This is a genomic window from Kitasatospora sp. NPDC051853, from assembly GCF_044452665.1.
In the GTDB taxonomy this organism is placed as follows: domain Bacteria; phylum Actinomycetota; class Actinomycetes; order Streptomycetales; family Streptomycetaceae; genus Kitasatospora.
The window spans coordinates 115,967-173,637 of sequence record NZ_JBITBY010000009.1 but is presented as its reverse complement, the minus strand read 5'-3'; the positions used below and the strand labels follow the sequence as shown (position 1 = coordinate 173,637).

44 protein-coding genes (1 of these 44 cut by a window edge) are annotated in these 57,671 nt (G+C 73.3%); 31 read left to right on the top strand and 13 right to left on the bottom strand.

The features are described 5' to 3' along the window. The 5 genes from ACIA8O_RS25555 to ACIA8O_RS25535 all read left to right on the top strand — a co-directional run. Window positions 1-133, top strand: the 3' end of a protein-coding gene (locus ACIA8O_RS25555) for an MFS transporter (RefSeq protein WP_396296293.1). The gene continues 1,100 nt to the left of window position 1, outside the view; only the last 133 of its 1,233 coding nucleotides appear in the window; its start codon lies beyond the left edge, outside the window; its stop codon occupies window positions 131-133. 159 nt (window positions 134-292) lie between these two features. Continuing rightward, on the top strand, window positions 293-667 hold the full coding sequence (locus ACIA8O_RS25550; RefSeq protein WP_396296292.1) for a YciI family protein: 375 nt from the start codon (window positions 293-295) through the stop codon (window positions 665-667). Between the two features lie 193 nt (window positions 668-860). Further along, on the top strand, window positions 861-2,066 hold the full coding sequence (locus ACIA8O_RS25545; protein ID WP_396296580.1) for an RNA polymerase sigma factor: 1,206 nt from the start codon (window positions 861-863) through the stop codon (window positions 2,064-2,066). Between the two features lie 157 nt (window positions 2,067-2,223). Then, a complete protein-coding gene (locus tag ACIA8O_RS25540) occupies window positions 2,224-2,571 on the top strand; it encodes a CU044_2847 family protein (protein ID WP_396296291.1) in 348 nt (115 codons plus the stop codon). 4 nt (window positions 2,572-2,575) lie between these two features. Further along, window positions 2,576-6,895: a trypsin-like peptidase domain-containing protein gene (locus ACIA8O_RS25535; protein ID WP_396296290.1), complete on the top strand. Its 4,320-nt coding sequence runs from the start codon at window positions 2,576-2,578 to the stop codon at window positions 6,893-6,895. Between the two features lie 137 nt (window positions 6,896-7,032). Here ACIA8O_RS25535 and ACIA8O_RS25530 read toward each other — a convergent pair whose 3' ends face one another. Both ACIA8O_RS25530 and ACIA8O_RS25525 read right to left on the bottom strand, forming a co-directional pair. Beyond that, a complete protein-coding gene (locus tag ACIA8O_RS25530; RefSeq protein WP_396296289.1) occupies window positions 7,033-7,290 on the bottom strand; it encodes a DUF4190 domain-containing protein in 258 nt (85 codons plus the stop codon). A gap of 13 nt (window positions 7,291-7,303) precedes the next feature. Next, the gene (locus ACIA8O_RS25525) at window positions 7,304-7,459 is read right to left on the bottom strand and encodes a hypothetical protein (protein WP_396296288.1); all 156 of its coding nucleotides are present in this window, start codon (window positions 7,457-7,459) and stop codon (window positions 7,304-7,306) included. 139 nt (window positions 7,460-7,598) lie between these two features. Between ACIA8O_RS25525 and ACIA8O_RS25520 the strand changes: the two genes are divergently transcribed. Then, window positions 7,599-8,237, top strand: coding sequence for a TetR family transcriptional regulator (locus ACIA8O_RS25520; RefSeq protein ID WP_396296287.1), 639 nt, complete (start codon window positions 7,599-7,601; stop codon window positions 8,235-8,237). Window positions 8,238-8,287: 50 nt separating this feature from the next. On the opposite strand, the gene ACIA8O_RS25515 is transcribed toward ACIA8O_RS25520, so the two are convergent. Then, the gene (locus ACIA8O_RS25515) at window positions 8,288-8,659 is read right to left on the bottom strand and encodes a MerR family transcriptional regulator (RefSeq protein ID WP_345287926.1); all 372 of its coding nucleotides are present in this window, start codon (window positions 8,657-8,659) and stop codon (window positions 8,288-8,290) included. 65 nt (window positions 8,660-8,724) lie between these two features. On the opposite strand from ACIA8O_RS25515, the gene ACIA8O_RS25510 reads away from it, so the two are divergent. From ACIA8O_RS25510 to ACIA8O_RS25500, 3 genes are all read left to right on the top strand, one after another. Next, window positions 8,725-9,951, top strand: coding sequence for an MFS transporter (locus ACIA8O_RS25510; protein ID WP_396296286.1), 1,227 nt, complete (start codon window positions 8,725-8,727; stop codon window positions 9,949-9,951). A 44-nt stretch (window positions 9,952-9,995) separates the two neighbouring features. Then, a complete protein-coding gene (locus ACIA8O_RS25505; RefSeq protein WP_396296285.1) occupies window positions 9,996-10,442 on the top strand; it encodes a GNAT family N-acetyltransferase in 447 nt (148 codons plus the stop codon). Between the two features lie 225 nt (window positions 10,443-10,667). Further along, window positions 10,668-11,180, top strand: a complete 513-nt coding sequence (locus tag ACIA8O_RS25500; RefSeq protein ID WP_396296284.1) for a hypothetical protein — start codon at window positions 10,668-10,670, stop codon at window positions 11,178-11,180. 59 nt (window positions 11,181-11,239) lie between these two features. Here ACIA8O_RS25500 and ACIA8O_RS25495 read toward each other — a convergent pair whose 3' ends face one another. Both ACIA8O_RS25495 and ACIA8O_RS25490 read right to left on the bottom strand, forming a co-directional pair. After that, window positions 11,240-11,920: a hypothetical protein gene (locus tag ACIA8O_RS25495; RefSeq protein ID WP_396296283.1), complete on the bottom strand. Its 681-nt coding sequence runs from the start codon at window positions 11,918-11,920 to the stop codon at window positions 11,240-11,242. A 77-nt stretch (window positions 11,921-11,997) separates the two neighbouring features. Beyond that, complete coding sequence (locus ACIA8O_RS25490; RefSeq protein WP_396296282.1) at window positions 11,998-22,899, bottom strand: isopeptide-forming domain-containing fimbrial protein; 10,902 nt, start codon at window positions 22,897-22,899, stop codon at window positions 11,998-12,000. A 292-nt stretch (window positions 22,900-23,191) separates the two neighbouring features. On the opposite strand from ACIA8O_RS25490, the gene ACIA8O_RS25485 reads away from it, so the two are divergent. Together ACIA8O_RS25485 and ACIA8O_RS25480 are read left to right on the top strand one after the other, a co-directional pair. Next, window positions 23,192-24,091 carry an alkaline phosphatase family protein gene (locus tag ACIA8O_RS25485; protein ID WP_396296281.1) on the top strand — a complete coding sequence of 300 codons (900 nt, stop codon included), beginning with the start codon at window positions 23,192-23,194 and terminating at the stop codon, window positions 24,089-24,091. 82 nt (window positions 24,092-24,173) lie between these two features. After that, complete coding sequence (locus ACIA8O_RS25480) at window positions 24,174-25,193, top strand: TolB family protein (RefSeq protein ID WP_396296280.1); 1,020 nt, start codon at window positions 24,174-24,176, stop codon at window positions 25,191-25,193. A 25-nt stretch (window positions 25,194-25,218) separates the two neighbouring features. On the opposite strand, the gene ACIA8O_RS25475 is transcribed toward ACIA8O_RS25480, so the two are convergent. Further along, window positions 25,219-26,169 (bottom strand): helix-turn-helix transcriptional regulator, encoded by a 951-nt coding sequence (locus ACIA8O_RS25475; protein ID WP_396296279.1) that lies wholly within the window; start codon window positions 26,167-26,169, stop codon window positions 25,219-25,221. 157 nt (window positions 26,170-26,326) lie between these two features. On the opposite strand from ACIA8O_RS25475, the gene ACIA8O_RS25470 reads away from it, so the two are divergent. Next, window positions 26,327-26,737, top strand: coding sequence for an STAS domain-containing protein (locus tag ACIA8O_RS25470; RefSeq protein ID WP_396296278.1), 411 nt, complete (start codon window positions 26,327-26,329; stop codon window positions 26,735-26,737). A 32-nt stretch (window positions 26,738-26,769) separates the two neighbouring features. Beyond that, on the top strand, window positions 26,770-27,231 hold the full coding sequence (locus ACIA8O_RS25465; RefSeq protein WP_396296277.1) for a hypothetical protein: 462 nt from the start codon (window positions 26,770-26,772) through the stop codon (window positions 27,229-27,231). A gap of 7 nt (window positions 27,232-27,238) precedes the next feature. Here ACIA8O_RS25465 and ACIA8O_RS25460 read toward each other — a convergent pair whose 3' ends face one another. Then, window positions 27,239-27,916, bottom strand: coding sequence for an NAD(P)H-binding protein (locus ACIA8O_RS25460; RefSeq protein WP_396296276.1), 678 nt, complete (start codon window positions 27,914-27,916; stop codon window positions 27,239-27,241). Window positions 27,917-28,070: 154 nt separating this feature from the next. Here ACIA8O_RS25460 and ACIA8O_RS25455 point away from each other — a divergent pair, with 154 nt between their 5' ends. The 4 genes from ACIA8O_RS25455 (at window position 28,071) to ACIA8O_RS25440 (ending at window position 32,931) form a co-directional block, all read left to right on the top strand. Continuing rightward, complete coding sequence (locus ACIA8O_RS25455; protein WP_396296275.1) at window positions 28,071-28,673, top strand: helix-turn-helix domain-containing protein; 603 nt, start codon at window positions 28,071-28,073, stop codon at window positions 28,671-28,673. Beyond that, entirely contained in the window at window positions 28,670-29,980 is a 1,311-nt protein-coding gene (locus ACIA8O_RS25450) for an MFS transporter (protein ID WP_396296274.1), read from the top strand. The genes ACIA8O_RS25455 and ACIA8O_RS25450 overlap by 4 nt, the downstream gene beginning before the upstream one ends. A 72-nt stretch (window positions 29,981-30,052) precedes the next feature. Then, window positions 30,053-30,439 carry a hypothetical protein gene (locus ACIA8O_RS25445; protein ID WP_396296273.1) on the top strand — a complete coding sequence of 129 codons (387 nt, stop codon included), beginning with the start codon at window positions 30,053-30,055 and terminating at the stop codon, window positions 30,437-30,439. Next, entirely contained in the window at window positions 30,436-32,931 is a 2,496-nt protein-coding gene (locus ACIA8O_RS25440) for a tetratricopeptide repeat protein (protein ID WP_396296272.1), read from the top strand. Before ACIA8O_RS25445 ends, ACIA8O_RS25440 begins: the two co-directional genes overlap by 4 nt. Here ACIA8O_RS25440 and ACIA8O_RS25435 read toward each other — a convergent pair. Further along, entirely contained in the window at window positions 32,898-34,442 is a 1,545-nt protein-coding gene (locus ACIA8O_RS25435) for an alpha/beta fold hydrolase (protein ID WP_396296271.1), read from the bottom strand. The genes ACIA8O_RS25440 and ACIA8O_RS25435 overlap by 34 nt on opposite strands. 69 nt (window positions 34,443-34,511) lie before the next feature. On the opposite strand from ACIA8O_RS25435, the gene ACIA8O_RS25430 reads away from it, so the two are divergent. Next, window positions 34,512-35,447, top strand: coding sequence for a MerR family transcriptional regulator (locus ACIA8O_RS25430; protein WP_396296270.1), 936 nt, complete (start codon window positions 34,512-34,514; stop codon window positions 35,445-35,447). Between the two features lie 556 nt (window positions 35,448-36,003). Here the strand turns inward: ACIA8O_RS25430 and ACIA8O_RS25425 are convergent. Both ACIA8O_RS25425 and ACIA8O_RS25420 read right to left on the bottom strand, forming a co-directional pair. Beyond that, window positions 36,004-36,228, bottom strand: coding sequence for a hypothetical protein (locus ACIA8O_RS25425; RefSeq protein WP_396296269.1), 225 nt, complete (start codon window positions 36,226-36,228; stop codon window positions 36,004-36,006). Between the two features lie 62 nt (window positions 36,229-36,290). After that, on the bottom strand, window positions 36,291-36,521 hold the full coding sequence (locus ACIA8O_RS25420; protein ID WP_396296268.1) for a hypothetical protein: 231 nt from the start codon (window positions 36,519-36,521) through the stop codon (window positions 36,291-36,293). A 277-nt stretch (window positions 36,522-36,798) separates the two neighbouring features. Between ACIA8O_RS25420 and ACIA8O_RS25415 the strand changes: the two genes are divergently transcribed. The 5 genes from ACIA8O_RS25415 (at window position 36,799) to ACIA8O_RS25395 (ending at window position 41,510) form a co-directional block, all read left to right on the top strand. Beyond that, window positions 36,799-37,293 carry a hypothetical protein gene (locus ACIA8O_RS25415; protein ID WP_396296267.1) on the top strand — a complete coding sequence of 165 codons (495 nt, stop codon included), beginning with the start codon at window positions 36,799-36,801 and terminating at the stop codon, window positions 37,291-37,293. Window positions 37,294-37,440: 147 nt separating this feature from the next. Continuing rightward, the gene (locus tag ACIA8O_RS25410; RefSeq protein ID WP_396296266.1) at window positions 37,441-37,617 is read left to right on the top strand and encodes a hypothetical protein; all 177 of its coding nucleotides are present in this window, start codon (window positions 37,441-37,443) and stop codon (window positions 37,615-37,617) included. Beyond that, window positions 37,614-40,220, top strand: a complete 2,607-nt coding sequence (locus ACIA8O_RS25405; RefSeq protein ID WP_396296265.1) for a tetratricopeptide repeat protein — start codon at window positions 37,614-37,616, stop codon at window positions 40,218-40,220. The genes ACIA8O_RS25410 and ACIA8O_RS25405 overlap by 4 nt, the downstream gene beginning before the upstream one ends. A 131-nt stretch (window positions 40,221-40,351) precedes the next feature. Further along, on the top strand, window positions 40,352-41,125 hold the full coding sequence (locus ACIA8O_RS25400; protein ID WP_396296264.1) for an SDR family NAD(P)-dependent oxidoreductase: 774 nt from the start codon (window positions 40,352-40,354) through the stop codon (window positions 41,123-41,125). A gap of 40 nt (window positions 41,126-41,165) precedes the next feature. Beyond that, a complete protein-coding gene (locus ACIA8O_RS25395; RefSeq protein WP_396296263.1) occupies window positions 41,166-41,510 on the top strand; it encodes a hypothetical protein in 345 nt (114 codons plus the stop codon). Between the two features lie 23 nt (window positions 41,511-41,533). Here the strand turns inward: ACIA8O_RS25395 and ACIA8O_RS25390 are convergent, their stop codons facing one another. After that, on the bottom strand, window positions 41,534-42,103 hold the full coding sequence (locus tag ACIA8O_RS25390) for a helix-turn-helix domain-containing protein (protein WP_396296262.1): 570 nt from the start codon (window positions 42,101-42,103) through the stop codon (window positions 41,534-41,536). A 153-nt stretch (window positions 42,104-42,256) separates the two neighbouring features. Between ACIA8O_RS25390 and ACIA8O_RS25385 the strand changes: the two genes are divergently transcribed. From ACIA8O_RS25385 to ACIA8O_RS25365, 5 genes are all read left to right on the top strand, one after another. Beyond that, window positions 42,257-43,027 (top strand): ABC transporter permease, encoded by a 771-nt coding sequence (locus ACIA8O_RS25385; RefSeq protein ID WP_396296261.1) that lies wholly within the window; start codon window positions 42,257-42,259, stop codon window positions 43,025-43,027. Next, a complete protein-coding gene (locus ACIA8O_RS25380) occupies window positions 43,024-43,746 on the top strand; it encodes an ABC transporter ATP-binding protein (RefSeq protein ID WP_396296260.1) in 723 nt (240 codons plus the stop codon). The genes ACIA8O_RS25385 and ACIA8O_RS25380 overlap by 4 nt, the downstream gene beginning before the upstream one ends. A 28-nt stretch (window positions 43,747-43,774) precedes the next feature. After that, window positions 43,775-44,761: an ABC transporter substrate-binding protein gene (locus tag ACIA8O_RS25375; RefSeq protein WP_396296259.1), complete on the top strand. Its 987-nt coding sequence runs from the start codon at window positions 43,775-43,777 to the stop codon at window positions 44,759-44,761. Between the two features lie 49 nt (window positions 44,762-44,810). Continuing rightward, complete coding sequence (locus ACIA8O_RS25370) at window positions 44,811-45,920, top strand: aryl-sulfate sulfotransferase (protein ID WP_396296258.1); 1,110 nt, start codon at window positions 44,811-44,813, stop codon at window positions 45,918-45,920. A gap of 93 nt (window positions 45,921-46,013) precedes the next feature. Continuing rightward, complete coding sequence (locus tag ACIA8O_RS25365) at window positions 46,014-46,676, top strand: deoxynucleoside kinase (protein WP_396296257.1); 663 nt, start codon at window positions 46,014-46,016, stop codon at window positions 46,674-46,676. A gap of 22 nt (window positions 46,677-46,698) precedes the next feature. Here ACIA8O_RS25365 and ACIA8O_RS25360 read toward each other — a convergent pair whose 3' ends face one another. After that, window positions 46,699-47,760, bottom strand: a complete 1,062-nt coding sequence (locus ACIA8O_RS25360) for an ROK family protein (RefSeq protein WP_396296256.1) — start codon at window positions 47,758-47,760, stop codon at window positions 46,699-46,701. Next, entirely contained in the window at window positions 47,757-49,013 is a 1,257-nt protein-coding gene (locus tag ACIA8O_RS25355) for an extracellular solute-binding protein (protein ID WP_396296255.1), read from the bottom strand. Before ACIA8O_RS25355 ends, ACIA8O_RS25360 begins: the two co-directional genes overlap by 4 nt. Before the next feature lie 219 nt (window positions 49,014-49,232). On the opposite strand from ACIA8O_RS25355, the gene ACIA8O_RS25350 reads away from it, so the two are divergent. From ACIA8O_RS25350 to ACIA8O_RS25340, 3 genes are all read left to right on the top strand, one after another. After that, complete coding sequence (locus ACIA8O_RS25350) at window positions 49,233-51,782, top strand: phosphocholine-specific phospholipase C (RefSeq protein ID WP_396296254.1); 2,550 nt, start codon at window positions 49,233-49,235, stop codon at window positions 51,780-51,782. Between the two features lie 139 nt (window positions 51,783-51,921). Further along, a complete protein-coding gene (locus ACIA8O_RS25345; protein ID WP_396296253.1) occupies window positions 51,922-55,095 on the top strand; it encodes a TIM-barrel domain-containing protein in 3,174 nt (1,057 codons plus the stop codon). Window positions 55,096-55,333: 238 nt separating this feature from the next. Then, a partial coding sequence (locus tag ACIA8O_RS25340; RefSeq protein ID WP_396296252.1) for a discoidin domain-containing protein occupies window positions 55,334-57,671 on the top strand: 2,338 nt, incomplete at its 3' end.

The following is a 57,671-nucleotide window of genomic DNA, read 5'->3' as shown; positions in this document are numbered from 1 at the left end:
CGGCCCCTCGGTGGTGTTCGCCGTCACCGCCGCCGTGATCGGCGCCTGCGCCCTGCTCTGCGCACCGGCCCTGACCCGCCGTCCGGCCGACCGGACGGTGCCGGACCACGAGGAGGAACGGGTGGCGGCCTGACTGCGGCATCCGGCCCACGCCCCGGGCCCGTCCGGCGGCGCGGTCCGCACTCCTCGGAAAAAATCTTCCCCGGACGTGTCGATCCTCCGCGCCCCCGTCCGACGCAGGGGTGAGAGGCGGGGAGGGACCCCGCCGCCGCACCGATCCGAGGAGCACACCATGCCCCGCTACATGACCCTGATCCGCATCGACGAGGAGAAGGCCGCGGGCTTCGAGCCCGACCCCGGCTTCGAGCAGCGGATGGGGGCCCTCTTCGAGGAGCTCGCCAAGGCCGGGGCGATGCTGGACACCAACGGCCTCAAGCCGACCTCCGAGGGCACCCGGCTCTCCTGGTCGGGCGGCCGGCTGAGCCTGACCGACGGGCCGTTCACCGAGACCCGGGAGGTGGTCGGCGGCTACATCGTCCTCCAGTGCCGGGACAAGGCCGAGGCGGTGGAGTGGACCCGGCGCTTCCTCTCCCTCCACCCGGAGGGCTGGGAGGTCGGCGCCGAGGTCCGCGAGATCGACGAGATGCCGACCCCGCCCGGGGCCTGACGGCGCGTCGGCGCGGAACGCACCGGCACGCCCCCGGCACGCCCTCGGCACGTTCCCGGTCCGCACCGGTCCGTGCCGGGGCGTGCCGCGTTGCCCCGACGGGGCCCGGCTGCTCTGATGGGTGCCCGTGACGGAGCAACGCGGCGCGGCCGGGCGGGAGGACGTGGCGGCGGTGGTCGCGACCGTCTTCACGATGGAGTCGGCGCGCATCATCGCGACCGTGACCCGGGTGGTCCGGGACATCGGCATCGCCGAGGAGCTGGCCCAGGACGCGGTGGTGGCGGCCCTGGAGCAGTGGCCGCGGGAGGGCGTGCCGGACCGTCCGGGTGCCTGGCTGACCACCGTCGCCCGCCGCCGGGCGGTGGACCTGGTCCGGCGCCGTGAGCTGTACGCCCGCAAGCTGGCCGAGGTCGGCCGCAGCCTGGAGGACGTACCGCCGCCGCCCGACCCCGCCGAGCCGGACGACATCGACGACGACCTGCTGCGGCTGGTCTTCACCGCCTGCCACCCGGTGCTCTCCGCCGACGCCCGGGCCGCCCTGACGCTGCGTCTGGTCGGCGGTCTGACCACGGCCGAGATCGCCCGGGCCTTCCTGGCGCCCGAACCGACGGTCGCCCAGCGGATCGTCCGGGCCAAGCGGACCATCGCCGCCGCCGGGGTCCCCTTCGAGGTGCCGACCGGGGAGGACCGGGCCGGGCGGCTGGCCTCCGTCCTGGAGGTCATCTACCTGGTCTTCAACGAGGGCTACGCCGCGACCGCCGGGGAGGATCTGCTCCGTCCGGCGCTCTGCGAGGAGGCGATGCGGCTGGCGCGGGTGCTGGCCGCGCTGATGCCGCAGGAGCCGGAGGTGCACGGGCTGGCCGCCCTGACGGAGCTTCAGGCCGCCCGCCTCCCGGCCCGCACCGGGCCGGACGGCGAGCCGGTGCTGCTGGCCGCGCAGAACCGCGCCCGCTTCGACCGGCTGCTGATCCGGCGCGGCACCGAGGCCCTGGCCCGCGCGGGCGTCACCCGCCCCGACGCCGGCCCGTACACCCTGCAGGCCGCCATCGCCGCCTGCCACGTGCTGGCCCCGCGCTGGACGGACACCGACTGGCCCACCATCACCGGGCTCTACACCCGACTGGAGGCCCTCAACCCCTCCCCCGTGGTCCGCCTCAACCGCGCCGTCGCCCTCTCCTACGCCCGCGGCCCAGCCGAGGCCCTCGCCCTGGTCGACGCCCTCGCGGCCGAGCCCGCCCTGCGCGGCTACCACCTGCTCCCGAGCGTCCGCGGCGACCTGCTGGCCCGCCTGGGCCGCCCGTCCGAGGCCCGCGCCGAGTTCCAACGCGCCGCCGCCCTGGCCGGCAACGACCGTGAACGCGACCTGCTCCTGGACCGGGCGGCCGGGCTCGACGGCTGACCGGCCGTCGGGCGCAGATCGGCGGCGCGGCCCGCGGGTGGTGCGGGAGACACTCCGGCCGGGTCGTGGATCCCGTGGTTCACCATCCGTCAGCACCCTTGTCTGGATAGGGTGTTGACGCCGTGGTCGGGTGGCCGCGGCCGGGGAGGGGTGTGGAATGGCACAGCTGGCCAGAATCGCTCTGGACGGGGGCGGCTCGATCCTGGTGGAGGCGGCGGACAGCGCGGTCGGCCCGGTGAAGGCCTCCCGGATCGGCGACTCCATCCGGGAACTGCCCACCACTCTCTCCGCCGCCCTGGGCCCGGTCACCGGCATGGCCCGCACCGTGCTGACACACCTGCGCGAGGCGGGCCTCAGCGAGGTGGAGGTCGAGTTCGGCGTGGACCTCTCCACCGAGGCGGGCGTGGTGATCTCCAAGACCGCCGCCAACTGCCACCTGACGGTCCGGATGACCTGGAGCAAGGACGAGGCCTCCGCCGCTACGGGCGGCGCCACGGCACCCTGAGGCGGTGGACGTGCCCGCCTCGGAACCGGACGGCTCCGGGTCGACCCTGGCCCTGGCGGTCGCGCAGGTCCTCGGCCGGGCCGGGGAAGTGGCGGGCTCCGGTTTCCTGGTGGCCGAGGACCTGCTGCTGACCTGCGCCCACGTCCTGGCGGACGGCGGCCACGGGCCGGGTGACCTGGTCCCCCTCGTCTTCCCCCGCACGCCCGGCGGGCCGGAGGGCACGGGCCTGGTGCTGCCCGGTTCCTGGCGCGCACCCGACGAGCAGGACATCGCCGTCCTGCGGCTCACCGACCCGGTGCCCGGCACGGCCCCCCTCGCGCTAGGGTCGGCGGTCGGGGTGCGCGAGCACCGGCTGCACGCGCTCGGCTTCCCCCACCAGGCACCCCCGGCGGGGCACTTCGGCTACGCCGTCGCGGGCCACGTACTGCCGGCCGCCGACCCGAGCGGCGCCCTGCTCCAGCTGAGCGGCGCCAACGACCTGACCACCGGCTTCAGCGGCGGCCCACTGCTGGACGAACTGACCGGCCTGGTCGTCGGCATGGTCTCCGCCATCGCCCCGCCCGACGAACACGGTCGCGGCACGGAGATCGCCTACGCCACTCCGACCTCCGAACTTCGCTCGGCATGGCCCGAGTTGGCCGAGCACGCCTTCTCGCCCTACCGGGCTCTGGAGTCGTTCACCGCCGAGCACGCCCGCTGGTTCCGCGGGCGGGAGGAGGCGGTGGAGCGGGTGCTCGGCGGCCTGGCCGGGCGGCGGCGGGCCACTCTGCTGCTGGGCCCCTCCGGAGCGGGCAAGTCCTCGCTGGTCCAGGCGGGCGTACTCCCCGCCCTGGCGGCGGGGCGGCTTCCGGGCAGCGCCCGCTGGCTCCCCGTGGTGGTCCGGCCGGGCCTGGACCTGGACGCGGCCATGGCGGCGGCGGGCCTGACGGACGTCGGTGCGCAGGGTTGGGACGCCGCCGTCGCCCGGCTGCTGGACGCGGACCAGGCGCACGACCGCGTCCTGCTCGTCGTCGACCAGTTCGAGGAGCTCCTCAGCGGGCCCGCGGGCGCACCCGACTCCGCGGCGCTGGACCTGCTGACCGCCGCGGTCGGGTCCACTGCCCCTCTGAGCCTGCTCCTGGTGATGCGCGACGACTTCTACTCCCGGCTCTCCTCGACCGCACCGGAGCTGCTGGACCTCCTCCTGCCGTCCCTGCTCAACGTCCCGGCCGCCTTGACCCGCGCGGAGCTCGCGGCCATCGTCACCGGCCCTGCCGCCGACCTGAGGACCCCCTTCGAACCGGGCCTGGCCGACCGGATCGTCGCCGACGTCCTGACCGCCTCCCCCGGTCCCGGCCCGGACCGGGCCCCGGCGACGGTCCTCCCCCTGCTGGAGGTCACCCTGAGTCTGCTGTGGGAGAGCCGCGCGCAGCACGACGGGCGGCTCACCCACACCGCCTACCAGGGCCTGGGCGGCATCACCGGCGCACTGGCCGACTGGTGCGAGAGCGCCCTCGCCGAACTCGACACCCCAGGGCGGGAGGTGGCCCGGCGGCTGCTCACCGCCCTGGTCCGCCCGGCCGACCCGACCCTCGACCTGCCCGCCTCCCGGCAGCAGCTCCCGCTCGGCCAACTCCGGGAGCTGGCGACCGGGTCCGAGGGCTCCGGCACGGTGGACCGGGTCCTGACCGTCCTCACCACCCGACGGATCGTCACCACCCACCGCGGCACAGCGCCTCCGGGGACCGACGACGTCCAGCGCGACGAACCGGTGGCCGAGCTCATCCACGACGCCCTCATCCGGGACTGGGCCCAGCTCCGCGACTGGACCGACCAGGACGCCCGCTTCCACGACTGGCTCAACCGCCTCCGAGCCCTGCACCTGCGCTGGTCCGCACGCCCCGACCCGCAGGACCTCCCGGCCGGCTCCCTGCTCGCCGAGGGAGTGGAGGCGCTTCGGGTCCGCCACCTGCCGAGGGAGCTGGACGAGTTCCTCCGGGCCGGGCTGCGGCGACAACAGCTCGCACTCCGCCGCAGCCGACGCCTCGTCACCGGCCTGGCACTCCTCCTCGTTCTCGCGATGGCCGCCTCCGGCCTGGCCTGGCACCAGCAGCGCACCGCCGTTCACGCCGAGCGGACCGCGCTCTCTCGTCAACTCGCAGCCGTTTCCGCAACCTTGAGCGCCGAGTATTCGGACCTGGCCTCCCTCTTGGCCGTGGCCGCCCACCGGGTCGCCCCGACCTCCGAAGCTGCTGAAGCCCTCAACACGGCCGCCGCCCAGCTACTGCGCCACAGCATCGACATACCACTCGGCTCCGTGCGCGCGATGGCCTTCAGTCCGGACGGGACAACCCTCGCGACCGGCACCTCCGTCGGCCGAACTCAGGAGAACGTCCAGCTGTGGGACGCGCGGCGGGGCGTCCTCCGGCTCAGGCTCCGTGTGTCGGACGTGAACGACCTCGCATTCAGTCCGGATGGGCGCCTACTGGCCACCGCGGACGAGACCGGAGCCGCCCGGCTGTGGGACGCGGCCACCGGGGCACTCCTGACCATCCTGGCCCGGCCCGCTGCCGGTGTCCGGGCACTGGCCTTCAGCCCCGACGGCACCATCCTCGCCACCGGCGAGTTGGACGGCACGGTGCGGCTGACGGACGTGGCCACCGCCTCGCTCCTAGCGGAGCTTCCGGTCCAGCAAGGCAGCGTGGACGATGTCACATTCAGCCCCGACGGGAGGACTCTGGCCACGTCCGACGACCAGATGGCAGTCCATCTGTGGGACGTGCCGTCCCGAAGCTTTAGCCGGGACCTCAAAGAGGCCGGACTCGGACCGCTGACCTTCAGCCCCGACGGGAGCATCCTGGCCACCGGCACTGGCTCCGACAGGGTCGCTCTCTGGGACACCTCCTCTTGGACCGTCAGGTCCGAGCTCACCGGGTCACGAAGCAACCAGCCGGGCAGCCTGGTCTTCAGCCCCGACGGACGAGCCCTGGCGATCGGTGGCATCGACGGCAACGTGCGTCTGTGGGACAGCGACTCGGGCACGCTGCGGACCGTCCTCACCGGTGGCCAGAATTCGGTCTCCTCGCTCGCCTTCAGCCCGGACGGACAGGTACTGGCGAGCGGGGGCGAGAACTGGACAGTACGCCTGTGGGATACCAGCGCGACATCGACCCGCGGGGTCGTCATGGCCCTCGGAGTTCCCATCTCCTCACTCACCCACAGCGCGGACGGGCATGCGCTCCTCGCTGTTGGCAATGCCAGGCACACCTGGTTCTCCTGGGGCAGCGGACCGGGCGGCCGGAGCATGCAGCTCTGGGAAGCCGATGAGGGCGGTGTCCAGGCCGGACCGGACGAACTGGACTCGGCCGTGGTCGGCCCGGATGGGCGGACCGTGTCCACCAGCGCCGGGGGGACGGTAGACCTGTGGGCAACCACGGACCTGCGCCGGCTCGCGACCGCCGTGGACGATCCACAGTCCTACCTTGTCGCGATCGGCCCGGAGGGCCGTACCGCCGCCTTGCACGGCACCGAGGCGTTCCACCTCCGCGACCTCACCACCGGTGTCGTGCTCCCGCTCACCGACTCCGACGGAGCGTCCGAGTCCCGGATGGAGTTCAGCCCTGACGGACGTGTACTGGCGAGCATCCGCAGCAGTTCGGTTCGGCTATGGGACGTGCGCACAGGCCACCCTTTACCCGGGGTGTTCGGCGAGCGCGTCCTCGCCTTCTCCTTCAGTCCGGACGGCCGTACCCTCGCCACCGGCAGCGCGGCGGGCGAGGTCCAGCTGTGGGACGTCTTCTCGGGCCGACTGCGGGCCACGCTGGCCTTGCACCCCGTCAACGCGATGGCCTTGGCGTTCAGCGCGGACGGCACGCTCCTCGCCTCCGGCGGGACGGACGGCACGATCGGGCTGTGGAATGTGGCGGACGGGACCCGACGAGCCGTCCTCACCGGCCATACCGGTGCTGTCTTCGAACTCGCCTTCAGCCCCGACGGGCGGACCCTCGCCAGCGGAGGGACCAACAGAACCGTGCGCCTGTGGGACACCACCACCGGCACCTCACGTACGACGCTCACCGGTCTCGGCGCCCCGGTCACCGCACTCACCTTCCGGCCGGACGGCCAGGTGCTGGCCACCGGGACCCTCGACGGAACGGTCCGCCTCTGGACCGTCCTGTACGCCGATCCGGCCATGGCGGCCGACCGGATCTGCTCGGCCGTCAACCGCGAGCTCTCGGCGTACGAGTGGGCGGTCTACCTGCCCGGCGAGACGCCGCGGCCGCTCTGCCCCGAGGCCACCGCCGCACGCGAGGCCGGGACGGCGCCGTGGACCGTGCGGTCCTGACGCCCCTGCGGCGTACACCGTCGGGTTGAGACGGACCCGACGCGTCAACTCCCGGGTGAACGACGGGCCCTGGGAACTCGGGCACCATCATTCCCCGGGCCGCCCACCCAACACCCTCGGGTGGTCGGTCCGGTCGGTCAGCCGCCGAGCTGCCAGATGGTGCCGTGGCCGGCCTGCAGGGTGAGGGCCAGGACGGCCAGGTCGGCGAGGCCGAGGGTGAGGCCGAGGAGGGCGCGGCCGCGGCGGTGGGTGCCGCGGGTGAGGGCCAGGGTGGCGAGGACCAAGGCGCAGGGGCCGAGGACGAGGTTGAAGAACAGCAGGCCGAGCAGGCCCAGCACGAAGGAGGCGACGGCCATGCCGTCGGCGTCACCGCGGGTATGGACGTGAGTGGTCATCAGGCGCTCCTGGTCAGTGGTGGCGGGTGCGGGCGAGGCGTTCGCGGGCGGCGAAGAGCAGCAGCCAGACGGTGATGGCGGAGCCGGCGGCGAGGAAGACCGGGCCGGAGGTGTGGACGGCGGCGCCGCCGAGCAGCGCGAGGGCGAGGAGCATGGCGAGCAGGGACACGGGGCGGGACCTCTCGATCGGCTGTGGGTCCGGGCAGGAGGACTGACGTACAGTCAGCGAACAGTTGGGTTCACAAGTGTTCGCTGACATCGCCACTCTACGCTTCCCAAAGTCGGCAAACAGTTGTTTACTGAATGACGTGAGTCACACCCTCGGCCCCCGCCAGGCCCAGAAGCAGCAGACCCGCCGCGCCCTCCTCGACGCCGGCCTGCACCTCCTGGAGGCCCAGAACCTCAGCAGCCTCGGCGTCCGCGAGGTCACCCGCGAGGCGGGCATGTCCCCGGCCGGGTTCTACCGGCACTTCCGGGACATCCCGGACCTGGGCGTGACCCTGGTCGAGGAGTCGCTGGCCAGCCTGCACACGATGGTGCTCGCCGTCCTCGCGGGCCCCGACGAGGCGGACGAACTGATCGACCGTGCGGTGGGGGTGGTGGCCGACCACGTCCGCGAACACCGGGCCCACGTACGGTTCCTGGCCCGCGAGCGGCACGGCGGCGTCCGCCCCGTCCGCGAGGCCATCGCCGCCGAGCTGGCCCGCTTCGCCGACGAGGTGGCCGCCGCACTCGGGGCGCAGCCCGCCTCCGAGGGCTGGGGCGAGGACGACCTGCGGATGCTCGCCGAGCTCTACGTGGAGCACCTGGTGACCACGGCCGCCGCCTTCCTCGACGTCCCCGAGGACCGTCCGGACGCGGAGGAGCGGATCGGCCTGCTCGCCCGCCGCCAGCTGCAGCTGATCAGCGTCGGCCGCCGCCACTGGCCGGTCGGCGAGGGGCGGTAGACGAGGAGCGGTGGGCGAGGAGCGGTAGGCAAGAGGCGGCAGACGGACCGTCAGGTCCGGGCGCGGGTGAGGCGGACGGTCTCCAGGTACTCGGAGACGGCGTCCCGGTTGCGGGTCAGGCAGTCGATGCGCCGGCTCATCTTGTCGCGCTCCAGCTCCAGGGCGGCGAGCATCTCCGGCGTGGCGTCGGTGAAGTGGATGACCCGGGGCTGGTCCAGGCAGGGCAGGATCTGCTTGATGATCCTGGTCGGGAGCCCGGCGTCCAGCAGACCGCGGACCTGGAGCACCCGGTCCACCGAGCGCGGGTCGTACTCGCGGTAGCCGTTGGCGGAGCGGGTGGAGAGGATCAGGCCCTGCTCCTCGTAGTAGCGCAGCAGGCGTCGGGAGGTGTCCGTGCGCTCCGAGAGTTCGCCGATCCGCATGTGACCCACCTCACGCCCGCCCGCTTTGACCCTCACACCGATGTGAGGGTTCGACGATAACCGGCATGACGACCACTCAGCCAGTCTCCGGTGCCCGAACCCCGTCCCGGCAGGGCGGGTTGCCGATGGCGGCACTGCTCGCGCTCGCCACCGCCGTCTTCGTCACCAGCCTCACCGAGACGCTCCCGGTCGGCGTCCTGCCCGCGATGAGCGCCGACCTGGCGGTCAGCGAGTCCGCCATGGGCCAGTCGGTCACCGTCTACGCCGTCGGCACGGCGCTCACCGCCCTCCCGCTGACCGCCGCCACCGCCGGCTGGCGGCGCCGCAGGCTGCTGCTCACCGCCATGGCGGGCTTCGCCGCCGCCAACACCGTCACGGCGGTGTCCACCGACTACGCCCTCACGATGACCGCCCGGGCCCTCGCCGGGGTCGCGGCCGGGCTGGCCTGGGCGCTGCTCGCCGGGTACGCGAGCCGCATGGTCGCGCCCGAACTCCGGGGCCGGGCCATCGCGGTGGTGATGACCGGCATCCCGCTCGCCCTCTCGCTCGGGGTGCCCGCCGGGACCTTCCTCGGCCGGGTGGCGGGCTGGAGCGCGGCCTTCCTCGCGATGACCGCGCTGGCCGTCCTGGTGATCGCCTGGATCGCCGCCGCCGTACCGGACTTCCCCGGGGAGCCGCGGCGGGGCGGGAAGGTCACCGGTGCCCTGGCCGTCCCCGGCGTGCGGCCGGTCCTCCTGGTGACCCTGGTGTTCGTCCTGGCCCACACCGTGCTGTACGCCTACGTCGCCGCCTACGTGACCCACCTCGGGCTCGGCGACCGGACCGACGCCGTGCTGCTGGTCTTCGGCGCGGCCTCGCTGCTCGGCATCTGGACCGTCGGCGCGCACATCCACCGCGCGCTGCGCCGCCTCACCGTGGCGAGCTCCCTGCTGGTCGCCCTCGGCGCCGCCCTGCTGGCCGCCGCCTCCGGCAGCACGATCGCGGTCTACGCAGCGGCCGCCCTCTGGGGCCTCGGCTGGGGCGGCGTGCCGACCCTGCTGCAGACCGCCGCGGGCCGGGCCGGCGGGCCGCTCGCCGACTCCGCCCAGGCGATGCTGGTCACCCTGTGGAACGTGGCGATGGCCGGCGGCGGCGTCCTCGGCGGCCTGCTGCTGGACCGGCTCGGCGCCGGAGCCCTGCCCTGGAGCACCCTCCTCCTGCTGGCCCCGGCCCTGGCCGTCGTCCTGGCCGCCCGCACCCACGCCTTCCCGTCCGGAAGTGGACCGGCCGACCGAGCGGGTGCGGCCGGGTGATAGACAGTCATCTCCGCATCCGTACCACCTCAGTGAGGGACACCGTGATCAGCATCGACAGGCTCGGCCCGGACGACCGCGAGGCGTGGGAGGTCCTGTTCCGCGCGTACATCGACTTCTACCGGCGGACCGAACCGGACGCGATGTACGAGCGGTCCTGGCGGGAGTTCCAGGAGGACACCCGGATGCACGCCCTCGGGGCGCGGCTGGACGGCCGGCTGGTCGGCATCACCCACTTCCTGGTCCACGCCAACACCTCGGGCCCGGACGTCTGTTACCTCCAGGACCTCTTCACCGCCGAGGAGGTGCGGGGCCGGGGCGTGGCCCGGGCGTTGATCGACGCGGTGGCGGAGTGGGCGCGGGAACGGGGCTGCGGCCGGGTCTACTGGAACACTCACGAGTCCAACGCCACCGCCCGCCTGCTCTACGACAAGGTGGCCGAGAACCGCGGCTTCATCCGCTACCAGATCGAGCTGCCGCCGCAGGCCTGACCACCGACCGCGGAGTGCTCGATCGCCCCGGTCCCGGGGCACGTCAGAGGGGGAGTCATGCACTACGGAATCCGCGCGGCCCGCACCGCGGCGGTCCTGCTGGTCACATTCCTGACGGGCTGTTCCGAGGGGTCGGGGGCCACAACGGTGCCGACCCCCTCGGCGAGCCCGTCCGCAGGGACCGCGGCCGCGCCCGCGACATCGCCCACGCCCGCGCCCACGCCCATGGACCTGGCCTCGGTCGTCGGCCGGGCGCGTTCGGTCGTCGTGCGGTCGGAGGCCGGCGGCGCGAACGCCCCGGGCGGGCAGGGTCTCCTGCTGGTCCGGGCGTGGCCGACCGGCGCCGCCTTCGCCTGGGAGACCGCCGACCAGCGGTTCTGCACGGCCACGGTGTACGACTCGACGATCGGGGAGCAGGGCTGTGCGACCAAGCCGCTGGACCCGCCCGTGAACACGCTCGGAGCGGTGACCGACATGGACACCCTCTTCGGCGACGGCTGGGGGCGCCTGTTCGCCGGCGACCACCTCGAGGTGCTGTCCGCGGCCTGCGGCGGCGCACCCCTGGAGCTCCGCCGGGTCGGCTCCCTCGCGAACGGCGAGCGGACGCTGTACGCCGTGTGGTTCCCGGACTACACCAAGGGCAACATTTCCCTGTCGGTACGGCGCGACGGCACGACGTCCGAAGGCCGGCTCCACCTCGGCGAGGTGGGCGACCGCAGCTGCGGCGAGACGGCCTGAGGGGCCGTCGGGCCGCAGGGGTCAGGACACCGCTCCCGGCGAGGGGCACCCTGACGCGGTCACGGGTTCTCCGCCACCCGGAGCGCGGCCCGGCGCCGGCGGAGGACCAGCACGAACGCGGTCAGGCCCAGCCCGCCGACCGCGGCCGCGACGGCCGGCACCGACCAGGTCCCGGCCGGCGGCGCTGCCGCGAGCAGGTCGAGGTCGGTCGCGCAGGCGAGCGGGGCGGCCGCGCCGGTGCTGTGGACGCAGGCGGTGCTGGCCGAGCGGGCGGGGGCTGACGCGTCGTCACCGAGGGCGGCCGAGATCCGCAGCGTCCTGGTCGCGTCCGGCTCCAGGGCGACGCCGTCCCAGACCGCGGTGCCGTCGGTGACGGTGGCGGCCGGAGCCGCGTCACCCGAGAGCGAGGGCACGGGCGCCGAGGCGGCGGGGAGCTGCTGGGTGACGCGCAGGCCGTCCAGGCGGGTGTGGCCGAGGTTGTGGACGGTGACGGTCCAGGTCAGGTGGTCGCCGGGGCGGGCCCGGTCGCGGCCGTCGTCCAGGGTGACGGAGATCCTGGGGAGCGGGTCGGCGGCGGCCCGGGCCGGCGGGAGGAGTGCCAGGGCCGTCAGGGCCAGCGCCAGAGCGCGGTGCGTGCGTTTCAGGGTGGGCCTCCGGCGCGGGGTGCGGGGAACGGTCCCATTGCAGCGGCCGGGGGCGGGGCGACGCCGGAGGCGGGGGCGGCGGCGGGCGGGTTCCACCCGGGCGGCGGAAGCCGTGAGCCCTCCCGCCCGGGGAGGGCGGGAGGGCTCACGGGGTCGGACGGATCGTCAGCCGGTCACTCGCTGGTCCGGCGGCGGGTGGCGGCCCAGGTGCCCAGGCCGATGGCGAGGGCGGTGAGGGAGAGCACGCCGAGCAGGCGGAGCGGGAGGTCGGCGCCGGTCTGCGGGAGCGGCTTGGGGGTCGGGGTCGGGGAGGCGGACGGCTTGGGGCCGTCGTCGTCGCCCGGGGTGGTCGAGGTGTGGCAGGCGGGGTCGGTGGAGTCGGGCGGGCAGTTGCTGTCGGGGGCGGTGACGAGGTTGCGCAGTTCGGCGGTGGCCCTGCTCTTCACGGTGACGGAGTAGCTGACGGTGGTGGCCGCGCCCACGGCGAGGTCGCCGGTCCAGGTGAGCTTCGGTGCGGCGTAGGCGGTGGTGCCGGTGCCGGCCTTGGCGTCGCCGTTGTAGGCGGCGCTGCTCAGGACGCCGCTCAGGTCGTCGGTGAAGGTCGCGCCCGGGTAGGCGGCGGTGCCGTCGTTGGTGACCGTCACGGTGTAGGTGACCCGCTCGCCGGCCTCGGCGTACTGCTTGTCGGCCTTCTTGGCGACCCGCAGCTGACGGACCGTCTGGTGGGTGGTGCAGTCGGGGTCGTAGGGGACGGCGGCCCGGGTGAGGCGGCGGCGCGGCTCCATCGGGATCGGGCAGTTGCTGTCCGGGACGACGGCCGCGTTGTCGAGCAGCTTGTCACCTGCGGCGGTGACGGTGACCGAGTAGGTGACGACGGCCTTGGCGCCGACCTTGAGGTCGCCGGTCCAGCCGATCGTCGGTGCGGTGTAGGAGGCGGTGCCGGTGGTGGCGGCGGCGTCCTGGTTGTAGGTGGCGTCGTCCAGCACCTTGGAGAGGTCGTCGGTGAGGGTGGCGCCTGCGTAGTCGACGGCTCCGGTGTTGGTGACGGTCACGGTGTAGGTGATCTTCGAGCCGACCGTGACGGTGGTGACGTCGGAGGTCTTGGTGACGTCCAGCTTCTTCACCGGGGTGACAGTGGTGCAGGCCGGGTCCGTGGAGTCGGGCGGGCAGTTGCTGTCCGGGACGGCCACCAGGTTGGTCAGGTGGTCGGCCCGGACGGGGGTGCGCAGGGTCACGGAGTAGGTGACGGTCACCTTCTGACCGATCGCCAGGTCGCCGGTCCACGTGAGGTGCGGAGCGCTGAACGAGGCGCGGCCGTGGGTGGCGGCGTGGTCGTTGTTGAAGTCGGCGCCCGCGATGACCTTGCTCAGGTCGTCGCGGAAGGAGGCGCCGGGGTAGGCGGTGCCGCCGTCGTTGAGGACGGTGAGGGTGTAGGTGACCTTGTCGCCGGCCTTGGCCTCGGTGCGGTCGGCGGTCTTGGAGACCGTCAGGTGGCGGACCGGGACGACGGTGGAGCAGTCGGGGTCGGTGGAGTTCGGCGGGCAGCTGGAGTCGGGCGCGACCACGGCGTTGGTGAGGACGCCGTCGCCGCTGATCGGCTTGTTGACGGTGACGGAGTAGGTGACGGTCGCCGAGGCGCCCACCGCCAGGTCACCCGTCCACGACAGGGTCGGCGCCGCGTACGAGGCGGTACCGGCCGAGGCCGCGTGGTCGTTGCCGTAGACGGCGTCGTCCAGCACCTTCGACAGGTCGTCCGAGAACGAGGCACCCGGGTAGGCGGCCTTGCCGTCGTTGGTCACGGTGACCGTGTAGGTGACCTTGTCGCCGGGCATCGCCGAGGCGTGGTCGGAGGTCTTCTTCACCGTCAGGTGCTTCACCGGCACCACCGTCGAGCAGTTCGGGTCGGTGGAACCGGGCGGGCAGCTGGAGTCCGGCGCGACCACCGTGTTGGCGAGCTGCTTGTCGCCGGTGACCGGGTTGTTGACGGTGACGGAGTAGGTGACGGTCGCCGAGGCGCCCACCGCCAGGTCACCCGTCCACGACAGGGTCGGCGCCGCGTACGAGGCGGTACCGGCCGAGGCCGCGTGGTCGTTGCCGTAGACGGCGTCGTCCAGCACCTTCGACAGGTCGTCCGAGAACGAGGCACCGGGGTACGCGGCCTTGCCGTCGTTGGTCACGGTCACCGTGTAGGTCACCTTGTCACCGGGCTTGGCCTCGGCGGGAGTCGAGGTCTTCTTCACCGTCAGGTGCTTGACCGGGACGACGGTGGAGCAGTTCGGGTCGGTGGAGCCGGGCGGGCAGGGGCCGTCCGGCGAGACCACGGCGTTGGTGAGGACGCCGTCCCCCGTGAGCGGGTTGTTGACGGTGACCGAGTAGGTGACGGTGGCCTTGGCCTTGGCGGCCAGGTCCCCGGTCCAGGTGAGGGTCGGGGCGGAGTAGGACACGGTGCCGGTGGTGGCGGCGGCGTCCTGGCCGTAGGCGGCGTCGTCCAGCACCTTCGACAGGTCGTCGGAGAAGGAGACGGCGGTGGCCGGCTCGTCGGCCAGGTTGGTGACGGTCACGGTGTAGGTGAGCTTCTGGCCGGCCTTGGCCTCGGTGGCGCCGGAGGTCTTGACGATGGTGATGTTCCGGGCCGGGACGACGGTGGTGCAGGCCGGGTCCTTGGAGTCCGGCGGGCAGGTGGAGTCGGGTGAGACCACGGTGTTGGCGAGCTTGCCGTCACCGCTGACCGGGGTGTTGACCTTCACGGTGTAGGTGACGGTGGCGGAGGCGCCCACCGCCAGGTCACCCGTCCAGGACAGCACCGGCGCCACGTACGAGGCGGTACCGGCCGAGGCCGCGTGATCGTTGCCGTACGTGGCGTCGTCCAGCACCTTCGACAGGTCGTCCGAGAACGAGGCACCCGGGTAGGCAGCCTTGCCCGTGTTGGTCACGGTCACCGTGTAGGTGACGGTGTCACCCGGCTTGACCGCCGACTTGTCGGAGGTCTTCTTCACTGTCAGGTGCTTCACCGGGACCACCGTCGAGCAGGCCGGATCGGTCGACCCTGGCGGGCAGTTGGAGTCCGGCGAGGTGACGGTGTTCGCCAACTCGCGGTCACCGGAGGGCGGGTTCTTCACCGTCACCGAGTACGTGACGGTGGCGGAGGCGCCCACCGCCAGGTCACCGGTCCAGCTCAGGGTCGGAGCCGCGTACGAGGCGGTACCGGCCGAGGCGGCGTGGTCGTTCCCGTAGGTGGCGTCGTCCAGCACCTTCGACAGGTCGTCGGAGAACGAGGCACCGGGGAAGGCAGTGCCGCCGTCGTTGGTCACGGTCACCGTGTAGGTGACCTTGTCGCCCGGCTTGGCCTCGGCCGGGGTCGAGGTCTTCTTCACGCTGAGGTGCTTGACCGGGACCACCGTCGAGCAGGCGGGGTCGGTGGAGCCTGGCGGGCAGTTGCCGTCCGGCGAGGTCACCGCGTTGGCGAGCTGCTTGTCGCCGGAGAGCGGGGAGTTGACGGTGAAGGAGTAGGTCACGGTGGCGGTGTCGCCGGGCTTGAGGGCGCCGGTCCAGGTGAGGGTCGGGGCCGCGTACGAGGCGGTGCCGGTGGAGGCCGTGGCGTCCTGGTTGTAGGTGGCGTCGTCCGTCACCTTGGACAGGTCGTCGGAGAAGGTGGCGTCGGGGGCGTCGGCGGTGCCGTCGTTGGTCACGGTCACCGTGTAGGTGACGGTGTCACCCGGCTTGACCACCGTCCTGTCGGAGGTCTTCTTCACCGTCAGGTGCTTCACCGGGACGGTCGTCGAGCAGGCCGGATCGGTCGAGCCTGGCGGGCAGTTGGAGTCCGGCGAGGTGACGGTGTTGGCCAACTGCCGGTCCCCGGACGGCGGGTCGTTGACCGTCACCGAGTAGGTCACCGTCGCCGAGGCGCCGACCGCCAGGTCACCCGTCCAGGAGAGCACCGGGGCCGCGTACGAGGCGGTGCCGGCCGAGGCGGTGTGGTCGTTGTTGTAGGCGGCGGTGTCGATGACCTTCGACAGGTCGTCGGAGAACGAGGCTCCGGGGTAGGCGGCGCTGCCGTCGTTGGTGACGGTGATGGTGTAGCTCACCGTGTCACCGGGCTTGGCCTCGGTGGTGTTCGCGGTCTTGCGGACCGTCAGGTGCTTGACCGTCACCGTGGTGGAGCAGGCCGGGTCGGTCGAGCCGGGCGGGCAGGTGGAGCCCTCGGCCTCGACCGTGTTGACGCCGGGGGTGGCGGTGACCTTGCTGACCTTCACCGTGTAGGTGATGACCACGCTGCCGCCCTTCGGGACGGTGCCGGTCCAGCTCAGCTTGGGCGCCGTGTACGTGGGGGCGGTCAGGGCCGCGCCCGCGCCGTCCCTGGCGGCCGCGTCGTTCTGGTAGTCGCCGATCGCGAGCGTCCCGGTCAGATCGTCCCCGACCACCGCGCCGGTGAAGTCGGCGGCGCCGGTGTTGCGGGCGGTGATGGTGTAGGTGACGGTGTCACCGAGCTTGGCCGGGCTGGGAGTTGCCGTCTTGAGCAGCTCCAGGCGGGGCAGCGGGGTGACGGTGGAGCAGGCGGGGTCGGTCGATCCCGGCGGGCAGACGTCGGGGACGTTGGTGGTGACGGCGTTCTTCAGGGTGGTGCCGTCGGCCGGGACGGGGTTCTTGACCTTGACGGTGTAGCGGATGGTGACGCTGCCGCCCGCGGCCACGTCCCCGGTCCAGGTCAGGTTCGGCGAGGCCCAGACCGGCGCGGCGAGCGGGGCGCCGGCGCCGTCCACGGCGGTGGCCGTGCCCGTGTAGTCGGCGCCCTTCAGGACACCGGTCAGGTCGTCGGCGATCCGCAGGCCGGGGTAGGCGCCGGTGCCGCTGTTGGTGGCGGTGACGGTGTACGTGACGGTGTCACCGGGCTTGGGGTCGGCGGGGCTCGCGGTCTTGGCGACCTTGAGAGCGGGGGTCGGGACCACCGTGCGGCACTGCGGGTCGACCGGGTCCGGCGGGACGCAGTTGGAGCCCTCGGAGGTGACGGTGTTGATCAGGGTGACCCCGGCCTTGGCCACGGTGACGCTGTAGGTGAAGGTCACGGTGGCGCCGGTGGCGATCGGGCCGGTCCAGTTCAGGGTGGTGCCGGTCACCGTCGGGGCGGTGCGGGTGGTGCCGGAGCCGTCCCTGGCGGCGGCGTCACCGTTGTAGGTGGCCGCGCCGCCCGCGCCGTCGGAGCCGTTGAGCACCTTGGACAGGTCGTCGGTGACGGTGGCGTCCCGGTAGTCGCCAGGGCCGGAGTTGGTGACGGTGACGGTGTAGCTGACCTTGTCGCCGACGTTCAGCGGGGTGGTGGACTGCGGGCTGACCTGCTTCCGGATCTCCAGGCGGGGTAGCGGGGTGACGGTGGAGCAGTTCGGGTCGGTGGAGCCGGGCGGGCAGACGCCGGGCACGTCGGTGGTGACGGCGTTCCTCAGGGTCGCCCCGTCAGCGGGCACCGGGTTCTTGACCTTGACGGTGTAGCGGATCACCACGTTCGCCCCGGCGGGCACCGATCCCTTCCAACTCAGCTTCGGCGAAGCCCAGTTCGGGGACGGTGCGGTGGTGCCGTCGCTCGCGGTGGCGGTCGCAGTGCCGGTGTAGTCGGCGCCCTTGAGCACGCCGGTCAGGTCGTCGGTGACGCCGGCGTCCGGGTAGGCGGCGGAGCCGGTGTTGGTGACGGTCACCGTGTAGGTGACGGTGTCACCGGGCTTGGGGTTGGCGGGGCCGGCGGCCTTGACCACGCTCACCTTGGCGAGCGGCACCACCGGGTTGCAGCGGGGCTCGGCGTTGCCGGGCGGGCAGTCGGAGCCGGAAGCCTCGACGTGGTTCCTGAGGGTGGTGCTGGTGGTGCCGGTGGCCTTCACCGTGTAGGTGATGACCACCTGCTCGCCCCGGGCGATCGGGCCGGTCCAGGTGATCTTCGGGGCGGTGTACGTCGGCGCCGCGAGCATGCCGCCCGCGCCGTCCGAGGCGGCGGCGTCGCCGTTGTAGCCGGCGCCGGGCAGGACGTTCGTCAGGTCGTCGGTGACGGTGGCGCCGGGGAAGTCGGCCTCGCCGGTGTTGCGGGCGGTGATGGTGTAGGTGACGGTGTCACCGACCTTGGCCGGGCTGGGAGTTGCGGTCTTGGCCAGCTCCAGTCGGGGCAGCTTGATGGTGGTGGAGCAGGTCGGGTCGGTGGAGCCGGGCGGGCACATGTCGGGGTCGTTGGTGGTGACCGCGTTCTTCATGGTGGTCCGACCCGCCGGAACGGGATCGGCCACCGTGACGGTGTAGCTGATCCGCACCAGGCCGCCGGCCTTGACGGTGCCGGTCCAGCTCAGCTTGGGCGCGGCGTAGGCCGGGGCCGGGGTGACCGCGGCACCGGAGCCGTCGGTGGCGGCCGCGTCGCCGTCGTAGGAGGCCGAGCCGAGCACGCCGGTCAGGTCGTCCTCGACCCGGTACCCGGTGGCGTCGGTGCCGCCGGTGTTGGTGACGGTGATGGTGTAGGTGACCTTGCCGCCGGGCAGCGGGTTGCTCGGGTTCGCGGTCTTCACCACCCGGACGGCGCCGACCTGGGCGCAGGCCTCCTTGGTGGTGGCCTCGCCGTTGACGGTGGCGGTGGCCCGGTTGAGGGTGCCGGTGCCGGACTCGCCCGCGTCCAGGGTGCAGTCGCCGGAGCTGTTGGTGACGGCGGCCCGGTCCAGGGTGTAGCGGACCGTGATCCGCCACAGGTGCTCGGTCTCGCCCGGGAGTTGGGCGCCGGCCTTGATGAGGGTCCGGTCCCGGCCGTTCCAGTCGAAGGCGTCACCCTCGTACGGGGCGGCCGGGGTGAGGGTGGCGGAGACCACGGTGACGCCGGTGCCGTAGGCGAGCCGGTCGCTGAGGTCGTAGCTCCCGTCGCCCGCACCGGTGTTGGCGACCTTCACGTCGTAGACCAGGTCGTAGGTGTCGGCCTGCCCGGCGACCTGGGTGGGGCCGCCGGAGACGGTCTTGTTCACCGCGATGTTCGGGGTGCGGCGGCAGGCCACACTGGTGCCGGTCTCGCCGGCCACCGTGGTGGTGGCCTCGTTGGCGAGCCCCGTGCCGCTCTCCCCGGCACCGAAGGTGCAGTCGGTGGAGGCAGGGTCGGCGGTGCCGGAGGCGGGCAGCTTCACGGTGACCGTGACGGTGTAGCTGTGGGTCGCCCCGGCGGCGAGCTGCTGATCCGTCACCACCCGGGTGTCGGCCTGGCCGTTCCAGCTCGCCGAGGGCGTCACGCCGGTGGCGCTGGTGCTGACGGCCGGGGTGGGCTGGACGGTGATCCCGGCCCCGAAGCGGAAGCGGTCGTCGAGGGTGTAACGCCCCTCCCCCTGACCGCTGTTGGCCACGTCGATCCGGTAGGTCTGGGTCCAGGTGCCGTTGCCGTTCGGGGTGAGGTCCAGGCTGGTCTTGGTGGTGCGGATCAGCGGGGTGCCGGCGCAGGCGGTGGTCTCGCTCCGGTTGCCGTTGGTGTCGATGGCGGCCTGGTTGAGCGTGCCGGTGCCGCTCTCGCCCGCGTCCAGGGTGCAGTCGGCGGACTTCTGGGTGGCGGTCGCACTGTCCACCCGGTACCGGACGGTGACGGACCAGACGTGGGTGGTGCGGGCGCCCAGGGCCTCGGTGTTGCTCAGCTGGGTCTTGTCCCGGCCGTTCCAGTCGGGCCGCACGGCCAGGCCGCCGGGGGTGGTGTTGGCACCGGTGGCGGAGGTGACGGTCAGTCCGGTGCCGTACTTGAGGGTGTCGCCGAGGGTGTACGAGCCGGGGCCCGCACCGGTGTTGGCCACCGTGAGGTCGTAGCGGACCTCGTAGGTGCCGGCCTGGCCGGCCACCGGGGTGGGCTGCTGGGTGAAGGTCTTGGTGACGGTGACGCTGGGGGTCTCCACGCAGGCCCGGCTGGTCCGGGTACCGCCGGAGGAGGTGGTGGTCGCGGTGTTGGAGAGGCCGGTGGCGCCGTTCTCGCCCGGGTCCTCGGTGCAGTCGGTGGACTTCGGGTCGGTGACGGAGGCGGGGACCCGGGCCACCACGGTCACCGTGTAGCTGTGGGTGGCGTTGGCCGGGACGGCCTGGCCCGTGACGATCCGGGTCCTGTCCTGGCCGTTGAAGGCCGGGTCCACGGTCAGCGAGCCGGGGGCGGTGTTGGCGGCCCGGGCGGAGACCACGGTGATCCCGGCACCGAAGTCCAGCCTGTCGTCGAGGTCGTAACTCCCACTGCCGCCACCGGTGTTGGCCACATCGATCCGGTAGGTGACGGTGGTGGTGCCGTCACCGTTCGGGGTGGAGCGCTGCACGGCCTTGGTGGTCCTGATCAGCGGCACCCCCGCGCAGGTGGTGTCGGTGGAGGTGCGGCCGTCGGTGGTGACGCCCGCGGTGTTCATGGTGCCGGTGCCGGACTCGCCCGCGTCCAGGGTGCAGTCGGTGGACTTCTGGGTGGCGGTGGCCTGGTCGACCCGGTACCGGACGGTGACGGTGTAGACGTGGGTGGCCGAGCCGGCGATGGTCTGGCTGTCGGAGACCTTGGTGTCGCCGGTGCCGTTCCAGCCCGCGTTGACGGCCAGGCCGCCCGGGGCGGTGTTGGCGACGGCGGTGGAGACGGTGGTGACGCCGGTGCCGAACTTGGTGGTGTCGTTGACCAGTTGGTACGTCGTCGGGGCGGAGCCGGCGTTGGTGACGGTCAGGTCCCACCTGATCTCGTACACGCCCGGGCTGCCCGGCACCGCGGTGGGCTGCTGCGAGATCCTCTTGCTCATCGAGACGTTGGAGGTGGCCTTGCAGGCCTGCTTCTTCTCCTCCTTGCCGTCCACCGTGGTGGTGGACTCGTTCAACAGGCCGGTGCCGCTCTCCCCCTGGTCCAGGGTGCAGTCGGTGGACTTGGGGTCGGCCGGGCTGGCGGGCACCTGGGCGGTGATGGTCACCCGGTAGGTGTGGGTGGTGTTCGCGCCGATCGCCTGGTCGGTGACGATCCGGGTGGTGCCCTGGGCGTCCCAGGCCGGGTTGGTGGTGACGCCGGCCGGGGCGGTGGTCACCCGCGCCGAGCTGACGGTGGCGCCGGCACCGAAGCGGGCCCGGTCGTCCAGCGAGTAGCTGCCGGGCGCGGCGCCCTTGTTGGTGACGGTGATCTCGTAGACCGCCTCCCACCGGCCGCCGCTGGTCGGCGCACCCGAGACCAGGGTCTTGGCGCTGGTGACGGCCGCGACCGGGCTGCAGGCGTCCTTGGCGGAGGTGGTGCCGCCGGAGGTCGCGCTCGCCTCGTTCCGGGTGCCGGTGCCGCTCTCCCCCGCGTCCAGGGTGCAGTCGGTGGAGGTGGAGGTGGCCTGGCCCGGATCGACGGTGTGACGGACCGTCACCCGCCAGACGTGGGTGGCCGGGGCGGCCTCGGTGCCGGCCGCGATGGCCTGGCCCTGGGCCACCTTGACCTGGCCGCGCCCGTCCCAGCCGGCCACCGGGGTCAGGCCGCCCGGGGCGGTGTTGGCGACCGTGGCGGAGGTGACGGTCAGTCCGGTGCCGTACGTGAGGGTGTCGTCGAGATCGTAGGTGGTGGCCGAGCCCGTGTTGCCGACCCGCAGCTCGTACTGGGTCTCGTAGGTGCCGGGGCTGCCGGGCACCGGGGCGGGCGCCTTGGTGACGCTCTTGTCCAGGGTGACCCGGACCGGGGCGGGCCCGGCCGGGACGGTGACCTGGCGCTGCGGGGTGGTGACCTCGGTGCCCTCGGGGTCCTTGCCCTTGGCGGTGGCGTGGTTGGTGACGCTGCCGGCCGTGGCGTCGGCGGCCGTCACGGTGTAGGTGGCGGTGCAGGTGGTGCTCTCACCGGCCGGCAGGGTGGTCCTGGCGCAGCTCACCGCACCCGGCGCGGTGATCTTGTCGTCGGCCACGGTGATCGAACCCACCGTGGTGTTGCCGGTGTTGGTGACGGTGTAGCCGTAGGAGACGCTCTCGCCGGGGTTGGCCTTGCCGTCGCCGTTGGTGTCGTTCAGCTTGCCGGTCTTGGTGAGGTCGAGCTTGGGGTCGGCCTTGGGCTCGAAGGTGAAGCCGACCACGCCGTAGCCGATCTCCTCGATCGAGCCCTCCCGTCCCTGCACCACCGGGAAGGTCCGGGTGGTCGGGGCGATGGCGGTGATGTCGATGGTGTCGACGTCCATGTCCGGGCACGGCATCGCGACGCCGCCCCAGCCGGTGCCGGAGCTCGGGTCGCGCCCCGGGATGTCCTTGCCGTACTGGGTGCAGGTGCCGTTGCCCCAGTCGGTGGCGGGGTTGGCCGCGTCGGAGACCCGGCTGCCGTCGACCTTGATGGAGTCGCCGTAGTTGACGTCGCCGTAGGTGGCGGTGGCGTAGATCGAGGCCCGCTTGAGCCGGGCTCCGGAGTAGGGGGTGGTGCCGAGGTCGAAGGTGTTGCTGACGGCGGCGCCGTTCATCCGCGCCCACTGGTCGCAGAGCGCGACCTGGGTCAGCGGCGCGCTCGGCGAGGAGTAGACGACGGCCAGCGCCCAGCCGCCGAAGCCCCGGCTGCCGTAGTTCTGGTAGAAGGGCGTGTCGCCGAAGCCGTAGCTGCCGGAACCGCCCGCCTGCACCAGGGCGGTGACGTCCCGGTAGGCCTGGTGGTTGTTGCCGTAGGTGCCGTTGTTGTACAGCACGTTGTCCACGCCGTCGGCCGTCAGCCGCTGGTAGCCGGCCGCCGGGGTGCGCATCTGGAAGGTGCTCGGGTCGGCGTAGTACGGGCTGCCCGGCGCGTAGTACTGGCTGCCGTAGACGTAGGCCATCGCCTTGACCACCGTGGCGTCGGCGGGCAGCACCAGGTCGGCGCGGGAGGAGTCGTTGCGGGTGGTGTAGGCGTAGGCGGTGGCCTGGCCGGTGAGGTTGTCGACGTTGGCCGGGGTCTTGCCGTTCTGGAACAGCAGCCCGTTGCCGGTCATCACCATCCCGCCCTGGAGCGTGTCCTTGTAACGGCACGTCAGGCCGGTGCGCTCGGCGTGCGCGGGGAAGGCCGGCACCATCACCGCGGCCACCGAGAGCAGGGTGGTGAGCAGGACGGAGAGGACGCGGTGCAGCACGCCCTCCACGGGCCGGGCACGGTGTTCCATGGTCGATCGCCTCACTGACGCCGGGGCAGCACGCACGACGCGCCGGTGACGGAGCGTCACCCCATGCATACGTCATGGATGATCAATCCGATCAACGGGACACCACACCATCGGGGGAGTCGCCCGCCGGACCACCCGAACGGCGCCCGCCGGGCCCCGCGCAGGCTTTACCAGACCATGTACTCCGTTCTTCCTTCCTTCACCCGTGCAGCGGGTACGCGTCAACTGCCGACCCCTAGGGTTACGGCCGCTCACCCCCGTGCACCGCCACCCCCTCACCAGGAGAACGGCCATGACTGCTCCTCAGGACCAGCCGACCCCCAAGCGCACCCGGCGCACCCTCACCGCCATCGGCAGCGCCGTCGCGCTCGCCGCCGGTTCGCTCGGTGTCTGGGCCGCCACCGGCACCACCGCCCAGGCCGCCGCGCTCCCCGCCCCGGACCACATCGTGGTCGTGGTGATGGAGAACCACGCCTACACCCAGGTGATCGGCAGCTCCAGCGCGCCGTACCTCAACAACACCCTGAAGGCGGGCGGCGCCAACCTCACCCAGTCGTTCGGCCTGACCCACCCGTCCGAGCCGAACTACTACATGCTCTTCTCCGGTTCCAACCAGGGCCGCACGGACGACAGTTGCGTCGGCGTCGGCTCGATCTCGGCGCCGAACCTGGCCTCCGAGCTGATCGCCGCCGGCAAGACCTGGAAGAGCTACAACGAGGGCCTGCCGTCCCAGGGCTCCACCACCTGTTCCAGCGGCAAGTACGCCCAGAAGCACAACCCGTGGTTCGGCTTCTCCAACGTGCCGACCAGCACCGCGCTCACCATGACGCAGTTCCCGACCGACTTCACCACCCTGCCGAAGGTCTCCTTCGTGGTGCCTGACCTGTGCAACGACATGCACGACTGCTCGGTCGGCACCGGTGACACCTGGATCAAGAACAAGCTGGGTGCGTACGCCACCTGGGCGAAGACCCACAACTCGATGCTGGTCGTCACCTTCGACGAGGACAACCGCCTCTCGGGCAACCGCATCCCGACCGTGTTCTACGGCGAGCACGTCACCCCGGGCAGCTCCACCGCCACCACCTACAACCACTACAGCGTGCTGCGCACCCTGGAGGACCTGGCGGGCCTGACCACCCACGCGGGCAACGCCGCGAGCGCCACCACCATCACGGGCATCTGGAACTGACGCCCCGCCGTGCCGCCCCGGGCGCCGGCCCGGGGCGCCACCCCCCCCAGGTACCGCCGACCACTGACGAGGTGTCACCCGCATGACGCGCACCACCCGCCTGCTCGTCCTCCTGTTCGCCGTCCTGCTGCTCGGCGGGGTCGGCACGGGGGCCGTCCTGTACGCCGCCGACCGCGCGGACCGCAAGGACCAGGAGCAGGTGGGCGGCCCGCCCGTCCGCCCGGGCGCCGTCGTCCTCGCCGCCGGCCGGGGCCAGCTGCTCTTCCGCAACCTGGCCTGGGGCCCGCACCGGGACGAGATCGTCACCGTCCCGGCCGGGGAGCCGGGCGGCGCCCGCACCTCCTCCGGACTCAAGTGCCTGCGCTTCCACGCCGCCGCCGGGACGGGCATCTGCCTCCAGGCCGTGCACGGCACCCTCGACGACACCTACCGCGCCGTCGTCCTCGACGACCGGCTGCACGAGCTGCGCTCCTTCCCCGCGGCCGGCATCCCCTCCCGGGCCCGGGTCTCCCCCTCGGGCCGGCTGGCCGCCTGGACCGTCTTCGTCAGCGGCGACTCCTACGCGGGCGGCGCCTTCTCCACCCGGACCGCGATCGTCGACACCCGGGACTGGCGGATCGAGTCCAACCTGGAGGAGTTCACCTTCCTCCTGGACGGCCGCCCCCAGCGCGCCTCCGACCTCAACGTCTGGGGCGTCACCTTCGCCGACGACCGCGGCTTCTACGCCACCGTGGCCACCGGCGGCACCACCCACCTGGTCCGCGGCGACCTCGCGGCCCGCACCCTCACCTCCCTGCACCAGAACGTCGAGTGCCCCTCGCTCTCCCCCGACGGCACCCGCGTCGCCTACAAGAAGCGCGTCCCCGGCGCCTCCCCGGACGCACCGTGGCGGCTGTACGTCCTGGACCTGGCCACCATGGCCGAGACCGCCACCGCCGAACAGCGCTCCGTCGACGACCAGGCGCTCTGGGCCGACGGCTCCACCCTGGTCTACTCCCTCCCCGGCGAGTACGGCGCCGACCTGTGGGCCGTCCCCGCCGACGGCAGCGGCGCCCCCGCCACCCTGGCCGTCTCCGCGGTGGCCCCGGCGTACCTGCGCTGACGGGGGCCGCCCGCCTGACGGGGGTTCAGGGGAGCAGCCGGAGCGTGCCGCTCGGGGCGGTGCGGTAGGCCTTGCGGTAGTGGGCGGCGAAGTGGCCGGGGTTGGCGAAGCCCCAGCGCATGGCGATCTCGGTGACGGTGGTGGTGCGGGGGTCGGCCGCCAGCAGGTCGCGGTGGGCGGCGGCCAGCCGGATGCGGCGCAGGTGGGCCAGCGGCGTGGTGTCCAGGTGCCGGCGGAAGGCGTACTGGAGCGCCCTCGGGGTGACGTGGGCGGCCGCGGCGATCCGAGCGAGCGTCAGGTCCCGGTCCGCGTGCGACTCCATGTGGGCGACCGCGCGGCGGACGGTGTCGGGGGTGGCGTCGGTGCTGTCCGCCCGGTGCGTGGCGTCCCGGGCGCTGTGCGGCAGGGCGGCCAGGGCGGCGGCGGCCAGGTGGCGGGCGGCGGTGCCGACCAGCAGCTCGTGCGCGTCGGCGCCCGGGGCGCCGAGCACGTGCTCGCCGACGTAGGCGATGGCGGCGGCCAACTGACGGCCGGCCGCCGGGTCGACGGGGCGGGCGCCGGTCAGCCGGACCGGGGCCTCGCCCGGGGCGGTGGGGGCGACGTCCTCCAGCAGCGCGGTGTCGAACAGGGCGATGGTGTAGCGGGCGGCGCGGACCTCGCCGCGGTAGGGCCGGTCGGGCGGGGCCACCAGGAAGGTCTCGCCGGGTCCGTACACCTCCTCCCGGCCGCCGGTCAGGTCGGCGAGGGTGCCGTCGTGCATGCTGATCAGGCAGACCTGGCCCAGGTCGCGGGCGTCGTAGGCCATCGTGTAGCCGAAGTCGAGCCGGTCGATCGCCACCGGCCCGGCCGCCCGCCGGCTGATCCGCACCCGGGCGTCCTCGACCGGGCCGCCGATCCGCATCGGCGTGTAGGCGGTGGACAGGAACTCCTCGGTGTCGTCCAGGCTCGCGCTGTCGAAGTTCAGGGACTGTGTCATCGCACCGCCTCGGGTCGGGTCGTCGCTCCTCGCCCCCGACGGTACGCCCGGGACCGTCCGAGGCACAGCACCCGCTTTCGCTCCCCGAGCCCCCGATGCCCGGGCCCTTCGTTCCCACGGCTGCGGCCCCGACGGTTCGGGTGGGAACCTTGGCGGGATGAAGACCTCGTGGCACGACGACGCCGACCCGGATCCGGACCTGCGCACCGAGCACCGCCCGGCCCCCGACGGCACGGTGGTGCTCTCCCTGATCGGCGCCGTCGACATGGACACCGCACCGCTCCTCGCCCACGCCCTGCACCGCGCGCTCACCGGACCGCCCGCCCCGGAGCGCCTGGTGATCGACTGCTCCGGGCTGGACTTCTGCTCCTCCTCGGGCCTGAACGAACTCCTCCGTGCCCGCCGCGCCGCCGCCTCGGCCGGCGTCCCCCTGCGGCTCGGCACTCCCAGCCCGCAGGTGCTGCGCCTGCTGGACATCACCGGTACCGACACCGTCTTCGAGATCGCCCTCACCCCGCCCGCACACGCCCTCTCCCGGCCCCGGCCCCGCCGTGGCGACCGCGCCTGACGCCCGCTCAGCACCACCGGAGGAGACGCGCCGTGGCCATGGACGACACCTTCCGCCCCCTGCCCGACGGAGCGGACCTCGACGCCCAGCTCGCCCACCTCCGCGCGGAGGCCGGCCGGCAGCTCGACCGGGGCCTCTGGGAACCGGCCCCGGAGGACGTGGCCCTGGCCCGGAAGACCGCCGCCGGTCTCGCGGACGCGGTCCTCGACGGGCCGCGCCAGGAGCAGCTGCCGGTCATCGACCGCCTGGAGCGGCTGCGCGAGGCCCTCGCGGTCATCGCCATGGCCGTCGCCCGCACCCACGGCCAGCTCGCCTGGTTCCTCTCCCGGGCCGCCACCGTCCTGATGCCGGTCCTCACCTGGCGGGTCCTGCCCGCCGACGAGCTCCGCTCCTTCGGCCTCACCGTCCCCGCCCCCGGCGAGCTGGACGACGCCGAACGGGCCGTCCGCCGCCTCACCGCCGCCCTCGACCGGATCGGCGACGGTCGGGCCTGAGGCCCCGTCAACGACCTTCCCGGGCCGCCCGGTCGATCTCGGGGCTGCGCAGCACGTGCTCGCCGCCGCCGTTCCGTCCGGCGACGGCGAGCATGGCGCGGGCGATGTTCTCGGTGGTGGTGACCCGGCCGGGGGCGAGGCGGCGCAGCAGGGGGAAGAGCAGCGAGAGCACCGGGTAGAGCCGCCGGTAGGCCGGGGTCCTGGAGACCTCGCCGTGCACGGCGTGGATGTAGGCCGGACGGAACATGTAGGCGTGGAAGTCCATCGCCAGCAGCTCGTTCTCGGTCCGGCCCTTCACCCGGGCCCACATCAGGCGGCCCTGCTCGGTGCTGTCCGTGCCGTCGCCGGAGACGTAGACGAAGGTGGGCGGAGCCTGCGGCCGCACCGGCAGCGCGCGGGCGGCGGCGAGCGTGTAGTCGTGGGTGATCCGGCGGTACTCCTCCTCGCGCTTGCCGGCCGAGGTGACGCCCAGGCAGTAGAAGCAGGCGTCCACGTCCGCGAACTCGCCCTCCAGCGCGGTGAAGTCGGTGAAGTCCGTGTGCACCAGCGCCGTCAGCTTGGGGTGGCTCACCTCCAGCGGCCCCCGGACCACGGCCCGGACGCCGGTGACCCGGTCGTCGAGCAGACACTCGCGCAGGACTCCCTGCCCGACCATGCCGGTGGCGCCGAAGAGCAGCACGTTCACGGGGTTCCGTTCCTTCCTGGGAGCCGGCCCCCAGTCTGCGCCCTCCGGTGGCGGCCGCGCTCCGCCGCCGCTATGCGACGCGCGGCCCGATTCTCCCAAGAATTTTTTGCAAAAATACTTTGGCAAAGCTGCCGGGCGGATCTACGCTGCCCTCATGGAGAACGACGACCGGGCCCGGGTACTCGACCCCGAACGGGACGCGGACGCCCTCAAGGCACTCACCCACCCGCTGCGCATCCGCCTGCTCGGCCTGCTCCGGCGGGACGGGCCCGCCACCGCGAGCGAGCTGGCCGCCGCCACCGGGGAGTCCTCGGCCTCGGCCAGCTACCACCTGCGGGTGCTGGCCAAGCACGCCTTCGTCCGCGAGGCCGAGCACCGGGACGGGCGGGAGCGGCGCTGGCAGGCCGTCCACGCGCTCACCTCCTGGGACTCCGCCGCGATGGCCTCCTCCCCCGGCAACCGGGCGGTGGCGAGCAGCATCCGCCGCAGCCAACTCGACCACCTGGCAAACTCCTTGGCCCGGTTCGAGGCCGAAGCGGAGGCCGGGCTGCTGGGCCCGGAGTGGCTGGGGGCGGACGGCGTCAGCGACTGGATGCCGCGCCTCACCCCCGACTCCCTGGCGGAGCTGTGGCAGACGCTGGAGAGCAAGGTGACCGAACTGACGGCCCGTGACGCCGAGGACCCGAGGGCCACCCAGGTCATCGTCCTCGCCGCCACCCTGCCGCTGGCCCCGCCCGCGCCGGGGAGCCCGGAGTGACCACCGGAGTGACCGGCCGGCCGCTCGACGGCCGGACCGCCCGGCGGCGGTACGTCACCACCTGCGCCCTGCTCTGGCTGCCGATCGGCCTGACCGTCGCGCCCCTGGTCCTGCTGCTCACCTCGCGCGGCCTGCCGCTGGCCACCGTCACCCTCCTGCTGGCCGGGTACTCGCTGACCACCGCGCTCCTCGAACTCCCCACCGGCGGCCTCTCCGACGTGCTCGGCCGCCGCGGCGTGCTGACCGCGGCCGGCCTGCTGAGCGTCTGCGCCCTCGCCCTGCTGGCGCTGGGCACCGGCGTGTGGCCGCTCGCGCTCGGCATGGTGCTGATGGGTGCCTGCCGGGCCCTGTTCTCCGGTTCGGTGGAGGCCTGGTACGTGGACACCGTCCGGGCCGCCGACGGCCCCGACGCCGACCTGCGCACCGGCCTGGCCCGGGGCGGCACCGCCACCTCCGCCGCACTCGCCCTCGGCACCCTGCTCGGCGGGGCGGTCCCATGGGCCCTCGGCCTCGGCACCGACCCGGGCGCCGCCCTGGCCCGGGCCACCGGAGGCGTCGTCCTGCCGCTCTCCGTCCCGCCCCTGACGGGCTGTCTGGTCGCGGTCGCCTTCGTGCTGTACGTGCTGACCGCCCTGCCCGAGACGGCCCGGCCGCCCGCCACCCTGCGCGACGCGGTCCGCGACGTCCCCGCCACCGTCCGGACCGGCCTGCGCCTCGGCGGGCGCGACGCGCTGGTGCGCCGCGTGCTGCTCGGCACGGCCGCCGCCGGCGGCGCGGTCGCCACCCTCGAACTGCTGACGCCCGGCCGCGCGGCCGCCCTGGCCGGGGGCACCGCCTCCGGGGCCGTGCTCTACGCGGCACTGGCCTGCGCCGGCTTCCTCTGCTCCGCCCTCGGCAGCCAACTCGCGCCGCTCACCGCCCGGTTGGCGGGCAGCGGGGAGCGGGCGGTGCTGCTCGGCCTGGCGGTCGGCGCGGCCGGTCTCACCCTGCTCGGCGTCACCGCGGCCACCACCGGCGCCGCCGCCCTGGCCCTGGGCGGTCTCGGCTACGTGCTGGTCTACCTGGGCCTCGGCGCGGCCGGCCCCAACGAGAGCGACCTGCTCCACCACCGCATCCCCGACCGCACCCGCGCCACTGTGCTCTCCGTCCAGTCCCTCGCCCTCCAACTGGCGGGCGCCGCCACCGGACTGGTCGTCGGACGCCTGCCGGCCGGCCCCCTCCCCTGGCTCACTGCGGCCGTCCTGCTGACCGCCGGGGCCCTCCTCTGGCTCCGCCGGGCGGCGGACCGGGAGCCCGCTCTCGTCTGACGGGTTGTCAGTGGAGCCTGGTAGAACTGGGGTGGGCCTGCTCCCAGGGGTGGGGCGGGGAGAGGAGTCGAGATGTCGACGGTGGTGCGGCGTTCGATCGCCGCGGCGGCGACCGTGGTGGTCGCAGCGGCGACCGGGGTGGCCACCAACGTGGCGACGGACGACGCCGGCACGGGGTGGTGGGTGGCCCTGGGAATGCTGGTGGTGCTCGGGGTGGCCCTGCAGGTGTACCTGACGGTCTCCTCCTCCGACGGCGGCGGCACCGACGTGACCGCGGCCGGGGCCGGTTCGGTGGCGATCGGCGGGTCCCTGCGGGGCTCGGTGAAGACCAAGGCCTCGGGAGCCTCCGGCTCCGCCGGTGCCGCGCCGGCCCAGGGCGGCATCACCGCCGCCGGCCCCGGATCGGTCGCGGTCGGCAAGGACGTGGACGGCCCGATCGAGACCGACGTCACTCCTTGAGGCAGCCCCCGACCGTCCGGGCCGAGGGGGACGGCTCCCTCGCGGTGGGCGGGGACGCCCACGGGCTCTTCCTCACCAACCCGGTCTTCCACGTCTTCCCCGCACCGGAGCCCGCTCCCGCGCTCCCCCGCACGCTCCCGCCGCAGCCGGCCGACTTCACCGGCCGGGAGGAGGAGATCGCCCGTCTCCTCGGTGGCGCCACCGATCCGGTGGTGGTGGTCTCCGGCAAGCCGGGCGTCGGCAAGACCGCCCTCGCACTCCACGTCGCGCACCACCCCGACGGCGACTTCCCGGACGGGCGGCTCTACGCCGACCTGCGCGGCATGGCCGAACGCCCCGCCGCGCCGGAGGACGTGATGGCCCGCTTCCTGCTCGCGCTCGGCACCCCGCAGACCGAACTCCCGAGCGACCCGGACCAGTTGCTCGACGCCTACCGCCTGACCCTGGCCGGCCGTCGCCTGCTGCTGGTCCTCGACAACGCCGGGGACGAGCAGCAGGTCCGCCCGCTGCTCCCGCCCGGCGGGCAGGCACTCGCCCTGGTCACCAGCCGCAGCCGGCTCGTCGGCCTGGAGGGCGCGCACCGGCTGGACCTGGACACCTTCACACCGGGGACGGCGCTGCGCTTCCTGCGCCGGGTCTGCGGCCCCGAGCGGATCGACCGCGACCTGCTCGCCGCCGAAGCCGTGGCCGGCTACTGCGGCGGGCTCCCGCTGGCCCTGCGGATCACCGCCAACCGCCTGGCCACCAATCCCCGGCTGAGCACGGCGGCCCTGGTCCGCGAACTGCGTTACGAGCACGACCGGTTGGAGGCCCTGGAGGCAGGCGACCTGACGGTCCGCGCTGCCTTCGGGCTCTCCTACGGCAGGCTCAACAAAGCGGCGAGGAGCACGTTCCGTCAGCTGTCCCAGGTGCCCGGCGAGGACTTCGGCCCGGGCGTCTGCGCGGCCCTCACCGGCTTCGGGCTGCGCCAGGCCGCCAAGGAGCTCCGCAAACTGGCCGAGGCGAACCTGATCGAGCCCGCACCGGGCGACGAGCGCTACCGGCTCCACGACCTGCTCCGGCTGTACTCCAAGGAGCAACTCGCCGAGGAGACGGCCGAGTCGGTCACCGCCGCGGCCATCCGGATGCACGAGTGGTACATCCGCTCGATCGCACGGGCATTGCAGCTCCTCAACGGCCTTCCGCTCCCCCAGAAGCCGTTCGAGGACCGGACAATGGAGATCCACACTGCTGAGGAGGCGGCCCGCTGGGCTCAGGACGACCTCGCCGGGGCGATCGTCGCCGCCCGTCACCTCCAGCCGTCGAGCCGCATCGTCGCTTTCGCGACCATGCTGGCAGGGCTGTGCGAAGTGACCGGCCACTGGCGCGAGTGGGACGAGGCGATCACGGTCGGCCTCGAAGCCACCGAGCTCGACGGTTTCCCTCAGTACTCCGCCATGCTCCTGATGCAGCGGGCCAACCTCGCCCGCACCCGCCGTGAATTCCGTGCCGCCATGGACATCGCGCAGCAAGTCAGCGAGCAGGCCGAGGACCTGGGGATTCCAGAGCTGCTCGCCGATGCCGTCAACCTCGTGGCGGGCCTACACGTCAATCTGGGAGAGCCTGAACTGGCACGTCCCCTGCTGGAGCGGAGCCTGCAACTCTGGGAGCGGATCGGGAACCGGCACCAGGCCAGCAAGGTGCGGTTCAACCTGGGCACTCTCCACCGCGCACAGGGTGACTTCGACACGGCCCTCGAGTACTTCCGCAGCGATCTCCGCGTTTGCGAGGAGGTGCAGGACGCGTCGGGCATCGCCGAAACCCTCAACACACTGGGCCTCACCCTGCGAGAGGTCAACGACCCGGTGGCCTCCGAACAGCACCAGCGCAGAGCTCTGGAAATCTTCCGGCAGATCGGCAACCGCTACAAGGAGAGCATGGTCCTCAACGACCTCGCCCTGACCCTCCGTCACCAGGGCAAGGACGAGGAGGCTCTCTCCATGCACCTCCAGGACGCAGAGCTCTGCCACGCTCTGGGATACCTCTCGGGCGAAGCCCTGGCCAAGGCGAACGCCTCGACCGTCCTCACCGCGCTCGGCCGCCCCGAGGAGGCACGCCCCCTGATCGAGGAAGCCGTGACGGTCTTCACCGAACTCGGCGACGACCATCGGCTGGCGCAAGCAATGGGCAGCTGGTCGGCTGTGCTCTTCGGTCTCGGACATGACGACCAGGCGGTGGACACGGCACATCGCGCATTGGACCTCGCCGACCGCCTCGGATGGTCGGGAGGCCGGGCCAGGCTGCATTTCGGACTGGCGATCGGACACGGTGACGCGGGCCGCCATCAGGAATCCCTCGACCACGCCGAGGCCTTCCTCGCCCTGGACGACAGCCCCGCCACGGCCACGTTCAGGTCAGCCGTGCTCCTGGTGGCCCACGGGGCCGCGCTCCAGCTGGGCGACGACGCGAAGGCCGAGTACTACCGGGCACTGCTGTCCGCCGCCGACTCCTGATCACGCGTCAGCAAGTGCCGCAGGACCGCCGCATGGGCGGCGGTGACGGCGTGGCGGGACTCCGGGGTGGGTTCGCCCACGTCGAAGGCGTGGCCGCCGGTGGGGTGGTCGATCAGGTCGAGCGGGGTGCCGGCGGCGTGGGCGGCGGCCAGGAAGGTGTCGACGGTGGCGGCGACGGGGGGCTGTTCCCGGCCCGCGCGGGTGAGGACGAGGGGGAGGGCGGGGTGCGGGGACGGGCGGAAGCGGGGCGGGACGGCGGACCAGCCGGGGAGCGGGGACAGGACGGGGTAGCTGAAGGCGGCGCAGCGCAGCCAGGGCGGGGGCGCGGCCAGGTGGTCGGCGGAGAGCAGGGCGCCGCCGGAGAAGAACCAGAGGGCGATCCGGTCGGCGTCCACCCGGGGGTCGGCGCGGAGGGCGTCGAGGGCGGCGGCGAGGTCGGCGGCGGCGCGGGGGAAGTCGCCGAGCGCGTGCAGGCGGTGGTCGAGGGTGGCGCCGACCAGGCCGAGGCCGGCGGCGTGAGCGGCGTGGCCGGTGTAGAGCGGCCAGTCCCGCGGGGTGGGCCGGATGTCGGCGCCGAGCGGGCCGCCGTGGACGAACAGGACGGCGGGGCGGGGGCCGTCCGCGTCGGGGAGGTGGAGGTCGAGGGCGAGGTCGGGGGCGCCGGTGCGGACGCGTGGCCGGGCGGGGACGTCCAGGACGAAGGGCCGCAGGTGCGGCGGGTCGGCGGCGGGGGCGGCCGTGATCCGGTGGCCCTCGTCGGCGGCGGCGCGGAGCAGGGCGTCGGCCAGGGCGTCCGGTGCGGAGAGCATCGGCCAGTGGCCGGTGGGGAGTTCGAGGAAGCCGACCCGGGGGTCGGCGAGGGCGCGCAGGTGCGGCGGGCCGAAGCGGACGGCGGTCTCGACGGTGGCGAGGTCGGTGCCGCCGTCGGCGGTGCAGAGGATGCCGGTGGTGGGCCAGGGGGCCGGGCCGCCGCCGCTGAGGCGCAGCGGTTGCAGGAGGGTGGCGGCGGGCTGCGGCGCGGCGTACCGGTCGAGGCGGTCGAGGGCCTCGGCGGAGAGTCCGGCGGTGGAGCCCCAGCGGTGCCACTGGTCCGGTTCGGGGACGGGGACCGGTGCGTCCGCCCCGCCGGGGGCGGTGAGCAGTTCGCGGGTGAGGTGGTCCGGTGTCAGGGCGAGGGCGGTGTCGCCGTCCTGGGGCAGGCCGGCGTCGAGGTGGACGATCCGGCCGATCCGCTCGCGGCGGCGGTCGGCGGCGCCGAGCACGGGGTGGATGGCGTAGCCGTGGCCGACCAGGACGAGGGGCTCCGCGCCGTCGAGGTGGTCGATCTGCTGGGCCACGTCCTCGACGTGGGTCTCCAGGTCGGTGCCGGGGCCGGCCAGGTGGCGGCGTTCGCCGAGGCCGGTGAGGGTGAGCGGGTGGGCCTGCGCGCCGGCGCGGCGCAGCAGTTCGGCGGTCTCCCGCCAGATCCAGCCGCCGGTGAAGGGGCCGGAGACCAGGACGAACACCGTCATGAGGACCTCCTGAGGGACGGTTCGGGTTCGCCGGTACGGTAGGAACTCCCCCTGAGGGAGGTTCAACTCGTGTCCCCTGAGCACGAAGCGTGGAGCATCGGCGAGCTGGCCGAGCGGGCGGGTACCACGGTGAAGACGGTCCGCTTCTACTCGGACCGGGGCCTGCTGCCCGAGGCCGGGCGCAGCTCGGGCGGGCACCGGCGGTACGGGCCGGAGGCCCTGGAGCGGCTGCGGCTGATCCGTTCGCTCCGGGCGCTGGACCTGCCGGTGCCGGAGGTGGGCCGGGTGCTGGAGCACGGGGACGGGCTGACGGCGGGTCTGACGGACGCCATCGACGGGCAGTTGCGGGTGCTGGGCGGGCAGCTGACCGCGCTGCGCTGGCGGGAGGCGGCGCTCCAGCTGCTCCGGGACACCCCGGCGGAGCTGCGGGCGGAGCGGCTGCGGCTGGTCGGCGCGCTGTCGGCGCCGCCGGGGACGGCGGCGCTGGCCCGGTTCTGGCGGGCCGCGCTGCCCGTGCGGCTCTCCCGGCCGCTGGTGGCGGCGGTGCTGGAGCACGCCGTCCCGGAGCCGCCGGCCGATCCGTCCCCGGCGCAGGTGCTGGCCTTCGCGGAGCTGCACGCGATCGTCACCGCCCCGTGCGGGGAGGGCGGCCGGTCGGGGACGGTGTGGACGGACCGGGTGCGGCGGCCGGACGTGCTGTACGGCGGTCTGTTCGAGGCGTACGCGCTGGCGGTACCGGAGGTGACGGCGGATCGGACGCCGGGGCGGGGCGCGGTGCTGGAGCGTTTCGTGGCGGCGCACGCGGAGGGGCGGTCGGAGCCGGACGGGCCGGGCTTCCGACGGCGGCTGAGCGCGCTGCTGACCTCGGCCACCGATCCGTCCGTGGAGCGCTACTGGGCGCTGACCACCGTGTTCGGCCCGGCCGGGCGGACACCGACGGTGGGCGCGGCGCACGCCTGGATGCGGGCCGCCCTGGCCGCCGACGTGGCGGCCGGCAGCGGCTGAGCGGCACGGCCCGCGGTGGAGGGCACCGTTCCTACAGGAACGCTTCCGGCCGACGGACCACGGTACGGGTCCTCGGCGGCGCGGTGCCACCGGTGTCACCTCAAGCGGTACCGCCCCCCGTGTCATCCGCTCGACCGGGCGTTCGACGGCGTGGTGGCAGAGCGCCCCCAGTGCCGTTCCGGCCGTCGGCCAGTCGGCAGAGCCGGAGTAGAACGGCCAGAGGCCGTACCCGGCCTCGCCGTACGGGCCGGTGCCGAGGCTGCGGGCGGTCAGGTGCAGCAGCGGGAAGTGCACCGGACAGAACGCGAACGGCCGCCGCCGCAGCCCGAGTTGCAGATGGCTGCGCAACTCGCCGGCGGCCACCGCCGCGATCGGCAGAGCGAAGCCGGGAGCCGGCGCCTGATCCGACCACCAGTGGCCCCACCAGCCGAGCAGGCGGCCCGCCCGGCAACCACGCCTGAGCAACAGCAGGTCGCGCACGACGCCGGGCCAGGCCGTCGGCCACGCCCTCGCCGAGTGCGGGCACGGCGAGCAGCGTGCTGAGCGCGAGCAGCGGTCAGGCCCGGGCGAACCGCCGGCGGTAGAAGGTGCCCACGGGTGTCCCCGGCAGCCATGACCAGGCCGAGACGAACCCAAAGAGGACGAAGAAGAACGTGACACCGCCGCCGGCACACATCTCGGCCAACGAGGACGGCCTGCTCGGCGTCAGTTCCCGGGCTTGGCAGGCGAAGACCGCCAGTGCCACGAACCAGCGCAGCGCGGTGAGCGACTCCAGTCGCACGCCCGGCCCGGACACCAAGGTGCCCGGGTCTCGGACGGCGGCGCCCCGAAGGGCGGCCAGGCTCAGCGCGAGCCCGCCTCGGCGGCGACGGTGACCTGCGGGGCCACGGCGAGGACGGTGACCTGCGGGGCCGGAGCCGCGACGGTCACCCGCGGGGCCGGGGTACCGACCTGGGTGGCAGGTGACTGCGGGGGCGTTGCGCCGGAGGCCGACACGTTTCCCGCCAGGAAGACGAGCGTGGAGAGGGCGGCCGTGCCGACCCCGGCCCCGATCAAGCCGACTTTGATGCGCATGGGAATCCGTCCGTCAGAAGTCGCCGACCGACGGCTCCGGGGCGTGGTCCGCCAGGGCCGTCTTGGCATGTCGTTCACGAATCGACCCAGGTGAGGTCCATTTGAACGCAGCATAATTGACCTTCAGGGGGTACCCGCGTCATTGCCCGCCAGGCACCGAAGGTCTGCCTCAAGAGGCAGTCCGTCCCGGTCCTGACGGTCCGTGAGGACGGCGTCCTGCTGGGGCGGGGCGTGCGGGCTTCGGTAGAGTCCCGCCACCGACCCGGGGGGACACCTGATGCCGTATCAGCTGAGACGTGGCCGCAGTGCACCGGCGCTCCTGCTCGCCCTCGGTGCGGCCGCCGGGTGCACCCCGCCGCTGGGCCATGCGGTCGGCCTCGTGCGGGAGGCCGGTGCGATCAGCGTGGTGGCCGTGCCCTGCCCGGAGGGGAGGGTGACCGGGGTGAACCTGCACGAGCTCGAATCCCCGGAGCACCGCCGCTGGACGACGCGTCCGGCGCCCGGCGCGGACCCGGCCGACCGCGTCCCGCTCTTCGCGGCCCCGGCTGACTGGATCACGGACGACGACGCGCTCACCACGCTCCTGCCGGACCGGGTCTACGCGCTGTCCGTCGGGCACACCGGCGGCGATGCCAAGGAATCCTTGATCACCTTCCGGCTCGCGGACGTCGAACAGCTGCCGCCCGGCCAGGTCCTGACCTGGAAGAAGGGCGGCGGGACGCGTGTGGTCAGCGCCGGCGCGTTCCGCACTGCGGCCCTGCACGACTGCTGACGTCCGGGCCGGGTCGACGGCGAGGCGGACTGCGGTCACCGCCCCTCCACGGCAGCGCTCCTGACGGCACCTCACCCGGGCGAGGCCGGTGGCGGCTGGTAGAAATGGGACGGGTCCGTTCCAGCGGGCGGGCAGAGGGGGTGCGGGATGACGTCGGTTGTGCGGCGTTCGATCGCTGCGGGTGCGGCGGTCGTGGTCGGTGTGGTCTCGGGGTACGCGGCCGATGTGGTCACCGACGACGGCGGTGCGGGGTGGTGGGTCGCCCCGGCGGCCGCGGTGAGCGACGAGTCGACCGGCCCGGTCGAGACCGGCGTCGCTGCATGAAGCGTGCGCCGACCGTCCGGGCCGACGGGGCGAGCTCGGTGGCGGTGGGCGGGGACGCCCACGGGCCGATCCTCACCAACCCGGTGTTCAACGTCTTCGCCGCGCCGGAGCCGGAGCGACCCCCGGCCCTCCCCCGCACCCTGCCACCGCAGCCGGCGGACTTCACCGGGCGGGAGGAGGAGATCGACCGCGTCCTCGGCCGGGCCGGCGACCGCTCCGGCAGCGGCTCGGGGGACTGCTCAGGAGGCGACTCCGGCGACCGCCCCGGCGGCGCCGCCGGGGACGGCCTCGGCCCGGTGGGGGCGGACCGCGTGGTGGTGATCACCGGCAAGCCGGGGGTCGGCAAGACCGCCCTCGCGCTCCACCTGGCGCACCACCCGGCCGGCGACTTCCCCGACGGCCGGCTCTACGCCGACCTGCGCGGCATGGCCGACCGACCGTCCGCGCCGGAGGACGTGATGGCCCGCTTCCTGCTCGCCCTCGGCATCCCGCAGGCCGAACTGCCGGGCGATCCGGACCGGTTGCTCGACGCGTACCGGCTGGCGCTGGCCGGGCGCCGCCTGCTGCTGGTGCTCGACAACGCCGCCGAGGAGCAGCAGGTCCGCCCACTGCTCCCGCCCAGGGGCGACGGCGCTCTGGTGCTGGTCACCAGCCGCAGCCGGCTGGCCGGCCTGGAGGGCGCGGACCGGCTGGACCTGGACACCTTCTCGCCGGGGACGGCGCTGCGCTTCCTCCGGCAGGTCTGCGGTGCCGAGCGGATCGACCGCGACCCGCTCGCCGCCGAGGCCGTGGTCGGCTACTGCGGTGGCCTCCCGCTGGCCCTGCGGATCACCGCCAACCGCCTGGTGACCAACCCACGGCTCAGCACGGCGGCCCTGGTCCGTGAGCTGCGCGACGAGCACGACCGCCTGGAGGCCCTGGAGGCGGGTGACCTGACGGTCCGTGCGGCCTTCGGACTCTCCTACCGCAGGCTGAACAAGGCGGCGAGGAGCACCTTCCGGCAGCTGTCCCAGGTGCCGGGCGAGGACTTCGGCCCGGGCGTCTGCGCGGCCCTCACCGGCTTCGGGCTCCGCGAGGCCGCCAAGGCGCTCCGCAAGCTGGCCGAGGCCAACCTGATCGAGCCCGCCCCGGGCGACGAGCGGTACCGGCTGCACGACCTGCTCCGGCTCTACTCGAAGGAGCAACTCGCCGAGGAGGGTGCCGAGTCGGTCACCGCCGCCGCCCGGCGGATGTACCAGTGGTACTTCCGGTCGACCGGAAGGGCGCAGTACCACCTCTACGGATTGCCGATGCCGCAGACCCTCCAGGAGGGCGGTGCACCGGAGATCGCTTCCTCGGAGGACGCCGTCCGCTGGGCCGAGGCGGACCTCTCCGGCGCGATCGCCGCCCTCCGGCAGCTGCTGCCGCCGGCCGCACCCGACGTCGTCGTCAGCTTCGCGAGCGCCTTGGCGGACGTGTGTGAGGTGACCGGCCACTGGCGCGAGTGGGACGAGGCGCTCACGGTCGGCCTCGAAGCCGCCAGGCAGGTCGAGCACCAGGACTTCGAGGCCGTTCTCCTGCTGCAGCGAGCCGAACTGGCCCGGGCTCGCAGGCAGTTCCAGGAGGCCATGGAGATCGCCCAGGAGGTCAGCGCCCTCGCCGAGACCAAGGGCAATGCCCTCCTGCTCGCCAACTCGGACAACCTGGTGGCCCTCCTGTACATGTCCCTCGGGACTCCCGCGCAGGCGCGTCCCCTGCTGGAGCGGTCCCTACGACTGTCGCAGGAGCTCGGAGACCACCGCCTGGCCAGCAAGGTGCTCTTCAACCTGGGTACCGTGCACCGGGCGCAGGGCGACTTCGAGACGGCCATCGGGTACTTCCGCCGTGACCTCCGGTTCTGCGAGGAGGTGCAGGACGCGCCGGGCACCGCCGAGGCGCTCAACACGCTGGCCACGACCCTGGTGGAGGCCGGTGACCGGGCGGCCGCCGAGCCCTATCAGCGAAGGGCCCTGGACATCTTCCGGCAGCTCGGCAACGGGTACAAGGAGAGCATGGTCCTCAACGACCTGGCGGTGACGATCCGCCACCAGGGCAGGTCCGAAGAGGCGCTGGGCATGCTTCTGGCGGGCGCCGTGCTCTGCGCCGGCCTGGGGTACCGATCCGGCGAGGCACTGGCCAAGTCGAACGCCGCGTCCATCCTCAGCAGCCTCGGCCGCAACGAGGAGGCGCTCCCGCTCGTGGACGAGGCCGTCGCCGTCCTCGCCGAGGCCGGGGACGACCAGTGGCTGGTGCAGGGCCTCGGCATCCACACGATGGTGCTCTTCGGCCTCGGGGAGGACGAGGAAGCGGGGCGGTCGGCCCGGCGTGCGCTGGAGGTCCTCGACCGCCACGGGTGGCACAGGGGCCGGGCCGAGCTCCACTTCAGCCTGGCGATCGGGTATCAGGCGGCCGGCCGGCCCCGGGAGACCCTCGACCATGCCGAAGCCTTCCTGTCCCTGCGGGAACGGCCGTCGGAACTGCACCGCACCTCCGCCCTCGCGATGGCCGGTCGGGCCGCCGCCGAGTTGGGCGACGAGGCCGGGGCCCGCCGCTACGAGGAGTTGCTGTCCACCACCGGGCCCTGAGCCTCCGGCGGCTACGGGTGTCCGACGGGCCGTCAGGTCCGAGGCGGCCGTGTAGCAGACTGCTGGTGATCAAGCGGCCGTCCCGGGGCTCCGGGGCGGCCGCCCCAGCCGTCCAGCGAGGAGCACCCGTCATGACCTTTCCCGCCACCGGCCGCCGCGTCCTGATCAGCGGCGCCTCCCGCGGCCTCGGCCGCGCGCTCGCCCGGGTCTTCGCCGCCAACGGCGACCGGGTCGCCGTCCACTACGGCTCCCGCGAGGAGGAGGCCCGCGCCACCCTGGAGTCGCTGGAGGGCACCGGGCACGTCCTGGTCGGCGGCGACCTCACCGATCCGGCGGGAGCCGGGGCCGCCGCGGTGGTGGGAACGGCGGCGAAGGAGCTCGGCGGGATCGACGTGCTGGTCAACAACGCGGCGGTGAACACCCCGCACCCGCCGGCCACCACGCCGTTCGAGGACTGGGTCGCGGCCTGGCAGCAGCACGTCTCGGTGAACCTGCTGGCCACCGCCCACCTCAGCCACCTGGCGGCCCGGCACATGATCGACCAGGGCGGCGGCGGACGGATCGTCAACATCGGCTCCCGCGGCGCCTTCCGCGGCGAGCCCGACCACCCCGCCTACGGCGCCACCAAGGCCGCCGTCCACGCCCTCGGCCAGTCCCTCGCCGTCGCCCTCGCCCCGCACGGCATCGCGGTCGCCTCCGTCGCCCCCGGCTTCTTCGCCACCGAACGCGTCGCCGCCCGCCTCGACGGCGCCGAGGGCGACGCCATCCGCGCCCAGAGCCCCTTCGGCCGGGCCGGCACCCCGGAGGAGATCGCGGCGGCCGTCCGCTGGCTCGCCTCCCCCGAGGCCGAGTGGTCCTCCGGCACCATCCTCGACCTCAACGGGGCCTCGTACCTCAGGAGTTAATGGGGAGCGGGGCCCAGCGGTCGCGTGGCACCCTGGCCGCATGACGGGGGCAGCGGCACACACCACGGCAGCGGGCTGGATCTGGCACGTCCACCTCCGGGCGTTCCTGGACCTGGTGGCCCGGTACGTCGGCCACGACTTCGACACCACCGACTGGCGAGCCGTGACCGCCGGCCTCGAATCCACCGACGACGAACACCCCGACCGCTGGTTCGCCTACCCCCTGGTCGGCTCGCACCACCGGGTGGACGTCCACCTCGCCAACGCCGTCGGGGGCGAGGAGGTCTCCGTCCGCGTCGTCGGCCCGACGGACGGAGAACTGGCGCTGCGCGTCGACACGTTGATGGCCGCGTACGCCTCCGCTCCGCCCTGTCACCACACCTGACGCCGCCAGGACCGCCGGGCGGCTCAGGGGGTGGCGATGACCAGGAGGGTGCGGGCGGGGGCGGTGCCGGGGAGGCGGCAGCGGTGGGGGACGTCGCCGCGGTGGTGGGCGCTCTGACCGGCCGTCAGGGTGAGGGGGGCCTGACCTTCGACCTCGAGGACGATCTCGCCTTCGAGGACGTAGAGGAAGTCCTCGCCGGGGTGCTCGAACCAGCCGCGTTCGCCGAGGCCGGGTTCGAAGTGGTGCTCGTAGGCCTCCATCAGGGTGCTGCTGCCGCCGGGGATCAGGACCCGGGCGGTCTGGCCGGCGGCCTCGCTGACCCGGATGACCTGGGGGTCGCTCTCGTGGCTGACCGTGCCGGGCCGCTCCGGCGGGCGGAGGAAGGCGCCCGGCGGGACGTCCAGCGCCTCGGCGAGGCGGTAGATCGAGGTGAGGCTGGGGGTGGTGAGGCCGCGCTCCAGTTGGCTGAGGAAGGGCTGGGAGAGCCCGGAGCGGCTGGCGAGCACGGCCATCGAGACGCCGAGCTCCTTGCGGCGGCTGCGGACCAGCCGGCCGACGGCGAGCGCCTCGGGTGCGGGTTCGGGTCGGGACACGCTGGTGAACGTACCCCATCGGTTCCTGACGGCCCGTCGGCCCGGAGAGGTTTCGCACGGCCGCAACACGGCGTTGATAAGTGACGTCAATTATTGACCTCACTTATATCGGCCCCGGCGGACGACGCCGGGGATCCCCGAGGAGACGTCCGCGTGCACCCCACAGCTCCACCGCCGCTCGCCCGGCTCGCGCCACCCCTGCTGGCGGCGCTCGCCGTGCTGGCCGGCTGGACCGCCCTGGCCGGCTCCGGCGCCCTGGCGCCCGGCCTGCTGCCGACCCCCGCCGCCACCTGGCGGGCACTCGAGGAGAGCGCCCGCACCGGCATCCTGTGGAGCGACCTGGCCGCCAGCCTCGGCCGGGCCGGACAGGGCTTCGCCCTCGGCGCCGCGGCCGGCTGCGCGCTCGGCTTCGCCACCGGCTACCTGCCCCGGCTCTCCGCCGCCGTGACGCCGCTGGTCTCCTTCCTCCGCCCGATCCCGGCGATCGCCCTGGTGCCGCTGGCCACCGCCTGGTTCGGCATCGGCGAGACCGCCAAACGCCTGCTGATCGCCTACGCCGTGCTGCTCGCGGTCTGGCTCTACGTCCACGACGGCGTCTCCCGGGTGCCCACCGCCCACCTGCGCGCGGCCCGTTCGCTCGGCGCCCCGCTGCACCGCCGGTTCGCCGAGGTGCTGCTCCCGGCCGCCGCCCCGGCCCTGCTGGCCGCCCTGCGCTACGGCGCCTCGGTCGCCCTGCTCGCCCTGGTGGCCGCCGAACTGGGCGGCGCGCAGGCCGGGTTGGCGTACCGGCTGCAGGTGGACGGGCAGTTCCTGCGCACCGACCGGATGTTCGCCGGGCTGCTGGTGCTGGGCCTGCTCGGGGTCACCGTCGACCTGCTGCTGGCCGCGCTCGGCCGCCGCGTCGTGCACTGGGGCTCGGCATGAGCCAGGACATCCGACTGGAGGCACTGACCGTCGGCCACGGGCCGCGACGGCACCCCTCCCCCGTGCTCCAGGACATCGAACTCGCGCTCCCGGCAGGCTCGTTCACCGCCCTGCTCGGCCCGAGCGGCTGCGGCAAGTCGACCGTGCTGAACACCGTCGCCGGCTTCGTCCGCCCCAGCTCCGGCCGGGTGCTGGTCGGCGGCACGCCGGTCACCGCCCCCGGTGCGGACCGCGGCGTGGTCTTCCAGCACTACGCGCTCTTCCCCTGGCTCACCGCCCGGGGCAACGTCGAGTTCGCCCTCAAACGGCTCGGCCTGCCGCGCGCCGAACGCCACCGCCGGGCGCTCGCCGCGCTGGCCGAGGTCGAGTTGGCCGACGGCGCGGAGAAGTACCCCGCCCAGCTCTCCGGCGGGATGCAGCAGCGCGTCGCACTGGCCCGGGCGATCGCCGCCGAGCCCCAAATGCTGCTGCTGGACGAGCCGTTCGGCGCGCTCGACGCGCTGACCCGGGCCCGGATGCAGGAGCTGCTCACCCGGCTCTGGCGCCGCACCGGGCTGACGGTGCTGTTCGTCACCCACGACATCGACGAGGCGCTGGCCCTGGCCGAGCGGGTCGTGGTGCTCGGCGGCCGGCCCGGCCGGGTGATCGCCGACCACACCGACCCCTCCGCTCCGGGGCTGCGCGAGCTGGTCTCGCGTCAGCTCGGCCACGAAGTCTGAACCTCCCTCTCCCGCAAGGACCTTCACCGTGCTCAGACCCCGCGCGCTCGCCGCCGCCCTGCTCACCCTCCTGCTCACCGCCACCGCGTGCTCGACGGCGGAACAGCCCGCCGCCACCCCGTCCGTCACCATCGCCGGCAGCGACTACCTGGGCGGCGCCCCGGTCTACCTCGCGCAGGACCGCAAGCTCTGGCCGGAGCAGGGCGTCCGGGCCACCCTCCAGTCCTTCCCCACCGGCCGCGACGCGCTCAACGCCGTCCTCGGCGGCCAGGCCCAGCTCGGCGTGGTCGGCGACCTGCCCGCCGTCACCGCCGCCCTCTCCGGGCGCGACCTGCGCGTGGTGGCCGACCTGTCCCGCTTCGCCGACTGGCGGCTGCTCACCCGCACCGACCACGGCATCACCGGCTTCGACCGGCTCAAGGGCCGCAAGGTCGGCCTCCCGCAGGGCACCAACGTCGAGTACGCGCTCTCCCGGATGCTCGCCTCCGCCGGGCTCACCGCCGCCGACGTCCAGCTGGTCAACCTGGCGCCCAACCAGCTGCCGGCCGCGCTCGCCCGGGGCGACGTGGACGCCGGGCTGACCTTCCCCAGCTCCTACGACGCCGCCCGCACCGCCCTCGGCGAGCGCTACGCCGAGCTGCGCTTCACCGGCTACACCGCCCGCACCCTGCTGGTGGCCGGCCCCGCCGCCACCGACGACGCCCGCACCACCGCCGTGCTGCGCACCCTGCTCCGCGCCCAGGCCGAGCTCACCGCCGACCCGGCCGCCGCCCGCCGCGCCGTGCTGGCCCAGTCGAACGGCACCCTGCAGAGCGGGTACGTGGAGGCCTTCCAGCCCGCCTACGAGTACCGGCCGACCCTCTCCGCCGAGCTGCTCCAGCAGCTCCAGGACGAGGCCGCCTGGGCCAAGTCCGCCCAGGGCCTGCCCGGCTCCGCCGACCGCGCCGCGCTGCTGGCCCGGCTGCACACCGCCCCGCTCGCCGCGGCCGACCCGGCCGCCGTCACCGTCCGCTGAGACCCCGCCCCGAACCTCCCGCCCAGAACTCCCTTCCAGGAGAAGGAACATGACCGTCGACCAGAACACCCTCCGCCGCCGCGGCCTCGGCCTGCGCGCCCACGACCCCGAGCGCAGCTGGGGCGGCTACACCCTCTACACCCCGATCGCCGGCCCGGGCGAGGTGAAGCTCGTCGACATCCACGGCGAGGCCGTCCACACCTGGACGCTCGCCCACCCGCCCGGCCGGCACGCCCAGTTGCTGCCCAACGGCAACCTCTTCTACCAGGGCAAGGACACCGAGGGCCCCAGCCTCTTCCCGATCTGGGACGTCTACCACGGCGGCATCCTCCAGGAGGTCGCCCCCGACGGCACCGTGCTGCGCGAGGTCCGCCACCCCTTCCACCACCACGACGCCTCGGTGCTGCGCAACGGCAACCTGCTGGTGCTGGGCGTCGAGCCGCTCTCCGCCGCCGACGCGGCCCGCATCCGCGGCGGCATCCCCGGCTCCGAGGCTCCCGGCGGGGTGATCCACGGCGACGTGGTGCACGAGCTCACCTGGGACGGCGAGGTGGTCTGGCGCTGGGCCGCGATCGAGCACCTGGACCCCGAACTCACCCCGCTGAACCCGCACTTCGCCCGCGAGCACTGGCCGATGGCCAACACCGTCAACGAACTCCGGGACGGCGGCGTGGTGGTGGGCTTCCGCAGCGCCTCCACCACCGTCGCGGTCGACCGCGCGGACGGCTCGGTGCGCTGGCGGATCGGCCCGGAGACGCTGGCCCAGCAGCACTACCCGCACGAGCTGGCCAACGGCAACGTGCTGGTCTTCGACAACGGCACCTACCGCGACACCACCTCGGTGCCGTACTCCCGGGTGGTCGAGATCGACCCCGCGGACGGCCGGACGGTCTGGAGCTACGAGGACAACCCGCCGCAGAACTTCTACAGCCCCTACATGTCCAGCGCCCAGCGGCTGCCCAACGGCAACACCTTCGTCGCCGAGGGCTCCTTCGGCCGGCTCTTCGAGGTCACCCCGGACGGGGACGTGGTCTGGGAGTTCGTGGTGCCCGAGTTCGGCGCCTTCGGACGGGGCGTGGGGCTGGAGTCCTCGCGGGGCGCGCAGAACGCGGTCTTCCGGGCCTACCGGTACTCGGCGGAGCAGATCCCCTGGCTCTGACCGCGCCGCGCGGGCACGTATGATTCTCGCTTGCCCTGTGTGGGGCGCTCGCCCGGTCCGCCCACGGACAGACCCCCCAGGGAGAAGTGAGGAATGCCAGTGATCTGCGTCGGAGGCATGATCGGCATCGGCAAGACCAGCGTCGCCGAGCTGCTCGCCAAGGAGCTCGGCAGCGAGGTCTTCTACGAGAGCGTGGACGAGAACCCGATCCTGCCGCTCTTCTACACGGCGACCCCCGAGGAGATCCAGGCCAACCGGTACCCGTTCCTGCTGCAGCTGTACTTCCTGCAGACGCGGTTCGCCGCGATCAAGGAGGCGTACAAGCAGGGCGACAACGTCCTGGACCGCTCCATCTACGAGGACTGGTACTTCGCCAAGGTCAACCACGACCTGGGCCGGATCAGCTCGCTGGAGATGCAGGTCTACGAGGGCCTGCTCGCCGAGATGATGCGCGAGATAGACGGCCTGCCGTACCGCAAGGCGCCGGACCTGATGGTCTACCTCAAGGCCGACTTCGAGACGGTGCTGCACCGGATCGGGCTGCGCGGGCGGGACTTCGAGCAGGACGAGGGCCTGGTGGAGTACTACCGGACGCTCTGGTCCGGGTACGACGACTGGGTGCACAAGCACTACTCGGCCAGCGAGGTGCTGGTGATCGACATGAACGACACCGACGTGGTGCACATCCCCGAGGACGCCGTCCGCGTGGCGCAGCAGGTGAAGGACGCCCTCGCGGCGGTCCGCCGCCCGGTCTGACCCCGCGTCACCCCACAGCACATCACCCCGCAGCCGTCGTCCCTCCCCGGGGCGGCGGCTGCGCGCGTACGGGCCCGGCGGCCGCCAGCCGGCGGCGGGCGAGCAGGGCGGCGCCCAGGACTCCGGCCCGGCGGCCGAGGCGGGCGGGGCGGACGAGGGGCGTGCGGCCGAACGGCAGCCGCCGGGACAGGGCCGCCCGCAGGGCGTCGGTGTGCGCCCCACCGGCCGAGGCCCACTCGCCTCCGACGACCAGGCGTTCGGGGGCGAGCATGGCGAGCCCCGGGCCGAGGGCGGCGGCGAGGCTCTCGACGGCGCGGGTGCAGACCCGGGCCGCGGCCCGGTCCCCGGCGGCGGCGCGGCGGCGGACCTCGGCGGCCGGCACCCGGGCCTCGCCGGTGGCGCGGTGGTAGGCACGGCTGACCCCGCGGTCGGAGACCACCGTCTCCAGGCAGCCCGTCGCCCCGCACGCGCACGGCCCGCCGCCCGCCTCGGCCCGCAGGTGGCCCAGGTCGACGACGTGCCCCGGCCCGTCGGCCCGGCCGGGCCGGACCACCGCGGCGCCGACAGCCGTCCCCACCGACACGAACACCGGCGGATGGTGGGGGCGGCGGGCCCGGGCGAGGCCCTCGGCGAGCGCTCCGGCGCCGGCCTCGTGGCCGACGGCCACCGGCAGGCCGAGCTCCTCCGCGAGCCAGTGCCGCACCGGCACCCCGCGCCAGCCCAGGGCGGTGGCGTGCACGCAGGTGCCGGTGGCCTCCGCGACGGTGCCGGGCAGCGCGAGGCCGACGGCGGACGGGGCGTGACGGCGGGTCAGTTCCGCCGCGTGGTCGAGGAGCAGCTCGACCACGGCGTCCGGTCCCTTGGCGGCCCCGGTGTGCCGCAGCCCGGAGGCCAGCACGGAGCCGTCCCCCGCCGTCACCACCGACCTGAGCCGGGTGGCACCGAGCTCCAGCCCGATCACGACCGGCCCGGCCGCCCGGCCGTCCGCCCGCCCATCCGCCCGTCCGTCTGCCCGCCCTGCCTCGCCCGGCCGCCCCGCTTCGTCGCCCTGAGCGGCGGCGACGTGGCGGGGCGGGGGCTTCACTTGGCGGGTCCGGTGGCCTTCGCCCGGGCCTGGAGTTCGCCGAGGACCTTGGCCGGGCTGTCCAGGGCCCCGCCGACGTTCTTCTTGATGTCGGCCGAGACCTTGTCCCAGCCGGTGTCGCCCAGGGGGTAGAAGGCGGCCTGCGGGAGGAGGGCGAAGAACGGTTCGAGGTCCTTGTGGTTGCCGCTGAGGGTCATCGCGTCGAGGGTGTCCTGGGTGACCGGCATCAGGTTGTAGAGCTCGTCGAAGGCGAGGGTGTTCTCGGCGTCGTAGACGAAGTCGAGGAACTGCTTGATCTGCTCCCGGTGGCCGTTCTTCTTGAACGCCATCGTCCAGTCGGCCACGCCCAGCGTGGACTTGAGCGCGCCGGTGCGGCCGGGGATCGGGGCGACGCCGTAGTCGATCTTGCCGTCCTTGGCCTGCTGGATCAGCGAGGGGTGGCCGTTGAGCATCGCGGTCCGGCCGGCCGCGAAGTCCGCGAAGGCGGTCTTGCGGTCGGTGGCGGCGGGCTTGGCGTAGGTGAGCTTGGGCGTGACCAGGTTGGCCTTGAGCCAGCCGAAGGTCTCGACGTTGGCCTCGCTGTCGAGGGTGTAGCCGCCGCCGTCGGCGATGCCGCCGCCGTTGCCGAGCTCCCAGAGGGTGCTCTCGGCCTGGGCCTCCTCGGGGCCGAGCGGGAGGGCGTAGGGGACGACGCCCGGGACCTTCGCCTTGATCAGCTCGGCGGCCTTCCTGACGTCCTCCCAGCTCTTGGGGGGTTCGCCGACGCCGGCCTTGGCGAAGATCGCCTTGTTGTAGAAGAAGGCGCGGGCCGAGGAGACGAACGGGATGCCGTACTGGACGCCGTCGACCTCGCCGGCCTTGGCGAAGGTGGGGAGGATCTTGCCGAGGGTGCTGCCGGAGAGCACCTCGTCGGCCCGGTAGAGCAGCTTGTCGGCGACCTTGTCGGCGTAGCCGCCGGTCTGCACCACGTCCGGGTGCTCGCCGTCGCGGATCATGGTCTTCACCCGCTCGTCGATGTCGTTCCAACTCACCACCTGGACACGGACCTTGATCTTGGGGTGGGTGGACTCGAACCGCCGGGCGAGGTCGCTCCAGTAGAGCTCGGAGCCGTTGGACGCCTTGTCGCCGTAGTCGGCCGCCACCAGCTCCAGGGTCACCGGGCCGCCCGAGGAGGAGCCGCCGCTGCCGCAGGCGGTCAGGGCGAGCGCACCGACGGTGCCGCACGCCAGCAGGGTGAGGAGTCGCTCGTTCACGGCGAAGACGGCCTTCCACGATCATCTGCATGAACCTGATGAGAACGACGCACATTCAATCAGTTGTGAGCATGCGTGCCCATGGTCCGCACATCGCGATCCCATCACGACGGACCTCTTGACGCGGACCGGCCAGACTGCCACGGTTTGCGCAAAACTGCGCTCGATTGCCATGGATCGCGCAGCTTTGAGCACCCATTCCCTCGATGAGGAGTCACCGTGAAGCGTCGTGACCTGCTGCGGGCTGGTGCCCTGGCATCCGGTTTCAGCCTCCTGCCGCCGAGCGTGCTCGACGCGCTCGCGCTGGAGGCCCCCACCGGCGGGCTGGGGGCGATCGAGCACGTCGTCGTCCTGATGCAGGAGAACCGTTCGTTCGACCACTACTACGGCACCCTGCGCGGAGTGCGGGGCTTCAACGACCCGGCGGCCGTCACCCTGCCGAACGGGAACCCGGTCTTCAAGCAGCCCGGCGGCAGCGCCGGGTACGTCCTGCCGTTCCGGGTCGGCGACCAGTTCCTCTCCGGCACCGCGCACGACTGGACCTCGGGCCACGCCGCCTGGAACAACGGCCGCAGCGACCAGTGGGTGGCGAAGAAGGGCGCCCAGACCATGGCCCACTTCGACCGCTCCGCGCTGCCCTTCTACCACGCGCTGGCCGACGCCTTCACGATCTGCGACGCCTACCACTGCTCGGAGTTGGGCCCCACCAACCCGAACCGCCTGTTCATGTGGTCCGGCAAGCTCGGCTACGAACCCGGCAGCACCACCCAGCGCGCGATCGGCAACGCGGCCTGGCAGAACCCCGGCCACACCGGCTACACCTGGACCAGCTACGCCGAGCGCCTGGAGGCGGCCGGCCGCAGCTGGAAGACGTACCAGGAGTGGGACAACTACGGCGACAACAGCCTCGACTACTTCACCACCTTCCTGAACATCGGCAAGAAGGCCGTCGCCTTCGCCCGGGACGACGCCGGCAAGCCGTTCCCGAACCTGGAGTACTTCCACTACGCGCTCCAGGCCGCCACCGCCGCCCGGCAGACCCAGCTGCTGGCCCAGCTCGACCAGGGCCTGACCACCCTCACCACGGCCGAACGCAGCCTGTACGACCGGGGGCTGGCCCGGCTGAGGCCCGGTCAGCTGGCCAGTGCCTTCCGGGCCGACGTGGCCGCCGGGCGGCTGCCCGCCGTCTCCTGGATCGTCGCCCCGGAGAACCAGTCCGAGCACCCGGACTGGGGCCCGAACACCGGGGCCGAACTGGTCAAGCAGGTGCTGGACGCCATCGCCTCCGTCCCGGACGTGTGGAACCGGACCCTGTTCCTGCTCAACTACGACGAGAACGACGGCTACTTCGACCACGTGCCGCCGCCGGCCCCGCCGGTCACGGCCGCCGACGGCCTGTCGACGGCCGCGCTCGGCGACGAGCTCTACGGGAGCGAGGTGATCGGCCTCGGCGTCCGCGTCCCGCTGCTGGTGGTCTCGCCGTGGAGCCGGGGCGGCAAGGTCTGCTCCCAGGTCTTCGACCACACCTCGGTGCTGCAGTTCCTGGAGAAGTGGACCGGCATCGCCGAGCCCAACATCTCCCCCTGGCGGCGGGCCGTCTGCGGCGACCTCACCTCCGCCCTGGACACCACCCAGGCCACCGCCGGCTACCCGAACCTCCCCGCCCCCGTGCCCACCGGCGGCCCGCGCGGCACCAACCCGGCCCCACCCGGCACCCAGGTGATGCCGGGTCAGGAGCCGGGGGTGCGCACGGCCCGCCCGCTACCGTACGACCTCACCGTCTCGGCGGCCGTCACCGCCGCCTCGCTCGGGATCACCTTCACCAACAACGGCACGGCGGGCGCCCACTTCTACGTGCACGCCAACGCCTTCCGCACCGACGGCCCGTGGCGCTACACCGTCGAGGCCGGCAAGTCGCTGACCGACACCTGGCAGGCCGGCACCCCCACCGGCGCCTACGACCTCACCGTGACCGGCCCCAACGGCTACGTCCGCCGCTTCGCGGGCAACCGGGTGACCGCCACCACCTCCGGCAACGCCAACCCCGAGGTCACCCTGCGGCCCGACCCGGCGGCCGGCCGGGTCTGGCTGCGGATGACCAACTCCGGCACCGCCGCCTGCACCCTCACCGTCCGCGCCGACAACCGCGGCGGCGGCCCGTGGACCTACCAGCTCGCCCCGGGCGCGAGCACCGAGGACTACTTCTCCGCCGCCGGCGCCCTGTCCGGCTGGTACGACCTGACGGTGACCGCCAGCACCACCGACGGATTCCTGCGGCGCTTCGCCGGGCACCTGGAGAACGGCGCCGAGAGCATCAGCGACCCCACCATGGGCTCGGCCCAACTGCCCTGCACCGTCAAGTACTTCGACAGCCAGGAGCTCACCGGGGAGAACGGCGCCGCGGTCAACGCCGTCGACGGCAACCCCGCCACCCTCTGGCACACCAGGTGGTCCGGCACCGCCGACCCGCTCCCGCACGAGATCCAGCTCGACCTCGGCTCCGCCCGCACCGTCACCGGGCTGCTCCACCTGCCCCGGCAGGACGGCGGCGCCAACGGCCGGATCGGCAGGTACGAGCTCCTGTTGAGCACCGACGGCACCACCTGGGGCACCCCCGTGGCCACCGGGACGTTCGCCGACACGGCCGCCCCGAAGACCATCCGCTGCTGGCCCACCACCGCCCGCTACGTGCGGCTCCGCGCCCTGAGCGAGGCCGGCAACCGCGGCCCCTGGACCAGCGCCGCAGGCCTCGTTCCGCTCGGCTGGTAGTGGGAGTTCTGCTCAATAATGATTAAAACTGTGCTGCCGTAAGCATGTTCGCACTCTTGACTGCACTTTTGGTGAGTGATGTCATGCCGTGCGCAGCCCGCGATCCGGGCTGCATCCAATCCCCCGTGGAGGACGTCGCATGCGCCGAAGCACAGCACGCTGGTTGGAACGTCGGGGCGGGAAGCGGCCGTTGGCCGCCGGGCTGGCCGCCGCACTGCTGGGAGCGGTGCTCTCGGTGGCCGGCCCGGTGTCCCCGGCCGCGGCCGTCACCGCCGGGAACGCCACCGGGATCACCCAGTCCGGGAGCACCTACACCGTCAGCACCTCGGGCGGGGCGAAGGCCCGGGTGGTGGTCGCCCGCGCCGACGTCTTCCGGCTCTGGCTCTCGCCCACCGGTGCCTTCACCGACGACCCGGCCGGCACCGACCTGGCCGTGAAGACGGACTTCGGCCCGGTGACCACGAGTTGGTCCGACGCCGGGAGCTACTTCCGGATCGACACCGCCTCGATGACCATCCGGGTCAACAAGTCCCCGATGCAGTTCTCCGTCTACCGGGCGGACAACACCACCCTGGTCTGGCAGGAGGCCCAGCCGACCAGTTGGACCGGCACCCAGACCACCCAGTACCTGACGCAGGGCGCCGACGAGCAGTTCTACGGCACCGGCCTGCGGCTCGGCGAGTGGGCGCTGCGCGGCAAGACCGTGCCGATCTCGGTCAACAACAAGTGGCGCGAGAACGACAACGCCAGTCCGGCGCCGTTCTACATGTCGACCAACGGCTACGGCGTCATGCGCAACACCTGGGCACCCGGCAACTACGCCTTCACCGCCCCGGGTTCGTTCACCCACGACGAGAAGCGCTTCGACGCCTGGTACGTGGTCGGCGACTCGCTCAAGGGCGTGCTGAACGCCTACACCGACGTCTCCGGCAAGCCGTTCCTGGCGCCGATGTGGGGCTTCGAGCTCGGCAACGCCGACTGCTTCAACGCCTCCAACCCGGACTACCAGGGCGACCACACCCGGCCCCGGCACCAGACCACCCCCGACGTGGTGGGCTACGCGACCGACGCCCGCAACGCCGACATGCCCTCGGGCTGGTTCCTGCCCAACGACGGCTACGGCTGCGGCTACACGGACCTGAAGGCCACCGTGGACGGGCTGAAGGCCAAGGGCTTCCAGACCGGCCTGTGGACCTCCACCGGCCTGTCCGGCATCGACAACGAGGTCGGCGTGGCGGGCAGCCGCGGCGTCAAGACCGACGTGGCCTGGATCGGCGGCGGCTACAAGTACGCCTTCGACGGCGTCAAGCAGGCCGTCAACGGGATCGAGAACAACTCGGACGCCCGCCGCTACGTGTGGACCGTGGACGGCTGGGCCGGCACCCAGCGCAACGCCGTCGTCTGGACCGGCGACACCTCGGGCACCTGGGACGCCATGCGCTGGCACGTCCCGGCCATCACCGGCGCGGGGCTGTCCGGCCTCAACTACGCCTCGGGCGACATCGACGGCATCTTCGGCGGCAGCCCGAAGACCTACGTGCGCGACCTCCAGTGGAAGGCCTTCACCCCGGCGTTCATGACCATGTCCGGCTGGGGCCCGACCAACCCGAGCGCCGGGTACTCGGACAAGCAGCCGTGGCGCTTCGCCGAGCCGTACCTGTCGATCAACCGCAAGTACCTCCAGCTCAAGATGCAGCTGATGCCGTACCTCTACACCGCGAGCCGGACCGCCTCGCAGACCGGTGTGCCCTCCACCCGCGCCATGGTGCTGGAGTACCCGAACGACCCGGTCGCGCGTGGCAACCTGACCAGCGGTCAGTTCATGGCCGGCGACTCCTTCCTGGTCGCCCCCGTGGTCACCGACACCGCCACCCGGGACGGCATCTACCTCCCGGCCGGCACCTGGACCGACTACTGGACCGGCAAGGCGTACAACGGTCCGGGCTGGCTGAACGGGTACAGCGCCCCGCTGGACACCCTGCCGCTGTTCGTCAAGGGCGGTGGCATCGTGCCGATGTGGCCGAAGATGAACTACACCGGCGAGAAGCCGGTCGACACCCTGACCTACGACGTCTACCCGCGCGGCAACTCCGCCTTCACCCTCTACGAGGACGACGGCATCACCCGCGCCTACCAGACCGGCGCCTCGGCCACCCAGGCCGTCACCGTCTCCGCGCCGAGCTCGGGCACCGGTAACGTCACGGTCACCGTGGGCGCCAGCACCGGCAGTTACACCGGCAAGCCGGCCTCCCGCGGCTACCAGTTCAGCCTGCACGCGGCCGCGGCCCCGAGCAGCGTCTCGGTCGACGGCGGCCAGCTGACCGCGCACGCCTCCAAGAGCGCGTACGACGCCGCGGCGAGCGGCTGGTACTTCGACGCCGCCGACCGCTCGGGCGTGCTCTGGGTGAAGACCGGCAGCAAGTCCGGCGCCTTCACGGTGACCGCCAACGGCCTTGCCGTGACGCCCGGTTCGGCCATCCCGTCCACCTCGGCCCCGATCTCCCAGGCGGGCTGGACCCTGGTCGGTGCCGACAGCCAGGAGACCTCGGGCGAGAACGGCGCCGCCACCAACGCCTTCGACGGCAACACCGGCACCATCTGGCACACCAAGTGGTCCGGCACCGCCGACCCGCTGCCGCACGAGATCAAGATCGACCTCGGCGCCCGCCACGACGTCGACAGCGTGACCTACCTGCCCCGGCAGGACGGCGGCGTCAACGGCCGGATCGGGAACTACGAGGTCTACGTCTCCGACAGCACCACCAGCTGGGGCACGGCGGTCGCCACCGGCACCTTCGCCGACACGGCCGCCGCCAAGACCGTCACCTTCGCCCCGGCCACCGGCCGCTACCTGCGGCTGCGGGCACTGACCGAGGCGGGCAACCGCGGACCGTGGACCAGCGCGGCGGAGATCACCGCCACCGGCAAGGCCACCCCGCTGCCCACCAACGTCGAACTGGTCAACGGCGCGTCCTCCACCTGCGTGGACCTGCCGGGCAGTGCCACCACCCCCGGCACCCAGCCGACCCTCTACAGCTGCCACGGCGGCCCCAACCAGCGCTGGACCTTCCAGTCGAACGGCACCCTGACCGGCCTCAACGGGGTCTGCCTGGACGGCAGTTCGACCACGGTCGCGATCCAGACCTGCACCGCGGGCGCGGCCGGCCAGCAGTGGAAGCAGAGCAGCGGCAGCACGGTGACCAACGGCACCCGCTGCCTGAGCACCGTCGGAGCGGCCACCACCAACGGCACCAAGCTCCAACTCGCCACCTGTGACGGGAGCGCGGTCCAGCGGTGGACCCCGACCCCGTGACGCCACGCTGAGACACCCGGCACCCGGGCCGGGGGGGGGGGGGGGGGGGGGGGGGGGGGGGGGGGCGCGGGGCGCGGCGGGGGGGGGGGGCGGCCCCCCCCCCCGGCCCCGCCCGGCCCCCCCCCGCCCCCCCCGCCCCCCCCCCCCCCGCCCCCCGGCGGCCGGCGCCCCCCCCCCCCCCCCCCCCCCCCCCCCCCCCCGGCCGTCACGCTCCTCTCCTCCTCCCAGGGAGTACGGAATGAAGCCGAGCACCACCCTGGGGCGCGCCCTCGCCGCCGCCCTGCTCCTCGCCCCGCTCGCCACCGTCCTGTCCCCCGCCCCCACTCCCGCCGCGGCGGCCGAGCCCGTCAACGCGGCGCCCGGTGTGGTGCCCGCCCTCCAGCAGTGGACCGGCGGCACCGGCCGGATCACCCTGACCGCCACCAGCCGGATCGTGATCCCCGCCGGGGCCTCCGCCCCGGTGCAGCTCCTGGCCGCACAACTCTCCTCCGAGACAGCCGAGTTGACGGGCCTCCGGCCGAGCGTGGCGACCGGCGCCCCGGCCGTCGGCGACATCGCCCTCCAGGTCGACCCGGCGGCCGACTTCGGCCCGGCGAAGACCGAACTCCGGCCGGAGGCCTACCGGTTGAGCGCGGCCGCGGGCTCCGTGAGCATCGTCGGCGGCGGCGACAAGGGCCTCTACTACGGCACCCGGACGCTGCTCCAGGCCGTCCTCGGATCGGCCGACCGGGCCAGCCTGCCGGTCGGCACCGCCGTCGACTACCCGAACTACGCGGTGCGCGGCTTCATGCTGGACGTCGGCCGCCGGTACTACACCCCCGAGTTCATCAACTCCTACCTGCACTGGATGGGCTGGCTCAAGCTCAACACCCTCCAGCTCCACCTCAACGACAACGAGATCAGCCCGCCCAACGGCGACTGGTCCCAGGCCATTTCGGCCTTCCGCCTCAAGAGCACCAACCCGGCCTTCGCCGGTCTGGCCGACGCCCAGGGCTACACCCGCCAGGACTGGGACGGCTTCGAGTCCACCGCCGCCGCCAACGCCGTCACCCTGGTCCCGGAGATCGACGCCCCGGCGCACTCCCGCGCCTTCATCAAGTTCCGCCCGAGCCTCGGCCTCAACGGCGGCAACTCCGACCACCTCGACCTGGGCAAGCCCGCCACCACCGACTTCATGAAGAGCGTCTACGCGGAGTTCGCCCCGTGGTTCCGCGGCCCCACCGTCCACATCGGGATCGACGAGTACCCGCGCGAACTGACCGCCCAGTACAAGGCCTACGTCAACACCATCGCCCCGTACGTGCGCTCGCTCGGCAAGAAGGTCAACGCCTGGGGCAGCTTCACCGTGATGGGCGGCAGCGGCGCCGGCTACGACAAGGGCATGGCCGTCAACAGCTGGAACAACAGCTGGTACGGGCCAAAGGCCGCCATCGCCGACGGCTACCAGGTCATCAACTCCAACGACGGCCTGCTCTACGTGGTCCCGTTCGCCGACTACTACCACCCGCAGGGCCTGGACGGTCAGTCCATCTTCAGCAGTTGGGCACCGCACGTCTTCGGCGGCGGCCAGGACCTGGCCCCGCAGGACCCGAACCTGCTCGGCGCCATGCCGGCCGTCTGGAACGACAAGGTCCGGCTGAACTACACCGAACTCCAGACCCACACCCTGATCGAGAAGAGCTTCGCCGCCCTCGCCCAGAAGATGTGGTCCCCGACGGCCGGAGGCAGCGACTACACCGCCTTCCTCACCAAGGTCGCCACCGTCGGCCAGGGCCCCGGCACCGGCTACCTCCCCGACACCGTCACCAAGCCGACCGGCACCCCGGGCGACCTGGCGTTCCAACGGCCCGTCACCGCCTCCTCGACCGAGACCACCGCCTTCCCCGCCTCGTACGCCGTCGACGGCAACGCCACCACCCGCTGGGCCAGCCAGTACAGCGACAACCAGTGGATCCAGGTCGACCTCGGCACCCCCACCCCCTACTCCACCGTCCGCCTCACCTGGGAAGCCGCCTACGGCAAGGACTACGACCTCCAAACCTCCCCCGACGGCACCACCTGGACCACCATCGCCCAACGCCGAGGCCGCACCACCCCCGGCACCGACACCCTCACCTTCACCCCCACCACCGCCCGCCACCTCCGCCTCCAAGGCATCACCCGAGGCACCACCTACGGCTACTCCCTCTACTCCTTCGAGGTCTTCGCACCGGACCTGGCGTTCCAACGCCCCGTCACCGCCTCCTCAACGGAGACCGCCGCCTTCCCGGCCTCGTACGCCGTCGACGGCAACGCCACCACCCGCTGGGCCAGCCAGTACACCAACGACCAGTGGATCCAGGTCGACCTCGGCACCCCCACCCCCTACTCCACCGTCCGCCTCACCTGGGAAGCCGCCTACGGCAAGGACTACGACCTCCAGACCTCCACCGACGGCACCACCTGGACCACCATCGCCCAACGCCGAGGCCGCACCACCGCCGGCACCGACACCCTCACCTTCACCCCCACCACCGCCCGCCACCTCCGCCTCCAAGGCATCACCCGAGGCACCACCTACGGCTACTCCCTCTACT

Bases quoted from the DNA above. Each gene is read 5' to 3' on its own strand.
- ACIA8O_RS25480 (WP_396296280.1), top strand. From the start codon at position 24,174: ATGACGCGCACCACCCGCCTGCTCGTCCTCCTGTTCGCCGTCCTGCTG.
- ACIA8O_RS25420 (WP_396296268.1), bottom strand. From the start codon at position 36,521: ATGCGCATCAAAGTCGGCTTGATCGGGGCCGGGGTCGGCACGGCCGCC.
- ACIA8O_RS25455 (WP_396296275.1), top strand. From the start codon at position 28,071: ATGGAGAACGACGACCGGGCCCGGGTACTCGACCCCGAACGGGACGCG.
- ACIA8O_RS25515 (WP_345287926.1), bottom strand. From the start codon at position 8,659: ATGCGGATCGGCGAACTCTCGGAGCGCACGGACACCTCCCGACGCCTG.
- ACIA8O_RS25485 (WP_396296281.1), top strand. From the start codon at position 23,192: ATGACTGCTCCTCAGGACCAGCCGACCCCCAAGCGCACCCGGCGCACC.
- ACIA8O_RS25490 (WP_396296282.1), bottom strand. From the start codon at position 22,899: ATGGAACACCGTGCCCGGCCCGTGGAGGGCGTGCTGCACCGCGTCCTC.
- ACIA8O_RS25405 (WP_396296265.1), top strand. From the start codon at position 37,614: ATGAAGCGTGCGCCGACCGTCCGGGCCGACGGGGCGAGCTCGGTGGCG.
- ACIA8O_RS25380 (WP_396296260.1), top strand. From the start codon at position 43,024: ATGAGCCAGGACATCCGACTGGAGGCACTGACCGTCGGCCACGGGCCG.
- ACIA8O_RS25370 (WP_396296258.1), top strand. From the start codon at position 44,811: ATGACCGTCGACCAGAACACCCTCCGCCGCCGCGGCCTCGGCCTGCGC.
- ACIA8O_RS25435 (WP_396296271.1), bottom strand. From the start codon at position 34,442: ATGACGGTGTTCGTCCTGGTCTCCGGCCCCTTCACCGGCGGCTGGATC.
- ACIA8O_RS25510 (WP_396296286.1), top strand. From the start codon at position 8,725: ATGACGACCACTCAGCCAGTCTCCGGTGCCCGAACCCCGTCCCGGCAG.
- ACIA8O_RS25545 (WP_396296580.1), top strand. From the start codon at position 861: ATGGAGTCGGCGCGCATCATCGCGACCGTGACCCGGGTGGTCCGGGAC.
- ACIA8O_RS25395 (WP_396296263.1), top strand. From the start codon at position 41,166: ATGACGGGGGCAGCGGCACACACCACGGCAGCGGGCTGGATCTGGCAC.
- ACIA8O_RS25550 (WP_396296292.1), top strand. From the start codon at position 293: ATGCCCCGCTACATGACCCTGATCCGCATCGACGAGGAGAAGGCCGCG.
- ACIA8O_RS25445 (WP_396296273.1), top strand. From the start codon at position 30,053: ATGTCGACGGTGGTGCGGCGTTCGATCGCCGCGGCGGCGACCGTGGTG.
- ACIA8O_RS25500 (WP_396296284.1), top strand. From the start codon at position 10,668: ATGGACCTGGCCTCGGTCGTCGGCCGGGCGCGTTCGGTCGTCGTGCGG.
- ACIA8O_RS25415 (WP_396296267.1), top strand. From the start codon at position 36,799: ATGCCGTATCAGCTGAGACGTGGCCGCAGTGCACCGGCGCTCCTGCTC.
- ACIA8O_RS25345 (WP_396296253.1), top strand. From the start codon at position 51,922: ATGCGCCGAAGCACAGCACGCTGGTTGGAACGTCGGGGCGGGAAGCGG.
- ACIA8O_RS25365 (WP_396296257.1), top strand. From the start codon at position 46,014: ATGCCAGTGATCTGCGTCGGAGGCATGATCGGCATCGGCAAGACCAGC.
- ACIA8O_RS25530 (WP_396296289.1), bottom strand. From the start codon at position 7,290: ATGACCACTCACGTCCATACCCGCGGTGACGCCGACGGCATGGCCGTC.
- ACIA8O_RS25470 (WP_396296278.1), top strand. From the start codon at position 26,327: ATGAAGACCTCGTGGCACGACGACGCCGACCCGGATCCGGACCTGCGC.
- ACIA8O_RS25410 (WP_396296266.1), top strand. From the start codon at position 37,441: ATGACGTCGGTTGTGCGGCGTTCGATCGCTGCGGGTGCGGCGGTCGTG.
- ACIA8O_RS25400 (WP_396296264.1), top strand. From the start codon at position 40,352: ATGACCTTTCCCGCCACCGGCCGCCGCGTCCTGATCAGCGGCGCCTCC.
- ACIA8O_RS25475 (WP_396296279.1), bottom strand. From the start codon at position 26,169: ATGACACAGTCCCTGAACTTCGACAGCGCGAGCCTGGACGACACCGAG.
- ACIA8O_RS25540 (WP_396296291.1), top strand. From the start codon at position 2,224: ATGGCACAGCTGGCCAGAATCGCTCTGGACGGGGGCGGCTCGATCCTG.